General features: G+C 71.2%; 46 protein-coding genes (2 of these 46 cut by a window edge). 33 read left to right on the top strand and 13 right to left on the bottom strand.

Annotation, left to right across the window (positions count from 1 at the left end):
• Positions 1-515 carry the final stretch of a serine hydrolase gene (locus ACFWGP_RS00450; RefSeq protein ID WP_376929890.1) on the top strand. Its footprint begins 1,075 nt before the window's first position, so the window shows 515 of its 1,590 coding nt (coding positions 1,076-1,590); the start codon falls outside the window, past its left edge; its stop codon occupies positions 513-515.
• Between the two features lie 24 nt (positions 516-539).
• On the opposite strand, the gene ACFWGP_RS00445 is transcribed toward ACFWGP_RS00450, so the two are convergent.
• Positions 540-1,463: a 2-hydroxyacid dehydrogenase gene (locus ACFWGP_RS00445; RefSeq protein WP_231429007.1), complete on the bottom strand. Its 924-nt coding sequence runs from the start codon at positions 1,461-1,463 to the stop codon at positions 540-542.
• A gap of 49 nt (positions 1,464-1,512) precedes the next feature.
• On the opposite strand from ACFWGP_RS00445, the gene ACFWGP_RS00440 reads away from it, so the two are divergent.
• The 22 genes from ACFWGP_RS00440 (at position 1,513) to ACFWGP_RS00335 (ending at position 31,187) form a co-directional block, all read left to right on the top strand.
• The gene (locus ACFWGP_RS00440; protein ID WP_376929889.1) at positions 1,513-2,028 is read left to right on the top strand and encodes a hypothetical protein; all 516 of its coding nucleotides are present in this window, start codon (positions 1,513-1,515) and stop codon (positions 2,026-2,028) included.
• Between the two features lie 109 nt (positions 2,029-2,137).
• On the top strand, positions 2,138-3,499 hold the full coding sequence (gdhA, locus tag ACFWGP_RS00435; RefSeq protein ID WP_275506041.1) for an NADP-specific glutamate dehydrogenase: 1,362 nt from the start codon (positions 2,138-2,140) through the stop codon (positions 3,497-3,499).
• 88 nt (positions 3,500-3,587) lie between these two features.
• Positions 3,588-4,637: a LacI family DNA-binding transcriptional regulator gene (locus ACFWGP_RS00430; RefSeq protein WP_231429004.1), complete on the top strand. Its 1,050-nt coding sequence runs from the start codon at positions 3,588-3,590 to the stop codon at positions 4,635-4,637.
• A 177-nt stretch (positions 4,638-4,814) separates the two neighbouring features.
• A complete protein-coding gene (locus ACFWGP_RS00425; protein ID WP_231429003.1) occupies positions 4,815-6,146 on the top strand; it encodes an ABC transporter substrate-binding protein in 1,332 nt (443 codons plus the stop codon).
• 103 nt (positions 6,147-6,249) lie between these two features.
• Positions 6,250-7,197: a carbohydrate ABC transporter permease gene (locus tag ACFWGP_RS00420; protein ID WP_376929888.1), complete on the top strand. Its 948-nt coding sequence runs from the start codon at positions 6,250-6,252 to the stop codon at positions 7,195-7,197.
• Positions 7,197-8,141: a carbohydrate ABC transporter permease gene (locus tag ACFWGP_RS00415; RefSeq protein WP_275506043.1), complete on the top strand. Its 945-nt coding sequence runs from the start codon at positions 7,197-7,199 to the stop codon at positions 8,139-8,141. The genes ACFWGP_RS00420 and ACFWGP_RS00415 overlap by 1 nt, the downstream gene beginning before the upstream one ends.
• Before the next feature lie 68 nt (positions 8,142-8,209).
• The gene (locus ACFWGP_RS00410) at positions 8,210-9,721 is read left to right on the top strand and encodes an alpha-N-arabinofuranosidase (RefSeq protein WP_376929887.1); all 1,512 of its coding nucleotides are present in this window, start codon (positions 8,210-8,212) and stop codon (positions 9,719-9,721) included.
• Positions 9,722-9,764: 43 nt separating this feature from the next.
• Positions 9,765-11,060: a D-arabinono-1,4-lactone oxidase gene (locus ACFWGP_RS00405; protein ID WP_376929886.1), complete on the top strand. Its 1,296-nt coding sequence runs from the start codon at positions 9,765-9,767 to the stop codon at positions 11,058-11,060.
• 148 nt (positions 11,061-11,208) lie between these two features.
• Complete coding sequence (locus ACFWGP_RS00400) at positions 11,209-12,237, top strand: LacI family DNA-binding transcriptional regulator (protein WP_231428998.1); 1,029 nt, start codon at positions 11,209-11,211, stop codon at positions 12,235-12,237.
• Positions 12,234-13,796 carry a sugar ABC transporter ATP-binding protein gene (locus tag ACFWGP_RS00395; protein WP_376929885.1) on the top strand — a complete coding sequence of 521 codons (1,563 nt, stop codon included), beginning with the start codon at positions 12,234-12,236 and terminating at the stop codon, positions 13,794-13,796. Before ACFWGP_RS00400 ends, ACFWGP_RS00395 begins: the two co-directional genes overlap by 4 nt.
• Positions 13,797-13,992: 196 nt before the next feature.
• On the top strand, positions 13,993-14,985 hold the full coding sequence (locus tag ACFWGP_RS00390; protein WP_231428996.1) for an ABC transporter substrate-binding protein: 993 nt from the start codon (positions 13,993-13,995) through the stop codon (positions 14,983-14,985).
• A 124-nt stretch (positions 14,986-15,109) separates the two neighbouring features.
• Positions 15,110-16,738, top strand: a complete 1,629-nt coding sequence (locus tag ACFWGP_RS00385; protein ID WP_376929884.1) for a sugar ABC transporter ATP-binding protein — start codon at positions 15,110-15,112, stop codon at positions 16,736-16,738.
• Positions 16,735-17,820 (top strand): ABC transporter permease, encoded by a 1,086-nt coding sequence (locus ACFWGP_RS00380; protein ID WP_376929883.1) that lies wholly within the window; start codon positions 16,735-16,737, stop codon positions 17,818-17,820. The genes ACFWGP_RS00385 and ACFWGP_RS00380 overlap by 4 nt, the downstream gene beginning before the upstream one ends.
• Complete coding sequence (locus ACFWGP_RS00375) at positions 17,817-18,872, top strand: ABC transporter permease (protein ID WP_231428993.1); 1,056 nt, start codon at positions 17,817-17,819, stop codon at positions 18,870-18,872. The genes ACFWGP_RS00380 and ACFWGP_RS00375 overlap by 4 nt, the downstream gene beginning before the upstream one ends.
• 218 nt (positions 18,873-19,090) lie before the next feature.
• The gene (locus tag ACFWGP_RS00370) at positions 19,091-22,048 is read left to right on the top strand and encodes a carbohydrate binding domain-containing protein (protein ID WP_376929882.1); all 2,958 of its coding nucleotides are present in this window, start codon (positions 19,091-19,093) and stop codon (positions 22,046-22,048) included.
• Between the two features lie 168 nt (positions 22,049-22,216).
• On the top strand, positions 22,217-23,368 hold the full coding sequence (locus tag ACFWGP_RS00365) for an SLC13 family permease (protein ID WP_231432200.1): 1,152 nt from the start codon (positions 22,217-22,219) through the stop codon (positions 23,366-23,368).
• 129 nt (positions 23,369-23,497) lie between these two features.
• Positions 23,498-24,535: a LacI family DNA-binding transcriptional regulator gene (locus tag ACFWGP_RS00360; protein ID WP_376929881.1), complete on the top strand. Its 1,038-nt coding sequence runs from the start codon at positions 23,498-23,500 to the stop codon at positions 24,533-24,535.
• 173 nt (positions 24,536-24,708) lie between these two features.
• Positions 24,709-25,425 carry an L-ribulose-5-phosphate 4-epimerase gene (locus ACFWGP_RS00355; RefSeq protein WP_376929880.1) on the top strand — a complete coding sequence of 239 codons (717 nt, stop codon included), beginning with the start codon at positions 24,709-24,711 and terminating at the stop codon, positions 25,423-25,425.
• Positions 25,422-27,107 (top strand): xylulokinase, encoded by a 1,686-nt coding sequence (locus ACFWGP_RS00350; RefSeq protein ID WP_376929879.1) that lies wholly within the window; start codon positions 25,422-25,424, stop codon positions 27,105-27,107. The genes ACFWGP_RS00355 and ACFWGP_RS00350 overlap by 4 nt, the downstream gene beginning before the upstream one ends.
• Before the next feature lie 97 nt (positions 27,108-27,204).
• Positions 27,205-28,728, top strand: a complete 1,524-nt coding sequence (araA, locus tag ACFWGP_RS00345; protein WP_376929878.1) for an L-arabinose isomerase — start codon at positions 27,205-27,207, stop codon at positions 28,726-28,728.
• A gap of 1 nt (position 28,729) precedes the next feature.
• Positions 28,730-29,722 carry an aldose 1-epimerase family protein gene (locus ACFWGP_RS00340; protein WP_275506053.1) on the top strand — a complete coding sequence of 331 codons (993 nt, stop codon included), beginning with the start codon at positions 28,730-28,732 and terminating at the stop codon, positions 29,720-29,722.
• A 46-nt stretch (positions 29,723-29,768) separates the two neighbouring features.
• Positions 29,769-31,187: a GH1 family beta-glucosidase gene (locus tag ACFWGP_RS00335; protein ID WP_376929877.1), complete on the top strand. Its 1,419-nt coding sequence runs from the start codon at positions 29,769-29,771 to the stop codon at positions 31,185-31,187.
• Positions 31,188-31,203: 16 nt separating this feature from the next.
• Here ACFWGP_RS00335 and ACFWGP_RS00330 read toward each other — a convergent pair whose 3' ends face one another.
• Positions 31,204-32,520, bottom strand: a complete 1,317-nt coding sequence (locus tag ACFWGP_RS00330) for a xylulokinase (RefSeq protein ID WP_275506055.1) — start codon at positions 32,518-32,520, stop codon at positions 31,204-31,206.
• 20 nt (positions 32,521-32,540) lie between these two features.
• Positions 32,541-33,731: a xylose isomerase gene (gene xylA / locus ACFWGP_RS00325; protein ID WP_376929876.1), complete on the bottom strand. Its 1,191-nt coding sequence runs from the start codon at positions 33,729-33,731 to the stop codon at positions 32,541-32,543.
• A gap of 113 nt (positions 33,732-33,844) precedes the next feature.
• On the opposite strand from xylA, the gene ACFWGP_RS00320 reads away from it, so the two are divergent.
• Positions 33,845-34,876 (top strand): LacI family DNA-binding transcriptional regulator, encoded by a 1,032-nt coding sequence (locus tag ACFWGP_RS00320; RefSeq protein WP_231428983.1) that lies wholly within the window; start codon positions 33,845-33,847, stop codon positions 34,874-34,876.
• Between the two features lie 37 nt (positions 34,877-34,913).
• Here ACFWGP_RS00320 and ACFWGP_RS00315 read toward each other — a convergent pair whose 3' ends face one another.
• The 6 genes from ACFWGP_RS00315 to ACFWGP_RS00290 all read right to left on the bottom strand — a co-directional run bounded on the left by ACFWGP_RS00315 (position 34,914) and on the right by ACFWGP_RS00290 (position 42,961).
• Positions 34,914-35,615, bottom strand: a complete 702-nt coding sequence (locus ACFWGP_RS00315) for a polysaccharide deacetylase family protein (protein ID WP_376929875.1) — start codon at positions 35,613-35,615, stop codon at positions 34,914-34,916.
• Entirely contained in the window at positions 35,608-37,302 is a 1,695-nt protein-coding gene (locus tag ACFWGP_RS00310; RefSeq protein ID WP_376929874.1) for a family 43 glycosylhydrolase, read from the bottom strand. Before ACFWGP_RS00310 ends, ACFWGP_RS00315 begins: the two co-directional genes overlap by 8 nt.
• The gene (locus tag ACFWGP_RS00305; protein WP_376929873.1) at positions 37,299-39,656 is read right to left on the bottom strand and encodes a beta-glucosidase; all 2,358 of its coding nucleotides are present in this window, start codon (positions 39,654-39,656) and stop codon (positions 37,299-37,301) included. Before ACFWGP_RS00305 ends, ACFWGP_RS00310 begins: the two co-directional genes overlap by 4 nt.
• 92 nt (positions 39,657-39,748) lie before the next feature.
• Entirely contained in the window at positions 39,749-40,621 is an 873-nt protein-coding gene (locus ACFWGP_RS00300) for a carbohydrate ABC transporter permease (protein WP_231428979.1), read from the bottom strand.
• Entirely contained in the window at positions 40,618-41,655 is a 1,038-nt protein-coding gene (locus tag ACFWGP_RS00295) for a carbohydrate ABC transporter permease (RefSeq protein WP_231428978.1), read from the bottom strand. The genes ACFWGP_RS00300 and ACFWGP_RS00295 overlap by 4 nt, the downstream gene beginning before the upstream one ends.
• Before the next feature lie 13 nt (positions 41,656-41,668).
• Positions 41,669-42,961, bottom strand: coding sequence for an extracellular solute-binding protein (locus tag ACFWGP_RS00290; RefSeq protein WP_275506060.1), 1,293 nt, complete (start codon positions 42,959-42,961; stop codon positions 41,669-41,671).
• A gap of 147 nt (positions 42,962-43,108) precedes the next feature.
• Between ACFWGP_RS00290 and ACFWGP_RS00285 the strand changes: the two genes are divergently transcribed.
• The gene (locus tag ACFWGP_RS00285; RefSeq protein ID WP_376929872.1) at positions 43,109-44,284 is read left to right on the top strand and encodes an ROK family protein; all 1,176 of its coding nucleotides are present in this window, start codon (positions 43,109-43,111) and stop codon (positions 44,282-44,284) included.
• Positions 44,285-44,434: 150 nt separating this feature from the next.
• Here ACFWGP_RS00285 and ACFWGP_RS00280 read toward each other — a convergent pair whose 3' ends face one another.
• Together ACFWGP_RS00280 and ACFWGP_RS00275 are read right to left on the bottom strand one after the other, a co-directional pair.
• Complete coding sequence (locus ACFWGP_RS00280; protein ID WP_376929871.1) at positions 44,435-45,907, bottom strand: MFS transporter; 1,473 nt, start codon at positions 45,905-45,907, stop codon at positions 44,435-44,437.
• Positions 45,908-45,912: 5 nt separating this feature from the next.
• Positions 45,913-46,407, bottom strand: coding sequence for a MarR family winged helix-turn-helix transcriptional regulator (locus tag ACFWGP_RS00275; protein ID WP_231428974.1), 495 nt, complete (start codon positions 46,405-46,407; stop codon positions 45,913-45,915).
• Positions 46,408-46,569: 162 nt separating this feature from the next.
• Here ACFWGP_RS00275 and ACFWGP_RS00270 point away from each other — a divergent pair, with 162 nt between their 5' ends.
• The 6 genes from ACFWGP_RS00270 (at position 46,570) to ACFWGP_RS00245 (ending at position 54,288) form a co-directional block, all read left to right on the top strand.
• Complete coding sequence (locus ACFWGP_RS00270; protein ID WP_376929870.1) at positions 46,570-47,739, top strand: DUF4185 domain-containing protein; 1,170 nt, start codon at positions 46,570-46,572, stop codon at positions 47,737-47,739.
• Positions 47,740-47,954: 215 nt separating this feature from the next.
• Positions 47,955-49,274, top strand: a complete 1,320-nt coding sequence (locus ACFWGP_RS00265) for an ABC transporter substrate-binding protein (RefSeq protein WP_376929869.1) — start codon at positions 47,955-47,957, stop codon at positions 49,272-49,274.
• Positions 49,267-50,187, top strand: coding sequence for a carbohydrate ABC transporter permease (locus ACFWGP_RS00260; RefSeq protein WP_275506064.1), 921 nt, complete (start codon positions 49,267-49,269; stop codon positions 50,185-50,187). Before ACFWGP_RS00265 ends, ACFWGP_RS00260 begins: the two co-directional genes overlap by 8 nt.
• Positions 50,184-51,089, top strand: a complete 906-nt coding sequence (locus ACFWGP_RS00255) for a carbohydrate ABC transporter permease (RefSeq protein WP_275506065.1) — start codon at positions 50,184-50,186, stop codon at positions 51,087-51,089. The genes ACFWGP_RS00260 and ACFWGP_RS00255 overlap by 4 nt, the downstream gene beginning before the upstream one ends.
• Positions 51,086-51,805, top strand: a complete 720-nt coding sequence (locus tag ACFWGP_RS00250; RefSeq protein ID WP_231428969.1) for a hypothetical protein — start codon at positions 51,086-51,088, stop codon at positions 51,803-51,805. The genes ACFWGP_RS00255 and ACFWGP_RS00250 overlap by 4 nt, the downstream gene beginning before the upstream one ends.
• Positions 51,802-54,288 carry a GH116 family glycosyl-hydrolase gene (locus tag ACFWGP_RS00245; RefSeq protein WP_376929868.1) on the top strand — a complete coding sequence of 829 codons (2,487 nt, stop codon included), beginning with the start codon at positions 51,802-51,804 and terminating at the stop codon, positions 54,286-54,288. Before ACFWGP_RS00250 ends, ACFWGP_RS00245 begins: the two co-directional genes overlap by 4 nt.
• On the opposite strand, the gene ACFWGP_RS00240 is transcribed toward ACFWGP_RS00245, so the two are convergent.
• Entirely contained in the window at positions 54,285-55,196 is a 912-nt protein-coding gene (locus ACFWGP_RS00240) for a MarR family transcriptional regulator (RefSeq protein WP_231428967.1), read from the bottom strand. The genes ACFWGP_RS00245 and ACFWGP_RS00240 overlap by 4 nt on opposite strands.
• A gap of 154 nt (positions 55,197-55,350) precedes the next feature.
• Between ACFWGP_RS00240 and ACFWGP_RS00235 the strand changes: the two genes are divergently transcribed.
• The gene (locus ACFWGP_RS00235) at positions 55,351-55,608 is read left to right on the top strand and encodes a hypothetical protein (RefSeq protein WP_376929867.1); all 258 of its coding nucleotides are present in this window, start codon (positions 55,351-55,353) and stop codon (positions 55,606-55,608) included.
• Positions 55,609-55,621: 13 nt separating this feature from the next.
• On the top strand, positions 55,622-56,992 hold the full coding sequence (locus tag ACFWGP_RS00230; RefSeq protein ID WP_376929866.1) for a serine hydrolase domain-containing protein: 1,371 nt from the start codon (positions 55,622-55,624) through the stop codon (positions 56,990-56,992).
• On the opposite strand, the gene ACFWGP_RS00225 is transcribed toward ACFWGP_RS00230, so the two are convergent.
• Positions 56,989-57,671, bottom strand: partial view of a TetR/AcrR family transcriptional regulator gene (locus ACFWGP_RS00225; RefSeq protein WP_231428964.1) — the 3' portion only. The gene runs 40 nt beyond the window's last position; 683 of the gene's 723 nt are visible here — the last part of the coding sequence; the start codon falls outside the window, past its right edge — the gene reads right to left on this strand; the stop codon is at positions 56,989-56,991. The two genes, ACFWGP_RS00230 and ACFWGP_RS00225, sit on opposite strands and share 4 nt — an antisense overlap.

The raw sequence follows: 57,671 nt of genomic DNA, 5'->3' as shown, positions 1-57,671 counted from the left end.
CGGGCACGAACTTCCAACTGGTGCCGTCGCTCGGGCTCGGCGTCGTCGCCCTCACGAACGGGGCGCCGGTCGGTGCCGCCGAGGCGATCGTGAGCGAGTTCCTCGACCTCGTGCAGTACGGCGCGTCGACGCGCGACTGGGTCGGGGCGTACGGGGCGGCCCTCGCGCACTACCGCGAGCCGGCCGGGGACCTCGTCGACCAGTCGCCCCCGGCGTCGCCCGCCGCGCCGTCGGAACCGCTCGAGTCGTACGCGGGCACCTGGTCGAACGAGTACTTCGGCCCGGCCGAGGTCGTGGTCGAGGACGGGTCGCTCGTCGTGCACCTCGGGCCCGACGGCGGCTACGAGGTGCCGCTCGAGCCGTGGGACGGCGACGTCCTCGCCTTCACCCCTGACGGTGAGAACGCGCCCGAGGGCTCGCGCTCCTCGGCGACGTTCGTGCTCGGCGGCGCCGGGTCGTCGACGATGACGCTGCAGTTCTTCGACGGCAACCACCTCGGCACGTGGTCGCGCTGACCGATCGTGCCGCTCGATGCGACGTCAGCTGCGCAGCACCACGTTCTCGGGCGCCTCGCCCCGCAGCATCCGCTCGATCTGGCGGCGCAGGAGCCGCGCCATGCGCGGCATCATCGCGGTCGACGCACCGCCCACGTGCGGCGTGACGAGCACGTTCGGCAGGGCGAAGAGCGGGTGGCCGTGGGGGAGCGGCTCGGGGTCGGTGACGTCGAGCGCGAACCGCAGCCGGCCGGTGCGGGCCTCGGCGAGGATCGCCTCGGTGTCGGCCACGCGGCCGCGGGCGACGTTCACGACGAGCGCGCCGTCGGGCAGCGCGGCGAGGAAGCCGGCGTCGACGAGCCCGGTCGTCGCGTCGCTGAGCGGCACGCCCACGACGACGACCTCGGCCTCGGGCAGCAGCGCCGGCAGCTCGTCGACCCCGTGGATGCGGCCGCGCTCGTCGTCGCGCGCGTGCCCGGCCACCCGGGTGATCTCGACCTCGAAGGGCTCGAGGCGGGCCTCGATCGCGCGGCCGACGCCGCCGTAGCCGACGATGAGCACGCGCCGGTCGGCGAGGCTCTCGTGCCGGGCGGGCGCCCAACGGCCGTCGGCCGCGGCACGCACGAAATCGGGGATGCCGCGCTGGCACGCCAGCACCATGCCGACCGCGAGCTCGGCGGTCGAGGGCTCGTGCACGCTCGCCGCGTTCGCGAACACGTGCCCGGGCGGCAGGGCGTCGGCGATGTCGTCGTAGCCGATCGACTGCGACTGCACGAGGCGCGTCGTCACCCCGGCGAGGGCTCCGAGCCGGTCGGAGGTGCCCATGTACGGCGGCACCACGATGTCGAGGTGCGCCGCGGGCGGCGGCGATTCGAGGTCCCACACGACGACCTCGACGCCGTCGGGCGGGGCGCCGAGCGCGTCGCGCAGGGTGGTGCCGGGCACTGAGACGGTGAGCGTGGCAGCCATGCTCCGATCCTCGCAGACCGCGCCGGGGCCGGGTGCTACCGTTCTGCGCATGGAGCACGGTCACGGTGAGGACCGTCCAGAGGACGAGCGGGGCGAGGCGCTGAAGGAGCGCGTCTACGCGACGTTCACGGGGCTCGCGATCGTGCTCGTGCAGCTCGGCAACGTCGAGCACGTCGACGCGACGCGTGCGGTCGTGACCCTCTTCGTCGGCATCGTCGCGATCACCGCCGCGGGCTTCGTCGCCGGGGTGATCGCGCACCTCGCCGTGCACAGCGCGTTCCCCGACCGCGCCGAGGTCGGCGGCATGCTCCGCGTCGCCGGGTCGGCCATCGCGTCGGCGGGCGTGCCGCTGGTGCTGCTCGCCCTCGCGGCGCTCGGGCTGCTCGACCTCGAGTTCGCGCTGCGCGCCGCGTCGATCGTGTACGTCGCGACGCTCGGCCTGATCGGGTACATCGCGGTGCGCCGCACCCGCGTCGCGTGGTGGAAGCAGCTCGTCGCACTCGGTGCGCTCATCGCCCTCGGCCTCGCCGTGGTCGGCCTGCAGCAGCTCGCGCACGGCCACTGACCCGCGGCCGCGTCACACTCGGCCGGGGCATCCGCGCCCGTGGGTATGGTGGAGAGCGCCGCGCGCGAGAGCACCACGTGGCCATCCGTTCGAACCTGAAGGAGCGCGCGTGACCGAGCCTCGCACCGCCATCGACGACGTCTACAGCCAGATCCTCGCCCGCAACCCGGGCGAGTTCGAGTTCCACCAGGCCGTGCGCGAGGTGTTCGGCTCGCTCGACCGCGTGCTCGAGCGCAACCCGCACTACGTGCAGGCGTCGATCCTCGAGCGCATCTGCGAGCCGGAGCGGCAGATCATCTTCCGGGTGCCGTGGGTCGACGACGCCGGGCGCGTGCAGATCAACCGCGGCTTCCGCGTGCAGTTCAACTCGGCGCTCGGGCCGTACAAGGGCGGCCTGCGGTTCCACCCGACCGTCGGCCTGGGCACGGTGAAGTTCCTCGGCTTCGAGCAGATCTTCAAGAACTCGCTCACCGGCATGCCGATCGGCGGCGGCAAGGGCGGCAGCGACTTCGACCCCAAGGGTCGCAGCGACGCCGAGATCATGCGGTTCTGCCAGTCGTTCATGACCGAGCTCTCACGGCACGTCGGCGAGTACCGCGACGTGCCCGCCGGCGACATCGGCGTCGGCGGTCGCGAGATCGGCTACCTCTTCGGCCAGTACAAGCGCATGACGAACCAGTACGAGTCGGGCGTGCTGACCGGCAAGGGGCTCACCTGGGGCGGCTCGCTCGTGCGCACCGAGGCGACCGGCTACGGCGCCGTCTTCTTCACCCAGCACATGCTCGAGACCCGCGGCCGTTCGTTCGACGGCGCCCGCGTGCTGGTCTCGGGCTCGGGCAACGTGGCCGTCCACGCGATCGAGAAGGTGCACGAGCTCGGCGGGCTCGTCGTCGGCGCCTCCGACTCGTCGGGCGCCGTGCACGACCCCGACGGCATCGACGTCGCCGTCCTCCGCGAGGTGAAGGAGGTGCGCCGCGAGCGCATCGAACGGTACGTCGCCGAGCGCGGCGGGCGCGCCGAGTTCGTCGCGGGCGCCACCGTGTGGGACCTCGCCGATCGCGGCCCGGTCCACGTCGCGCTGCCGTGCGCGACGCAGAACGAACTCGGCGAGGCGCACGCACGGGCGCTCGTCGCCGCGGGCGTCGTCGCCGTCGCCGAGGGCGCGAACATGCCAACGACGCCCGAGGCGATCGCGGTGCTGCGCGAGGCGGGCGTGCTGTTCGGGCCGGGCAAGGCGGCGAACGCGGGCGGCGTCGCGACGAGCGCGCTCGAGATGCAGCAGAACGCGTCGCGCGACTCGTGGAGCTTCGAGCACACCGAGGAGCGCCTCGCCGCGATCATGGCCGCGATCCACGAGCGCTGCGCGACGACCGCCGACGAGTACGGCGCGCCCGGCGACTACGTCGTCGGCGCGAACATCGCCGGCTTCATCCGCGTCGCCGACGCGATGCTCGCGCTCGGCGTGATCTGACGGTCCGGGACGGGGCGCCTCGCGGCGCCGCCCCTCCGGATCACAACGTTGTACAGTGACTCCATCCGGTTCGGCGAGGGAGGGCGCAATGGCGGTCACGCTGCACGACGTGGCCCGGCTCGCCGGGGTGTCGATCAAGACGGTCTCGAACGTCATCAACGACTACCCGCACATCCGCCCGGCGACGCGCGAGAAGGTCGAGCAGGCGATCGCCGAGCTCGGCTACACCCCGAACCTGACGGCGCGCAGCCTGCGGTCGGGTCGCACGGGCGCGATCGCCCTCGCCGTGCCCGATCTCGCGCTCGCCTACTTCGCCGAGCTCGCCGCGTCGGTGATCGCGGCGGCCGAGGCATCCGGCCTCGTCGTGCTCGTGGAGCAGACCGGCGGCGACCGCGACCGCGAGCTCGAGCTGCTGCGGAGCCCCCGGTTCAAGATGACCGACGGGCTGCTCTTCAGCGCGCTCGGCCTCGGACAGGACGATGCGGAGGTGCTCGACGTGCCGTACCCGCTCGTGCTGCTCGGCGAGCGGATCTTCGACGGCCCGACCGACCACGTGACGATGCAGAACGTCGCGGCGGCGCGCGCGGCCACCGAGCACCTCATCGCCGCCGGTCGCCGGCGCATCGCGGTGGTCGGCGTGCACGAGGGCGAGGTGATCGGCTCGGCCGGGCTGCGCCTGCGGGGCTATCGCGAGGCGCTCGAGGCGCACGGCATCGCGTTCGACGAGGCGCTCGTGGGGCCGTCGATGGCCTGGCATCGGGAGAGCGGTGCGCGGGCGATGCGCGAGATCCTCGCGCGCGGGGTGCCGTTCGACGCGGTCTTCGCGATGAACGACACGCTCGCGCTCGGCGCGATGCGTGCGCTGCTCGAGGCCGGAAGGCGGGTGCCCGACGACGTGGCGGTGATCGGGTTCGACAACATCGACGAGGCCCAGTACACGGTGCCGTCGCTGTCGACGATCGACCCGGGGCGCGAGTGGATCGCCAACACCGCGGTGGGCACGCTGCTCGAACGCATCGAGCGCGGCGACGCGGCCGGCGGGCCGCGCACCCTGCTCGCCGACTTCGCCGTCGTCGCGCGCGAGTCGGCGCCCGCGGTCGACCCTGTGCCGGCGGCGATCGCCGCAGTCGTCGGCTGAACACCGCACGCCGTACGTCCGTGCGAGGTTGACACGTCGCGACGGGCGCGGCATCATGTCCGTTACAACGTTTACGTACAACGTTGTAAAACAAGCGGATCCCCCCGACCGCGCCGACGTGGGCGCGGCGGCACCCAGAGACACCGGTGTCCCCACCGCGAGAGGAAGCACAGCACAATGAAGTCGAAGTTCCTGGCAGCGGGCGGCGTCGTCGCCGTCGCCGCAGCCGCGCTCACCGGCTGCTCGGCCGGCGGCGCCGAAGAGGCCTCCTGCACCAACAAGATCGTCAACGCCGACGCCACGCAGGTCAGCGTCTGGGCCTGGTACCCCGCGTTCGAAGACGTCGTCGACCTCTTCAACGAGAGCCACGACGACGTCCAGATCTGCTGGACGAACGCCGGGCAGGGCAACGACGAGTACACGAAGTTCTCGACCGCCATCGAGGCCGGCTCGGGCGCCCCCGACGTCATCATGCTCGAGAGCGAGGTGCTCTCGAGCTTCTCGATCCGCGACGCGCTCGTCGACCTCACCGAGTACGGCGCAGGCGACGTGCAGGCGGACTACACCGACGGCGCCTGGAAGGACGTCTCGAGCGGCGACGCCGTGTACGCCATCCCCGTCGACGGCGGCCCCATGGGCATGCTCTACCGCAAGGACATCCTCGACCAGTACGGCATCGCCGCCCCCACCACGTGGGACGAGTTCAAGGCCGCCGCGCAGGCCCTGAAGGATGCGGGCGCCCCCGGCGTGCTCGCCGACTTCCCGACCAACGGCCGCGCCTACAACCAGGCGCTCTTCGCCCAGGCCGGCTCGGTGCCGTTCGCCTACGACAACGCGAACCCGACCGAGATCGGCATCGACGTGAACGACGACGGCTCGAAGCAGGTGCTCGCCTACTGGGACGGGCTCGTGAAGGACGGCCTCGTCGCCACCGACGACGCGTTCACCGCCGACTACAACACCAAGCTCGTCGACGGCTCGTACGCGATCTACGTCGCCGCCGCATGGGGCCCCGGCTACCTGCAGGGCCTGTCCGACGCCGACAGCGACGCCGAGTGGCGCGCCGCACCGGTTCCGCAGTGGGACCCGGCGAACCCCGTGCAGATCAACTGGGGCGGCTCGACCTTCGCCGTGACGAGCCAGGCGAAGGACAAGGAGGCCGCAGCGACGGTCGCCAAGGAGATCTTCGGCACCGAGGAGGCGTGGAAGATCGGCATCGAGCAGGCCGCCCTCTTCCCGCTGTGGAAGCCGATCCTCGAGTCCGACTACTTCCGCGACCTCGAGTACCCGTTCTTCGGTGGGCAGCAGATCAACAAGGACGTCTTCCTCGAGGCCGCCGCCGGCTACCAGGGCTTCACGTTCAGCCCCTTCCAGAACTACGCCTACGACCAGCTGACCGAGGAGCAGTTCGCGATGGTGCAGGGCGAGAAGACCTCCGACCAGGCGCTCGACGACCTGCAGGCCTCGCTCGAGCAGTACGCGACCGAGCAGGGCTTCACGCTCGAGTGATCGGCGGGCGGATGCCTCGCGCCCATGCCGAGGCATCCGCCCGTGCCCCGCGCAACCGACCACGGACCCCGGCTTCCGACCGTCTCGACGAGGAGAACGAGCCATGACCACCCAGACCAGCGTCGCCGCCCCCGCGGTGCCGCGACGCCGCGCCCCGCGCGCCGGCGGATCCACCCTCCTGCGCCGACGGCAGCGCTGGGGCTGGCTCTTCGTCTCGCCGTTCCTCGCCGTCTTCGCGCTGCTGCTCGTGTTCCCCCTCGCCTACGCGTTCGGCATGAGCCTGTTCACGTCGACGCTCGCGACCGGCACCGAGTTCACCGGGCTCGGCAACTACGCGAAGGCGTTCACCGACCCGCTCTTCCTCGAGGGCATGCTGCGGGTGCTCGCGTTCGCCGTCGTGATGATCCCCGCGCAGCTCATCGTCGCGATCGCCGCGGCGCTCGTGCTCGACACCCTCGCGACGAAGCTCTCGAAGCTCTCGCGGCTGCTGATCTTCGCGCCGTACGCCATCCCCGGCGTCATCGGCGCACTCATGTGGAGCTTCCTGTACAGCCCCCGGTTCGGCCCGGGCGGCACGCTCTTCAACCTCGTCGGCCTGCCGACCCCCGACTTCCTCGCCCCGGGCACGATCTTCGGCAGCCTCGTGAACATCGTCACGTGGCAGTGGGCGGGCTACTACATGGTCGTGATCTACGCGGCCCTGCGCGCGATCGACCCGTCGATCTACGAGGCGGCCCGCATCGACGGCGCGAACGGCTGGCAGACGGCGCTGCGCATCAAGGTGCCGATGATCGGTTCGTCGATGGTCATGATCGTCATGTTCGCCCTCATCGGCACGCTGCAGTTCTTCACCGAGCCGGTTGTGCTGCGCAACGTCGCCCAGGGCGCGATCGACGCGGCGTACACGCCCAACATGTACGCGTACTCGCTCGCCTTCTCGTACAGCCAGTTCAACTACGCGTCGGCGATCGCGTTCTCGCTCGGTGCCCTCGTCTTCGCCGGCTCGTTCGTCTTCCTGTTCCTCACCCGCAAGCAGAGCGGACTGAAGTGATGTCGATCTTCACCCAGCGCCCGACCGAGGCGGCCGAGCCGCTCACCACCGCGACCGGGGTGCCCTCGCACGTCGACCGAAGCGCCAAGGGCCGCCGCCGCGCCGGCGGGCGGCGCATCGGCTCGCACGTCTTCCTCGTGATCCTCGCGATCTACTTCGTCGTGCCGATCTGGTGGCTCGTCGTCGCCTCGACGAAGGACACGGCAGGGCTGTTCTCGAGCCCGGCGTTCTGGTTCTCCGGCGACTTCTCGCTGTTCTCGAACATCGCCGAGCTGTTCACCCACCAGGGCGGCATCTACTGGCGCTGGCTCGGCAACTCGTTCCTGTACGCCTTCGCGGGCGGCATCGGCGCGACGATCCTCGCGATCCTCGCGGGGTACGGCTTCGCGAAGTACGACTTCCGGGGTCGCGGGGCGGTGTTCACGGTCGTGCTCGGCTCGGTCATGGTGCCGCTCACGGCCCTCGTCATCCCGACGTTCATGCTGCTCAGCCAGTACGGCATCATCAACACCCCGTGGGCCGTCATCCTGCCGAGCCTGCTCAGCCCGTTCGGCGTCTACCTGATGCGGGTCTACACGCAGGACGCGGTGCCCGACGAGATGCTCGAGGCGGCCCGCATCGACGGCGCCGGCGAGCTGCGCACCTTCTTCCAGGTCGCGCTGCCGCTGCTGCGCCCCGCGATCGTGACCGTGCTGCTGCTCTCGATCGTCGGCACGTGGAACAACTTCTTCCTGCCGCTCGCCGTGCTCACCGACCCGCAGCTGCTGCCCGTCACGGTCGGCCTCAACCGGTGGACGGCGCTCTCGAACGCCGGCGCCGGCGGCGAGCAGGTGTGGAACCTCATCACCTCGGGCGCCTTCATCTCGGTGCTGCCGCTCATCCTCTCCTTCCTCTTCCTGCAGCGCTACTGGCAGGGCGGCCTCTCGGTCGGCTCGATCAAGTAGCACTCGACGAACGGGCGGTGCCGAGGCGACCGCCCCCTTGAACCGAACACGAAACAGAAAGCACCCGCATGCCCAGCGCACACCTCACCATCGACCCGCACTTCGAGGTCGGCCGCATCGACCGCCGCGTCTTCGGCGGCTTCGTGGAGCACCTCGGCCGCCACGTGTACGACGGCATCTACGAGCCCGGTCACCCCGCAGCCGACGCGGAGGGCTTCCGCACCGACGTCGTCGAACTCGTCAGGGAGCTCGGCGTCTCGACCATCCGGTACCCCGGCGGCAACTTCGTGTCGGGCTTCCGCTGGGAGGACTCGGTCGGACCGCGCGAGGAGCGTCCGCGCCGGCTCGACCTCGCGTGGCACTCGACCGAGACCAACGAGGTCGGGCTGCACGAGTTCTCGTCGTGGCTCGACAAGGTCGGCTCGGAGCTCATGCTCGCCGTCAACCTCGGCACCCGCGGCACCCTCGAGGCGCTCGACCTGCTCGAGTACGCGAACCTCGCGGGCGGCACCGCCCTGTCGCAGCGCCGCATCGACAACGGCCGTACCGACGCGTTCGGCGTGAGGATGTGGTGCCTCGGCAACGAGATGGACGGCCCGTGGCAGCTCGGCCACCGCAGCGCCGACGACTACGGCAAGATCGCGTCGCAGACCGCGAAGGCGATGCGCCAGCTCGACCCGTCGATCGAGCTCGTCGTCTGCGGGTCGTCGAGTGCGCACATGCCGACCTTCGGCGAGTGGGAGCGGGTCGTGCTGACGCACGCCTACGACGACGTCGACTACATCTCGTGCCACGCCTACTACGAGGAGAAGGACGGCGACCTCGGCTCCTTCCTCGCGTCGGCCGTCGACATGGACGGCTTCATCGAGACCGTCGTCGCGACCGCCGACCACGTGAAGGCCGTGCGCGGCAGCGACAAGACCGTGAACATCTCGTTCGACGAGTGGAACGTCTGGTACCTCTCGCGGTTCCAGAACGTCGACAAGATCGAGGGCCTCGACAACTGGCCGGTCGCGCCGCGCCTGCTCGAGGACGTGTACTCGGTCGCCGACGCGGTCGTGTTCGGAAACCTCATGATCTCGCTGCTGAAGCACGCCGACCGGGTCACCTCGGCGAGTCTCGCCCAGCTCGTCAACGTCATCGCGCCGATCATGACCGAGCCCGGCGGACCTGCCTGGCGCCAGACGACGTTCTTCCCCTTCTCGATCACCTCGCGCCTCGCGCAGGGCGCGGCGCTCGAGCTGAAGCTCGACGCGCCGACGTACGAGACGAAGGAGTACGGCGTCGTGCCGCTCGTCGACGCGGTCGCGACGCACGACGCGTCGACGGGGCGTTCGGCGGTCTTCCTCGTGAACCGCTCGACGACCGAGGCGCTCGACGTGACCGTCGACGTCGCCTCGCTCGGCGACGTCTCGGTCCTCGAGTCGCACACGCTCGCCGACGAGGACGCGTACGCGAAGAACACCCTCGCCGAGCCCGAGCGGGTCGCGCCGCACGAGAACGACTCGGTGCGCATCGAGGGCGGCGCCCTCACCGTGACGCTGCCGCCGGTGTCGTGGACGGCGCTGTCGCTCGGGTGAACCGTGCGCAGCGGCGGGCGCGCCGACCCGTACGGTGGTGACCATGCGCACCAGTGAGGGCCGGCGGAACTGGGCCGGCAACCTCGGATATCGAGCGAGCCGGGTCGTGCGACCGCGCTCGGTCGCCGAGCTCCAGAATCTCCTCGCCGACCCGGGCTGGGTGGGCGGCGACCGGTTCCGCGCGCTCGGCTCGCGGCACAGCTTCAACGACCTCGCCGACACGGCCGGCACCCACATCGAGACCGACGGGCTGCCGGTCGAGGTCGATGCCGGCAGCGCGCCCGGGGCGGTGCGCATCTCGGGCGGACTGCGCTACGGCGCACTCGCCGAGGCGCTGCACGCGCGCGGGCTCGCCCTCGCGAACCTCGCCTCGCTGCCGCACATCTCGGTCGCGGGTGCGATCGCGACCGGCACCCACGGCTCGGGCGACCGGCTCGGTTCCCTCGCGAGCGCCGTGCGCGCGATCGCGATCGTCGGCGGCGACGGCGAGGTCCGGAGCCTTCGGCGCGGCGACGCCGACTTCGAGGGCGTGGTCGTGAACCTCGGCGCCCTCGGCGTGGTCGTCGCCCTCGAACTCGACGTCGAGCCGGCGTACGCGGTCGCGCAGCACGTCTTCGACGGGCCGCGGTGGGACGCCGTGCTCGACGGGTTCGACCGGGTCACCTCGCTCGCGACGAGCGTCAGCGTCTTCACGACATGGCAGCGCACCGACCGGGCCGACCTGCTCTGGCTCAAGCAGCGAGCGGATGCCTCGGGGCCGGGTGCCGACGGCGAGGCATCCGCGTTCATCGCCGGCACGCTCGGGGCGACGGCCGCCGCAGCGCCACGCCATCCCGTGCCGGGCGGTGACGCGCGAGCGACGACCGAGCAGCTCGGGGCGCCCGGCCCGTGGCACGAGCGGCTGCCGCACTTCCGGCTCGCATTCACGCCCTCCGCGGGAGAGGAGCTGCAGTCGGAGTACCTCGTGCCGCGCCGTGACGCGGTCGCCGCGATCGAGGCCGTGCGCTCGCTCGCCGACCGCGTCGCGCCGCTCCTCCACGTGTGCGAGATCCGCACCGTCGCGGCCGACCGCCTGTGGCTGAGCTCGTCGTACGGGGTCGACGCCGTCGGCATCCACTTCACGTGGCGGCGCGAGCAGGCGGCCGTCGAGGCGCTGCTGCCGCGGATCGAGGCGGCCCTGCCGGCGACCGCGCGTCCCCACTGGGGCAAGCTCTTCGCGCTGCCCGGCGAGGAGGTGGCCAGCCGGTACCCGCGCTGGCGCGACTTCGCCGTACTGCGGGAGCGATTCGATCCCGAGCGCCGTTTCGTGAACTCCTACCTGGAGCGGCTCGGGCTCTGAACCGCCCTGCCGAGTCCTGCGACACCTCCGGCAACCGTCCATCCCGCACGGTGTGCGGGATGGACGGAGCGAATAGTCTGGTCCCGTCGGCTCGCGGATGCGCGGCCGAGGTCCGGCGCATCTGCGCTCCCGAGGCAGGAGATCGGTGGTGAGCGGCATCGAGGTAGGTGAGCGCCCCGAGAAGCTCGGCATCCGCGAGGTCGCCGCGCTCGCCGGGGTATCGCACATGACGGTCTCGCGTGTGCTCAACGGGCATCCCGGGATTCGGCCGTCGACCCGCCAGCGCGTGCTCGATGTCGTGCGCGAGCTCGATTTCAAGCCGAATAGCGCAGCCCGGGCCCTCGCGACCCAGCGCACCCAGCGCATCGGCGTCATCGTCGACAGCGCGGTCGAGTTCGGGCCGACGAGCACGTTGCGCGGACTCGAGCTCGCGGCCCGGTCGAGCGGCTACTCCGTGACCTCCGTCGCGATGCAGGACGACGCGAACCTCACCCCCGAGGCGGCCGTCGGCCACCTCATCGCGGAGGGCGTCGACGCGCTGTGCGTCGTGGCCCCGCGCTCCTCGTCGGTGACGGCGCTGCGCAGCATCTCGATCGACGTGCCGGTGCTCGTCGTCAAGGCCGCGAAGGATCCGACCTTCCTCACGGTCAGCGTCGACCAGCAGCTTGGAACGATGCTCGCCGTCGATCACCTCGTGTCGCTCGGCCACCGCGACATCCTGCATCTCGCCGGCCCGCTCGACTGGCTCGACGCCCGTGGCCGCGAGCGTGCGTTCCACACCCGCATCGAGGAATGGGGACTCAAGGCGCGCCCGATCGTCGTCGGCGACTGGACGGCCGACTTCGGCTACGAGTACGCGGCCGGGCTGAAGGGGGTGCCCGACTACACCGCGATGTTCGTTGCGAACGACGAGATGGCGCTCGGGGTCGTGCACGGCTTCCACGACCGCGGCATCCGCGTGCCCGACGACGTCAGCGTCGTCGGCTTCGACGACCTGCCGTTCTCCCGCCACTTCATCCCACCGCTGACGACCGTCAGGCAGGACTTCCACGCACTCGGCACCAAGGCGATGGAGGTGCTCCGGGCTGCGCTCGAGGGGCGAGAGATACCGCAGCGCTCGAAGATCGCGAGCGAACTGGTCGTTCGGTCGTCGACCGCGCCGCCGAGGTCGACATGACCGCGACGGATGCCTCGCCGTCGCGGGTCGCCGACGAGCGGCCCGTCGTCGAGATGATCGGCGTCACGGTAGAGATCGAGGGGAGGCCGGTGCTGCATGAGGTCGATCTGCGGCTCTACCCGGGCGAAGTGCATGCGCTCATGGGCGGCAACGGCGCCGGCAAGTCGTCGCTCGTCAAGGCGCTGACCGGCGCGTACCGCATCGGCGGCGGTGAAGTGAGGATCGCGGGGGAGAGCGTTTCGCTCGCCGGACCCGGTGCGGCGGAATCCGCCGGGATCGCCGCGGCGTTCCAGGACGTCGACCTCTGCGTCAACCTCTCCGTCGCCGAGAACGTCATGATCGGCCACGAGGAGCGCCGCTGGTACGGCATCGCCTGGGGCGCGACCCGGCGGCGTGCCGTGTCGGTGCTCGAAGAACTCGGCTTGGGGGGCCTCGACCCGCGCAGCGCCGTCGCGACGCTCGCGCCGGCGATGCAGCAGCTCGTCGCCATCGCGCGAGCGATGGTGACCCACCCCAAGGTGCTCGTGCTCGACGAACCCACGTCGAGCCTCGACGCCGACGAGGTCGCGACGCTCTTCCGCGCGCTGCGCAGGCTGCGCGACCAGGGCGTGGCCATCCTGTTCGTCTCGCACTTCCTCGAACAGGTCTATGCGATCAGCGATCGCATCACCGTGCTGCGCGACGGGCGCGGTCAGGGCGAGTACGCGACACGCGAGCTCGATCGCGCCGTGCTGATCTCGAAGATGATCGGCAAGGACCTCACGGAGTTGCGGCGCATCGGATCGGAGCGGCGCGCGCACCGCGCCGACCCGACCGGGGAGCCCCTCTACCAGGCAGCCGGCGTCGGGCGGCGCGGCGAGTTCGCGCCGACCGACCTCGAGCTGCACCGGGGTGAGATCGTCGGACTGGGCGGCCTGCGCGGCTCCGGTCGCAGCGAGCTCGGGCAGCTGCTCGCGGGGGTCGTCCGGCGGGACTCGGGCACGATCCGCGTGGACGGGCGGGAGGCCGCCCTGCCCAACCCGGCAGCGGCCCTTCGCCGCCGTGTCGCGTTCGCGAGCGAGGACCGCCGGGACGGCGGCATCATCGAAGAGCTCAGCGTGCGCGAGAACATCATCCTCGCGCTGCAGGGCATCCGCGGCTGGGCGAGGCCGATCTCGCGCGCGGAGCGGGATGCGCTCGTCGATCGGTTCATGGAGTCGCTCGCCATCGTCGCCCCGGGGCCGGATGCGCCCGCGCGGCAGCTCTCGGGCGGCAACCAGCAGAAGGTGCTGCTCGCGAGATGGCTCGCCACGCGGCCGCACGTGCTCGTGCTCGACGAACCGACCCGCGGTGTCGACATCGCGGCGAAGGTCGAGCTCCAGGCCGTCGTCGCCGAGCTGGCGCGCGAGGGGGTCGCCGTCGTCTTCATCTCGTCCGAGCTCGACGAGGTGGTGCGGTTGAGCGATCGCATCGTGATCCTCAAGGACCGCCGCAAGATCGGCGAGGTGAGCAACGGCCCGGGGCTCAGCGTCGACACGATCATCGAGATGATCGCGGCCGACACCGACGACGACGCGTAACCCCAGCCTGCCGCTCGATTTCCGACGTGTGTCCAGAACGTTATGTTCCCGGGAACATTTTGTATTGCGCGGACGTTTCTGTTCCCGGTAACATCGCCGCGTGGCCACGCATCGAGCGTCGCTGCAATCACTCGAAATCCCGCGCGAGCGGGGAGCTAGCCGGCGCATCGGTGCCGGGTCTCAAGGAGGAGATCTCATGTCAGTTCAGAGGCGATTCACGAAGTTCCTCGGCCTGGCGGCCGTCGGCGCGATCAGCATCGGCCTCGCGGCCTGCTCGAGCGGCGGCGGCAGCGCGGAGGCCGGCGACGACGACCTCACCACCGTCGGCTTCGTCGCCGTCGGCCCCGAAGGGGCGTGGCGCGAAGCCAACGAGAAGAACATCCAGGAGACGTTCACGAAGGACGCCGGCTTCGACCTGAAGTACGCTCCGGCCACCAACCTCGACCAGAAGTCGCAGATCGACGCGTTCACGTCGTTCGTCGACGAGGGCGTCGACGTCATCCTGCTCTCGGCCACCGAGGCGTCCGGCTGGGAGGACTCGCTCTCCCGCGCACAGGAAGCCGAGATCCCCGTGATCCTGCTCGACCGCGGCATCGAGCCCGACGACACGAGCCTGTACGTGACCCGCATCGCACCGGACAACGTCGAGGTCGCGAAGGAGGTCGGCGCCTGGGCGGTCGAGACGTTCCCGGACGGCGGCAACTACATCACGCTCGAGGGCCCGGCCGGCGTCGGCGTCGTGAACGAGCGCAACGAGGGCTGGGACGCCTCGGTCGACGGCTCGAAGCTCGTCGAGGTCGCCGCGCAGACCGCCAACTGGTCGGCCGAGGAGGGCAAGAGCGTCACCGAGACGCTGCTCAAGGCGAACGGCAACGACATCCAGCTGATCTTCGCGCAGAACGACGAGATGGGCCTCGGCGCTGCGCAGGCCGTCGAAGAGGCCGGCCTGAAGCCCGGCGTCGACGTCAAGATCGCCACGATCGACGGCACCGCCGCGGCCATGGAAGCGCTCGCGAACGGCCAGCTGAGCTACGTGCACGAGTACAACCCGCTGTTCGGCGAGACCGCGCTCGACGTCGTGGAGAAGACCCTCGCGGGCGACTCGGTCGAGTCGTACATCATCGTGCCGAGCGAGGCGTTCGACTCGCCCGAGGCGGCCCAGGCCGTCCTCGCCGACCGCAAGTACTGACCAGCCGACGGCGCCGTCTCCCTCGGCGCGCTGCACATGCGGTGCGGGGTCAGCCCGATGGCGGCCCCGCACCGCTGCCCACCGAGACGTCGGCCGCTGCGGCCGGGTACAGGATGCGAACGTAATGACTGAAGCACTGCCCATCGTCGAGATGCGCGACATCTCGATCGAGTTCCCGGGCGTCAAAGCGCTGGACGGGGTCGACTTCCGCCTCTTCCAGGGCGAAGTCCATGCGCTGATGGGCGAGAACGGCGCCGGCAAGTCGACGCTCATCAAGGCGCTCACGGGCGTCTACCGGATCGACGGCGGTTCGATCGTCGTCGCCGGCCAGGAACGCCAGTTCAACGGCACGGCGGATGCGCAGCATGCGGGCATCTCGACCGTGTACCAGGAGGTGAACCTGGTCACCAACCTCACGATCGGCGAGAACGTCATGCTCGGGCACGAGGTGCGCGGCACGTTCGGCGTCAACTGGAAGGCCACCCACACGGCCGCGACCGAGGCGCTCGCCCGGCTCGGACTCGGGCACCTCGACACCCACAAGCCCCTCTCCACGCTGTCCATCGCCATGCAGCAGCTCGTCGCGATCAGCCGCGCGATGGCGATCAAGGCGAAGGTCCTCATCCTCGACGAGCCGACCTCGAGCCTCGACGCGGCAGAGGTCGAGGGCCTGTTCCGCGTCATGCGGACCCTGCGCGACGAGGGCGTCGCCATCCTCTTCGTCTCGCACTTCCTCGATCAGGTCTACGCGATCAGCGATCGCATCACGATCCTGCGCAACGGCCGCTACGAGGGCGAGTACCTCGCGCGAGAGCTCGACCGGCACGCACTCATCTCGACGATGATCGGCAAGGACCTGAACGTGCTCTCCTCTCTCGGCGGCAACCGCCGCGTCGAGGAGCGCGACTACGCGGCGGAGGAGCCGCTGCTCGCAGCGAAGGGGATCGGCCGTCGCGGTTCGATCGAACCGACCGACCTCGACATCCACCCCGGCGAGGTCGTCGGGTTCGCAGGCCTCCTCGGGTCGGGCCGCACCGAGCTCGCCCGACTGCTCTACGGCGCGGACCGCCTCGACGAGGGCTCCATCACGCTGCGGGGCGAGCACGTCGACATCAAGAATCCCGCCGACGGCCTCGGCAGGCGCATCGCCTTCTCGACCGAGAACCGGCGCGATGAGGGCATCATCGGCGATCTCACGATCCGCGAGAACATGATCCTCGCGGTGCAGGCCGAGCGCGGCTGGGCGCGCCCGATGTCGCGCAAGGAGCAGGACGAGATCGTCGACCGGTACGTCAGCGCGCTCAACGTGCGGCCCGCCGACCCGAACCGCCTCATCAAGAACCTCTCGGGCGGCAACCAGCAGAAGGTGCTGCTCGGCCGGTGGCTCGCCACGAAGCCCGACCTGCTCATCCTCGACGAGCCCACGCGGGGCATCGACGTCGGCGCGAAGGCCGAGATCCAGGAGGCCGTCGCCCGGCTCGCCGAAGACGGCGTCTCGGTCGTGTTCATCTCCTCGGAGCTCGAAGAGGTCGTGCGACTCAGCGAACGCATCGTGGTCCTGAAGGATCACCAGAAGATCGGCGAGATCGTGAACGGCCCCGACGTGACGGCGCAACAGGTCGTCGACGTCATCGCCGCGCACGGGGTCGACGCCGCCGCTCGCAGTGGCATCATCGATGCCGAGGACGACGCGCACCCGACCGCCTCGACCGACGACGGGCAACTGCCCGAGCTGACGGAGGAACACTCATGAGCACCGCCGCTCGATCCACCTGGCTGCACGACCTCGTGCGCAAGCCGTTCTTCTGGGGCGTGGTGGCGATCATCGCCCTCCTGCTGCTCAACGTCATGAAGGACCCGACGTACCTGGCGATCTCGGTCAACCCCGACAACGGCAACCTGGTCGGCAACCTCGTCGACATCCTCCGCGCCTCGGCGCCGATCCTCATGATCGCGGTGGGCATGTCGCTCGTGATCGCCACCGGTGGCATCGACCTCTCGGTCGGATCGGTGATGGCGGTCTCCGGCGCGGTCGCGATGGTGTTCATGAAGGACGCCGGACAGTCGGGTTCCCTCGGCGTCGCCCTCGGCGCCATCGGGCTCGCGCTCGCCGTGAGCGCCGTGCTCGGCGTCGTGAACGGCGTGCTCGTCGCCTACATCGGCCTGCAGCCGTTCATCTCGACCCTCATCATGATGCTCGCAGGGCGGGGCATCGCGAAGGTGATCACGGAGGGGCAGAACACGTCGGCGACGAACGATCCGTTCCGCTGGCTCGCGAACGGCTTCATCGTCGGCCTCCCCGTGGTGTTCCTCCTCGCACTCGCGATCGTCGGGCTCGTCGGGCTCGTGGTCCGCCGCAGCGCCCTCGGCCTCATGATCGAGGCGATCGGCATCAACCCCAAGGCGAGCCGCATGGCCGGCATCCGACCGAGCGGACTGCTGCTGACCGTCTACGTGCTGAGCGCCGTGCTCGCCGGTATCGCCGGCATCATGTCGGTCGGCACCGTGATGACGGTGGACGTCTCGCGAACCGGCTACCAGATGGAGCTCGACGCGATCCTCGCGGTCGTCATCGGCGGCACGTCCCTGTCGGGCGGCAAGTTCTCGATCGGCGGCGCAGTGGTCGGCGCCCTGCTCATCGCGACGCTCGACAAGACCGTCGTCTTCCTCGGCGTCTCGTCGTCGGCGACGCCGGCGTTCAAGGCGATCGTCATCGTCGTGCTCTGCCTGCTGCAGTCCGACCGGGTGCGCGGCTGGTTCGTGCAGCGTCGGAAGCCTCCGAAGGAACGACCGGTTCCGAACGCCGTCACCGCGAGAGAAGAGGTGTCGGCATGACCGCACTGCAGTCCCCCCGCCTCGAGCCCCAGGTCGAGGCATCCCCGCACTCGCGACTGTGGGAACGCGTGAAGCGCGTCGTCGCGTCGAACCCGTCGGTGCTGCCGACGGCCGCGGCCATCGTGATCTTCATCGGCATGGTGATCTACGGCGAGGTGGCCTACGGGCGCATCGTGCAGTACAACACCCTGTCGAACCTGCTCATCAACAACGCGCACCTCATCATCCTCGCGGTGGCGATGACGTTCGTGATCCTCACCGGCGGCATCGACCTGTCGGTCGGCTCGGTGATCGCGCTGTCGAGCGTCGCAGGCGTCATGCTCTCGAACGCGGGATGGAACCCGTGGGTCGTGATCGTGCTGATGATCCTCATCGGCACCGCGTTCGGCCTCGCGAGCGGCATCCTCATCCAGTACTTCAACGTGCAGCCGTTCATCGCGACGCTCGCCATGATGTTCCTGGGGCGCGGCCTCGCATCGCTGCTCAGCACGAGGCCCGAGCGGCTCGCCGACGACTCGCCGATCCTCTGGCTCGGCGAGCAGCTCAAGGTCATCGACGGCGAGAAGGTGAACGACGTCGTCATCACGCCGGGCGTCATCATCGCCGTGCTGGTCGTCATCGTCGCGTTCTTCGTGCTCCACCGCACCCGCACGGGCCGCACCGTCTACGCGATCGGCGGCTCGGAGAGCTCGTCGTCGCTCATGGGCCTCGCGGTGCCGCGCACGAAGGTGCTCGTGTACGTCATCAGCGGGACGCTCGCGGGCGTCTCGGCGGTCGTGTACACCTCGCGCCTCGGCATCGCGCAGAACATCACCGGCATCGGGTGGGAGCTCGACGCGATCGCCGCGACCGTCATCGGCGGCACACTGCTCACGGGCGGCTACGGCTACGTGCTGGGCTCGGTCGTCGGAGCCCTCGTGCTCGGGCTGATGAACGTGCTCATCACCCGCGACGGCGGCATCCCGCCCGAGATGACGACGATCATCACCGGCGGCATCCTGCTCGTGTTCGTGCTCCTGCAGCGCCTCGTGCTCATGCGCCGGCGGACGTAGCCGACACGCTCGGTTCCCGGCGATCTCGTCGACGGCACCTCCCCGCACACCCACAAGCCCGATTGGGGCCGGCCGCAGTCGGTTCACGCGAACCGACTGCCGCCGGCAGCTCCATCGAGCTCTGCCATCGTGTCCAGACGTTGCGTCGCGCCGGTGTTCCGGCGTCCGCAGCGCGAGGCGGGCGGAGCTCATCGCGATCGAATCAAAGGAGACAAGACGTGAAACGACATGAACGACTCGCGGGCCGCGGACGCGGCCGCCCTGCCCGGGCGTTCGCCGCGACGCTCGGCATCGGCGCCCTGGTCGCCTCCGTGCTCAGCGTGGGAGGCGGCGCATACGGCGCAACGACGGACATCATCGAGAACGGTACGTTCGAGACCGGCATCGTCGGATGGTCGGCCCCGCTCGGCGGGACGCTCTCGGAGAGCGACGACGCCAAGTCGGGTGCGAAGGCGCTCGCCATCAGCGGACGGACGAGCTTCCAGTCCGGCCCTGCGGCGACGGTCACCGGCCTGCTCGAGACCGACAGGTCCTACGATCTGAGCCTCGCCGTCAAGTTCGACGCCGGGCGGGCATCCCAGAACTTCAACGTCGTGCTCTGCACGGCATCGCGGAGCCGCTGCGACGTCGTGGCCTCCGCGGCGGTGACGGCGGGCCAGTGGACCACCATCGAGAAGGCGTTCACGCCCCTCTCGGCCGACTACGACATCCTCTTCGTCGAAACCCCGTGGAACACCGACATCCAGACGTTCGTCATCGACGACGTGTCGCTCACGACCGAGGGCGGGTCAGGACCGGCGATCGAAGAGCCGCCCGCCGTCGCGGGCAATCTTCTTCCCGACGGTCGCTTCGTCGACGGCTTCACGGGGTGGAGCAGCGTGCGCGGCGGCACGCTCGCGCTCAGCACGGATGCCGCGAGCGGTGCCAACTCCCTGCAGGTCACCGGCCGCGCCAACACGCAGTCGGGTCCGTTCGCCGACGTCACGGGCAAGCTCGAGGTCGGGGCGACCTACCGCATGAGCGGCAAGCTGAAGTACGAGCAGGGCAACGACACCCAGCAGTTCAACTTCACCTTCTGCCCCTCGAACTTCAACGGCTGCGCCGACTACGGCCAGAGCTTCACCCGCGGCGAGTGGGGCACCTTCTCGCGCGAGTTCACGGCGGAGGCGAAGCATGCCGCGGCGAACTGGCTCTTCGTCGAGACGCCGTGGGGAGCGAACGCGCTGCAGGACTTCAAGGTCGACGACGTCTCGCTGATCAAGATCGCCGATGCCCCGCCGGCTCCGGAGTACACGAGCCTCGAGAAGGTGCAGACGAAGCCGGTCGGCGACCACAACCCGCTGGTCGGCCACAAGTTCGGCGCAGACCCGCACCACCTCGTGTACAACGGGCGGCTCTACATCTACTCGACCGACGACACCCAGCAGTACGAGCTCAACAGCAAGGACGCGAACGGCCTGCCGACGCAGTCGAACGGCTACGGCGGCATCACCCGGCTGAACGTCATGTCGACGAGCGACATGGTCAACTGGGTCGACCACGGCGCCGTCCCGGTCGCCCGTGAGGGCGGCGCCGCCCCGTGGGCCCGCAACTCCTGGGCTCCGGCGGCGATCGAGAAGGACGGCAAGGTCTACCTCTACTTCTGCGACAGCGGAACCGGCACCGCGGTGGTCGTCGGCGGCTCGCCGCTCGGGCCGTGGACCGACCCGCTCGGCAAGAAGATCATCCCCGACACCGTCTCGCAGGACTACATCGCGAGCGGCGGGTTCCCGGCCGGCATGTGGCTCTTCGACCCCGAGGTCTTCATCGACGACGACGGGCAGGGCTACCTGTACTTCGGCGGGAACTCGCAGATCGGCACCGCGCCGAACATCCAGGGGCCGCAGAACCCGAAGTCGACCCGCGTGGCGAAGCTGAAGGACGACATGGTCACCCTCGACGGCGACCCGGTCGAGATCGACGGACCCGGCATGTTCGAGGCCTCGAGCATGTTCAAGCACGGCGACAAGTACTACTACTCGTACTCGTCGAACTTCCAGGTGAACGAGGTGCCGGGGCAGTACCCCTCTCGGGGCGCCATCGCCTACATGATGACGGACGACCCGATGGACCTGCCCGCCGCGAAGTACGCCGGCGTCGCGTTCCAGAACCAGGGCACGTTCTTCGGGGCGGGCAACGGCGGCAACAACCACTCGGACATGTTCACCTACAAGGGCGAGACGTACTTCACCTACCACGCGCAGACGCGCGGGGCGGCGTGGGCCGCTGCGCTCGGCACCCCGGGTGCGACCCAGGGCTACCGCTCGGTGCACATCGACAAGCTCGAGTTCAACGCCGACGGCACGATCAAGCCGATCACGGGCACCCGCGCAGGGGTGGAGCAGGTCGAGGCCTTCGACCCGTACCGCACGTTCGAGGCCGAGACCCTCGCCTGGCAGCTCGGCATCGGCACGGCCAAGACCGACGTCCCCTCGGCCGAGTTCCCGGAGCACAACGGCAACGGCAACATGGTGCTGTCGCGGATCGACGACGGCGACTTCGCCGGCCTCTCGGGCGTCGACTTCGGCTCAGGAGCCACCTCGGTGTCGGCCGAGGTCAAGCCGCTGGTCGAGGGCGGGAGCATCCAGGTGCGCCTCGACGACGCCGACGGCCAGGTCGTCGCCGAGATCCCCGTCGAGGGCGAGGTCGGCGAGTGGACCACGGTGACGGCCGACGTCGACGGCGCGAGCGGCACCCACGACGTGTTCTTCGTGTTCGCCGCTCCCGACGGCCTCGACGCCGACACCGACCTCGTCGAGGTCGACAACTGGGCGTTCGCGGCCCTGCAGCCGACGGCGCCCACCGCGCCGCAGGCTGTCGCCGTCGTCTCCGGCGATGCCAGTGCGAAGGTGACCTGGCAGGCGCCCGCGAGCGACGGCCACTCGGAGATCACCTCGTACCGCGTGACGGCGACACCCGTGGTCACCGGTGGCAAGTCGAAGCAGGCGGTGCCCGTCGTCGTCGAGACCACGGAGCCGGCCGCGACCCTCAGCGGCCTGCGCAACGGCGTCGACTACACCGTCGTGGTGACGGCGACCAATGAGCACGGCACCTCCGAGGCATCCGAGCCGGTCGTGGCGAGCCCGCGCGTCGCGCGGGCGACTCCGGCCACGCCGCCCTCGAAACCTCGCGGCTGATCGCACGCGAACGGGCCGGGCCCCGGCGGTCCGGCCCGTTCGCGCGTGCCCGTCGCCGACGCGACCGTCGACGACGCGACCGTCGCCGACGCGACCGTCGACGAGGCGGACCTTCGGCCGCCCAAGGCGGTGGCGGGCGCCGCTCCGGGAGTCGGCTACCCTCTCCTCGTGCGGATTGCAGTCGTGGGGGTCGTTCTCGTCGTCCTCGGAATCGCGGCGATGGTCGGCGGTGTCCTCCCACTCGACGCAGTCGGCGCACTCGCCGTTCGATCGGCGCCCATCCTGGGTTTCGTCGTCGCGATGACGATCGTCGCGGAACTCGCGGCCGAGGCCGGGGTCTTCCGTGCGATGGCGCAGCGGCTCGCCCGATTCGCCCGCGGCCGGGCGATCGTGCTGTGGCTGCTCGTGGTCGCGGCCGCCACCGCGTCGACGATCTTCCTCTCGCTCGACACGACGGCCGTCCTGCTGACGCCCGTCGTCGTCGCGGTCGCGGCGCACGCCCGCATCTCGCCCATCCCGTTCGCGCTGACGACCGTCTGGCTCGCGAACACGACCTCGCTCCTGCTCCCGGTGTCGAACCTCACCAACCTGCTCGCCGCCCAGCGCCTCGAACTGCACCCGATCGGATTCGCGGCGCTCATGTGGGCCCCGACCCTCGTCGGGATCCTCGTGCCCGCCGGGTTCCTCCTCGCCACGCGTCGGAGGCAGCTCAACACTCGGTTCGTGCCCGACGAGCCCGCACCGCCCCGAGACCGCGTGCTCCTGACGATCGCGTCGATCGTGCTCGTCCTGCTCGTCCCCTTGCTCGTGTCGGGCGTCGAGGTGTGGATTCCGGCGACCGCCGCCGCAGCGGTCCTGGTGGTCGTCTTCCTCGTGCGCCGACCGGCCGTGGTCCGCCCCGCGCTGGTGCCCTGGCGGCTCGTGGTGTTCGTCGCCGGGCTCTTCCTCGCCATGGAGGCCGCCCATGAGCTCCGTCTCACCGAGGTCCTCGCCTCGCTCGCCGGCGGCGGGGAAGGCCCGATCGAGCTCCTGCGCCTCGCCGGGGTCGCAGGATTGAGCGCGAATGCGTTCGACAACCTTCCGGCCTACCTCGCGCTCGAGCCGTTCGCCGACAGCCCGTTGCGCACCGCGGCCCTCCTCATCGGAGTGAACGCCGGCGCACTGATCACGCCATGGGCATCGCTGGCGACGCTCCTGTGGCACCACCGGCTGGTCGCGATGGGCGTCCAGATCTCGTGGCTGAGATTCGCTGCGCTCGGACTCGTCGTGGCGCCCCTCACCGTCACCGGCGCCGTCCTCGCCCTCGCCGCATTCGCGTGAGCGGCCGGTCGCCCGTGTGCGCGGCTGCCTCCGCGGCGGCACGCGCGGTCTCGCCGCCGCGCACTCGGGTCTGCCCGCCGCATGCCCGGCCCCGCCCGCCGTACACTCGGGCGGTGGAGGTGTGATGCGGTGAGCGAGGCGAGCCCCGAGGTATCCGGCGCCGACCGCGCGCGTGCCCGCCCGGTCGGCGTGCGCGAGGTGGCCTCCCGCGCCGGTGTGTCGCGGCAGACCGTGTCGCGTGTGCTGAACGACCATCCCGATGTCGCCGACGAGACGAAGCAGCGGGTGCTCGACGCCATGCGCGAGCTCGGGTACCGCATGAACAACGCCGCCCGCGCGCTCGGCACGAACCGGTCGCGTACCATCGGCGTACTCGCCTCGGACGCACTGCAGTACGGCCCATCGCGCAGCATCGCGGCGGTCGAGCAGGCGGCTCGGGCCGCGGGCTACTGGGTCAGCGCCGTCTTCGCCGAATCGGACGACCCCGGCCAGGTCGCCGCCGCGGTGCAGCACCTGCAGGCGCAGTCGGTCGAAGGGCTCGTCGTGGTCGCGCCGACGAGGGGCGCGCTCGAGATGATCGAATCGCTCGACGCGGGCATCCCGATCGTCACCCTGCACTCGGCCGGGCACGAGCCGAACAGCTTCTCGGTCGACCAGGTGGCCGGTGCTCGACTCGCGGTCGCATGCCTCGCCGATGCCGGGCACCGCCGCATCGCGCACCTCGCGGGCCCATCGAACTGGCTCGAGGCCGAGTCCCGTGCCGCGGGCTTCGTGGCGGAGCTCGCCGCACGCGGGCTCGAGACCGGACCCCGGTTCGCCGGAGACTGGACCGCGCGCTCGGGGGCGGATGCCGCTGGCGCGGTGCTCGCCTCCGGAGTCACCGCGGTCTTCGTCGCGAACGACCAGATGGCGCTCGGGCTCCTCAGCGGGCTGCGTGAGGCCGGCATCGACGTGCCGGCCGCGATAAGCGTGGTCGGCTTCGACGACGTGCCCGACGCCGCGTACTACTCGCCTCCCCTCACGACCGTGCGGCAGGACTTCGAGGAGCTCGCCCGCCGGGCCGTGCACGCCCTCATCGGTGCGGCCGAGGGGGCGGATGAGGTGCCCCGCGAGCCGCTCGTTCCCGAGCTCATGGTTCGCCGCTCGGTCGCAGCACCGCCCCGCTGAGCGACGAACCGGAGCGGGTTGACGCGCTCACCGGTTCATGGTTCACTGTTCCGTGACCGGTCACAGTGACCGGTCACGGCCGCTGGCTCGGTGCGGTGGTCTCGAAACATGGCCGCTCGTTGAGACCGGCCGGGACCCCCGGTGGTCCGGCCAGAACAGAGGAGTCGACCCGCATGAGTGCATCGAGGCACTACGAACCAGAGGTCGAGACCGCGATCAGTCGTGTCCGCGACGAGGTCGCGCGCCTGCACGGCGAACTCGTGCGCTACGGCCTCGTCGTCTGGACGGGCGGCAACGTGTCCGGCCGGGTGCCGGGAGCCGACCTCTTCGTCATCAAGCCCTCGGGGGTCGCGTACGACGAGCTCTCGCCCGAGAACATGATCCTGTGCAACCTCGACGGCGAGATCGTGCCCGGCACGCCGGGCAGCGACCGCAGCCCCTCGAGCGACACGGCCGCGCACGCCTACGTCTACCGCAACATGCCCGACGTCGGGGGAGTGGTGCACACCCACTCGACCTTCGCCGTCGCCTGGGCGGCACGCGGCGAGGAGATCCCGTGCGTGATCACCGCGATGGCCGACGAGTTCGGCGGCCCGGTGCCGGTCGGTCCGTTCGCGATCATCGGCGACGACTCGATCGGCCGCGGCATCGTCGAGACCCTCACCGGCCACCGCTCGCGTGCGGTGCTCATGCAGAACCACGGGCCGTTCACGATCGGCTCCGACGCGAAGGACGCGGTCAAGGCCGCCGTCATGCTCGAGGACGTCGCGCGCACGGTGCACCACGCCCGGGAGGCGGGGCCGCTCGTCCCGCTCCCGCAGGAGTCGATCGACCGCCTCTTCGCGCGCTACCAGCACGTCTACGGTCAGCCCGGCGAGGTGCGCCGATGAGCACGGATGCCTCGCCGTCGACCATCCTCGAGGCGCGCACCGCGCTCGGCATCGAACTCGGCTCGACCCGCATCAAGGCCTGCCTCGTCGACGCCGACGACCCCACCACGGTGCTCGCGACGGGCTCGCACGAGTGGGAGAACGAGTTCACCGAGGATCGTCGCTGGAGCTACTCGCTCGAGTCGGTCTGGTCGGGTCTCGCCGCCGCCTACGCGGAACTCGTCGCCGACGCCGAGCGACGTCACGGCGTGCGGCCGACGACCTTCGGCGCGATCGGCGTCTCGGCGATGATGCACGGCTACCTCGCGTTCGACGAGCAGGGCGGGCTGCTCGTGCCGTTCCGTACCTGGCGCAACACCTCGACCGGGCCGGCCGCCGCCGAGCTGAGCACGGCGTTCGGCCTCAACATCCCGCTGCGCTGGTCGATCGCGCACCTGCACCAGGCGGTCATCGACGCCGAGCCGCACGTCGAGCGGCTCGACTTCCTGACCACCCTCGCCGGTTACGTGCACTGGCGGCTCACCGGCCGGAAGGTGCTGGGAATCGGCGACGCCTCGGGGATGTTCCCGATCGATTCCGCCACAGGCGGTTACGACCCCGACCTCCTCGTGCGCTACGACGCACTCGCCGAGGGCCGTCGGCCGGGTACGCGGGTCGCCGAGCTGCTGCCCGAGGTGCTCGGCGCGGGCGAGCACGCCGGCGAGCTCACCGCCGAGGGGGCGATGCTGCTCGACCCGACGGGCGAGCTGCGACCGGGCGCGCCGCTCTGCCCGCCCGAGGGCGACGCGGGCACGGGCATGGTCGCGACGAACTCGGTCGCACCGCGCACGGGCAACGTGAGCGCCGGCACGAGCATCTTCGCGATGGTCGTGCTCGAGCGGCCGCTCGCGAGCGCGCACCACGAGATCGACCTGGTGACGACCCCCGCGGGCGATCCCGTCGCGATGGTGCACTGCAACAACGGCGCCTCCGAGCTGGCGGCGTGGGCGGGCGTCTTCGAGCGCTTCGCCGAAGCGGCCGGCGCGACCCGCGACGGCGCGCCGCTCGCGCGCGACGCGGTCTTCGAGGTGCTCTTCGGCGAGGCGCTCGCGGGCGAGCCCGACGCCGGCGGACTGCTCGCCTACAACACGCTCGCGGGCGAGCCGATCGCGGGGCTCGACGAGGGCCGGCCGATGGTCGTGCGCACGCCCGACAGCCGGCTCACGCTCGCGAACCTCATGCGCGCGCAGCTCTACGGCGTGTACGGCACGCTCGCGCTCGGCATGCGCGTGCTCTCCGCCGAGGGCGTCGAGCTCGACCGCATGTTCGGCCACGGCGGCATCTTCCGCACGGCCGGGGTGGCGCAGCGCTTGCTCGCCGGGGCGCTCGATGCCCCGGTCGCGGTCGGCGAGACGGCCGCCGAGGGCGGTGCGTGGGGCATCGCGGTGCTCGCCGCGTACCTGCGCGAGCGCGGCCACGGCACTGACGACGAGCGGGATGCCTCGCTCGGCGCGTACCTCGACCACCGGGTGTTCGCGGGGTCGGCCGTCGAGGTCGTCGAGCCGGAGGCATCCGACGTCGCGGGCTTCGCCGCCTACCTCGAGCGGTACCGTGCGGGCCTCGTCGCGGAAGCCGCGGCCGTCGCGGCGCTCGCCCCCACGACCACCCCGACCCCCGAAGACGAGTCGACGAAACAGAAGTAGTCGGCTTGGTGGCCGCGGCGCGCCACCTCTTCCGCGGCGGGGCCGTCACGGCCCCGCCGCGGACCAGACCCCGGCCGACCAGGCCAGAAGGAACGACATGACCCGCACCAAGCTCTCCACCTCGCTCGACGGCTACGAGGTGTGGTTCCTCACCGGCAGCCAGCACCTCTACGGGCCCGAGACGCTCGCGCAGGTCGCCGAGCAGTCCCGCGCGATCGCCGCGCAGCTCGACGAGGCGTCCGACGTGCCGGTGCGAGTCGTCTGGAAGCCCGTGCTCACCGACTCGGCCGCGATCAAGCGCACCGCGCTCGAGGCGAACGCCGACGACCGCGTGATCGGGCTCGTGGCCTGGATGCACACGTTCAGCCCCGCCAAGATGTGGATCGCCGGTCTCGACGCCCTGCGCAAGCCGCTCGCCCACCTGCACACGCAGGCGAACGTCGAACTGCCGTGGGCCGACATCGACTTCGACTTCATGAACCTCAACCAGGCGGCGCACGGCGACCGCGAGTTCGGGTACATCCAGACGAGGCTCGGCGTGCCGCGCAAGACGATCGTCGGGCACGCCTCCGACCCGGCCGTGCAGCGCGAGCTCGGCACGTGGCAGCGCGCCGCCGCCGGCCTCGCCGCGAGCCGCGACCTGAAGCTCGCCCGGTTCGGCGACAACATGCGCTACGTCGCCGTCACCGAGGGCGACAAGACCGAGGCCGAGCTGCGGCTCGGCGTGCAGGTCAACACGTGGGGCGTCAACGAGCTCGCCGCGGCGGTCGCCGCGGCGACCGAGGCCGACGTCGACGCGCTCGTCGCCGAGTACGAGGAGCTCTACGACGTCGCGCCCGAACTGCGCCGCGGCGGTGACCGCCACGCGTCGCTGCGCGACGGAGCGGCCATCGAGCTGGGCCTGCGCTCGTTCCTCGAGGAGGGCGGCTTCGGCGCCTTCACGACGAGCTTCGAGGACCTCGGCGAGCTGAAGCAGCTTCCCGGCCTCGCGGTGCAGCGCCTCATGGCCGAGGGCTACGGCTTCGGTGCCGAGGGCGACTGGAAGACCGCAGTGCTCGTGCGCATCGCGAACGTCATGGGCGCAGGTCTCCCGGGCGGTGCGAGCCTCATGGAGGACTACACCTACGACCTCACGCCGGGCGACGAGCTCATCCTCGGCGCGCACATGCTCGAGGTCTCGCCGTCGCTCACGACCGCGAAGCCCTCGCTCGAGGTGCACCCGCTCGGCATCGGCGGCAAGGACGACCCGGTGCGTCTCGTCTTCACCGCCGACCCCGGCCCCGCCGTCGTCGTCGCGATGAGCGACCTGCGCGACCGCTTCCGCCTGACGGCCAACGTCGTCGAGAACGTCGCGCCGCGCGAGGCACTGCCGAAGCTGCCGGTCGGCCGTGCCGTCTGGAAGCCCGCACCCGACTTCGCGACGAGCGCCGCCGCGTGGCTCACGGCGGGCGCCGCGCACCACACCGTCATGTCGAACGCGGTCGGCATCGAGGTCTTCCGCGACTTCGCCGAGATGGCCGAGCTCGAGCTGCTCGTGATCGACGAGCAGACCACGCGGGAGGGGTTCGCCCACCAGGTGCGCTGGAACCAGGCGTACTACCGCCTGGCGCAGGGGCTCTGAGATGACGGATGCCTCGCGGCCGGCGCTCGCGGCCACGACGGTGCCCCGATCGGGGCGGCAGTTCGGGATCGCCGCGCACGGGTACGCCGCAGAGATCGCGAGCGTCGGCGCGAGCCTGCGCACGCTGCGCTTCGACGGCCGCGACCTCGTCGTGCCGTTCGACGCCGACGAGGTGCGGCCCGGCTACCGGGGAGCGACGCTCGCACCCTGGCCGAACCGCATCGTCGACGGGCGGTACGCGTTCGCCGGCGACGAGCTCCAGCTGCCGCTGACCGAGCCCGCCCGCGGGCAGGCCCTGCACGGACTCGCCGCCTGGCTCGACTTCGCGCCGCGCGTCGTCGAGCACGATCGGGTCGTGCTCGCCGCGGTCATCGAGCCGCAGGCGGGATACCCGTTCCGCGTCGAGGTGGAGGTCGAGTACCGGGTCGATGCGGCGGGCCTCGGCCAGACCGTCACCGGCCGCAACCTCGGGCCCGACGCGGCGCCGTGGGGCACCGGCCCGCACCCGTACCTCATCGCGGGACCGGGACGGGTCGACGACTGGACGCTCGAGCTGCCCGCCGCCGAGGTGCTGACGGTGACGCCCGACCGCCTCAGCCCGCTCGCGGTCGAGCCCGCCGAGGTGCAGGGCTTCGACTTCCGTGCTCCGCGGGCCATCGGGCCGACGTTCATCGACCACGCGTTCACGGGGCTCGCGGCATCGCCGGGTGGCGCGATCGACGCGGCGATCGGCGCCGGCGCCGAGGCATCCCCTTACCGGGTCGTGCTCATGGCACCGGGCGGCACCGGCGTCGAGATGGCGTGGGGCGCCGACTGCCCGTGGGTGCAGGTGCACACCGCCGACACGCCCGGTGCCGACGCGACGCACCGCATCGGCCTCGCGGTCGAGCCGATGACCTGCCCGCCCGACGCCTTCAACTCGGGCGTCGACCTCGTCGTGCTCGAGCCCGGCGCCGCCCACGTCGCCGGGTGGCGCATCGCCGCGCTCGGCTGACGGAACGTGACGGCCGGCATCGTCGCCGGCTCCGAGAGGTGCGAGGATGAGCGCCGTGACCAGTGCAGCGCCCCGTGACCACGGACGTCTCGAGTTCCCGCGCGGGTTCGTGATCGGTTCTGCGACCGCGTCGTACCAGATCGAGGGCGCCGCCGACGAGGACGGCCGCACGCCGTCGATCTGGGACACGTTCAGCCGCACCCCCGGCCGCACCTGGAACGGCGACACCGGCGACGTCGCATGCGACCACTACCACCGGCTCGACGCCGACCTCGACCTCATGGCATCGCTCGGGCTCGAGGCGTACCGGTTCTCGATCTCGTGGTCGCGCCTGCTGCCCGGCGCCGGCGACCGGCCGAACCCGGCCGGCGTCGACTTCTACTCGCGCCTCGTCGACGGGCTGCTCGCCCGGGGCATCCGACCCATCGCGACGCTCTACCACTGGGACCTGCCGCAGGAGCTCGAAGACGCCGGAGGCTGGGTGAACCGCGACACCGCGCTGCGCTTCGCCGACTACGCGGGGCACGCCGTCGAGGCGCTCGGCGACCGGGTGCACACGTGGACCACGCTCAACGAGCCATGGTGCTCGGCCTACCTCGGCTACGGGTCGGGCGCCCACGCGCCGGGTCGCACCGACGGGGCCGCCGCGCTCGCCGCGGTACACCACCTGAACCTCGCGCACGGGCTCGCCGTGCCCGAGATCCGGCGTCGCGCCTCGAACGACCCCGACGTGTCGGTGACCCTGAACTTCCACGTGATCCGGGGCGGCGACGCCGAGGCGACCCGTCGCATCGACGCCCTCGCCAACCGCGCCTTCACGAGCCCGATGCTGCTCGGCCGGTACGACGACGACCTCGTCGCCGACACCGCCGGGGTCACCGACTGGTCGTTCGTGCGCGACGGCGACCTCGCGCTCGTGCACCAGCCGCTCGACGTGCTCGGCGTCAACTACTACTCGACCGTCACCGTCGCGATGTGGGACGGCGAGGGTGAGCGCAGCCGCAACGACGGGCACAAGGACGTCGGCGGCACGCCGTGGCCCGGCAGCGAGCACGTCGCGTTCCTGCCCCAGGCCGGCCCGTACACCGACATGGGGTGGAACATCGCGCCCGACGGTCTCGAAGACCTGCTGGTGTCGCTCGGCGAGCGGTTCCCGGGGCTGCCGCTCATGATCACCGAGAACGGGGCGGCGTTCGCCGACGTCGTGTCCGACGGGCCAGACGGGCCGCGCGTGCACGACGCCGAGCGCGTCGACTACCTGCAACGGCACTTCGCGGCGGCACGGCGCGCCATGGATCGCGGGGTCGACCTGCGCGGGTACCTCGTCTGGTCGCTGCTCGACAACTTCGAATGGGGCTACGGATACTCGAAGCGGTTCGGCATCGTGCGCGTCGACTACGACACGCAGCAGCGCATCGTGAAGGACAGCGGTCGCTGGCTGGCGGGGCTGCTCGCGTCGCGCTGACGTCGGGGGAGTGCCACTACGCGACGGCCGCAGCCTCGAGCGCGAGCACGGCTTGGCGCGCGGCACCGAGGGCGACGTACTCGCCGGGAGCGGGCACCTCGACCGGAAGGCCGAGGACGGCCGGAGCGATCCGCCGCACGGCCTCCGACTGCGCGCCGCCGCCGATGAGCAGGGCCCGTTCGAGCGGGATGCCGAGGGCGCGCAGGGCATCGAGGCCGGCGCCGAGCCCGCCCAGCATGCCCTCGACGGCGGCCCTCGCGAGGTTCGGACGAGTCGTCGAGGCGAGGGTCATGCCGGTGAGCGACGCGGTCGCGTCGGGCAGGTTCGGAGTGCGCTCGCCCTCGAAGTACGGCAGCATGGTGAGACCGCCCGAGCCGGGCGTCGCTTCGAGGGCGAGCACCCCGAACTCCTCGTGCGAGACGCCGAGCAGCGACGCGGTCACGTCGAGCACGCGCGCCGCATTCAGGGTCGCGACGAGGGGCAGGAAGTTGCCGGTCGCGTCGGCGAAGCCCGCCACCGTGCCCGAGGCATCGAAGATCGGCTCGCGGCTGATCGCGGACACCGTGCCCGACGTGCCGATGGAGACGATCGCATCACCGGGCTCTGCGCCGAGGCCGAGGGCTGCGCCGGCGTTGTCACCGGCACCGGCACCGACCCGGCGGCCCGACGCATCGGTCGTCGACCCGAACGGCCCGAGCACCCGTGGGAGCACCACGTCGTGGCCGAGCGCCGCGATGAGCAGCTCGCGGTCGTACGCGCCGGTCGCGGGGTTCCAGTAGCCGGTGCCCGAGGCATCCGAACGGTCGGTGACGAGCTCGTCGAGCACCGGGCCGCGGGGCGAGGTCCGAGCCGGACCGAAGCCGCGCAGCCGCCACGTCAGCCAGTCGTGCGGCAGCGCGACCGCGGCGACCCGAGACGCGTTCGCCGGCTCGTGATCGCGCAGCCAGCGCAGCTTCGTGATCGTGAACGAGGCGACCGGCACGAGGCCGGACCGCGTCGCGAGGCGGGCGGCGCCGAACTCGGCGATCAGGTCCTCGGCGGCCCCGGCCGAGCGCACGTCGTTCCAGAGCAGGGCGTCGCGCACGACCTCGCCGGACGCATCGAGGGCGACGAGGCCGTGCTGCTGCCCGCCGATCGACCAGGCCGCGACATCGTCGAGGCCGCCGGCCTCGACGATCGCGGCCTGCATCGCGAGCCACCAGGCCTCGGGGTCGACGGAGGTGCCGTCGGGGTGGGCGGCACGACCCGAGCGCACGACGCTGCCCGTGTCGGCGTCGACGACGACGACCTTGCACGACTGGGTCGACGAGTCGACCCCGAGGACGAGTGGCATGACCGTTCGCCTCGCGAGCTCTAGCGCGCGCCGAGCAGGTGCTCGGTGGCGAGTTGCTGCAGACGCACGAAACCGCCGCCCTTGCCGCCCAGGTAGGCGTTCGCGTCGAAGTCCTCGTACGCCGACCGGTCGGCGAGGAAGTCGGCGTAGCTCTCGCCCGGGTTCAGGGTCGGCACCGACAGCTCGTCGACCCGCGCGGCCGCGAGCGCCTCCTGCACCTCGGGGTCGGCGCGGAATGCCGCGGCGCGCTCCTTCAGCAGGAGATACGTGCGCATGTTCGCCGCGGCCGACTCCCACACGCCCTTCTCGTCTTCGGTGCGGCTCGGCTTGTAGTCGAAGTGGCGCGGACCCTCGTAGGCGGGGACGCCGCCGGAGCCGCCGTTCTCGAGCAGGTCGACGAGCGCGAACGCGTTGTGCAGGTCGCCGTGGCCGAACACGAGGTCCTGGTCGTACTTGATGCCGCGCTGGCCGTTGAGGTCGATGTGGAAGAGCTTGCCGTGGTACAGGGCCTGGGCGATGCCGGCGGCGAAGTTGAGGCCGGCCATCTGCTCGTGGCCCACCTCGGGGTTGAGGCCCACGAGCTCGGGACGCGCGAGTGAATCGATGAAGGCGATCGCGTGGCCGAGTGTCGGCAGCAGGATGTCGCCGCGGGGTTCGTTCGGCTTGGGTTCGATCGCGAAGCGGATGTCGTAGCCCTGGTCGACGACGTAGTCGCCGAGCAGGTCGACGGCCTCGCGGTAGCGCTCGAGCGCCTGGCGGATGTCCTTCGCCGAATCGTACTCGGCGCCCTCGCGGCCGCCCCACATGACGAACGTCCTGGCGCCGAGCTCGGCGCCGAGGTCGAGCTGGCGGAACACCTTGCGGAGCGCGTAGCGACGCACGTCGCGGTCGTTGGCGGTGAAGCCGCCGTCCTTGAAGACGGGGGCCGAGAAGAGGTTGGTCGTCACCATCGGAACGATGAGACCGGTGTCGGCGAGTGCGCCCTTGAGCCGGTCGATCTGCGTCTGGCGCTCGGCGTCGCTCGACCCGAACGCGAAGAGGTCGTCGTCATGGAACGTGAGTCCGTAGGCGCCCAGCTCGGCGAGCTTCTCGACGGCGTGCACGACATCGAGGGGCTCGCGGGTGGGGCCCCCGAACGGGTCGGTGCCGTTGTACCCGACCGTCCAGAGACCGAATGAGAACTTGTCGTCGCGGGTGGGCGCGCTGGCCATGGAGGGTCCGCCTTTCAGCGTCATCGATGATTTGTTGGCAGATACAACATAAACCGCAGGAACAGCGCGCGCAAGACTTTCGCGCCGCAACTTTCGTGATTAGGCTTCGAAAGATGAAGACGGATGCCGCAAGCGAGCGCGTCACCCTCGCCGAGATCGCCGACGAGACCGGCACGAGCCTCTCGACGATCTCGAAGGTGCTGAACGGTCGCACCGATGTCTCGGACGCGACGCGAGAACGCGTCGAGCAGGTGCTGCGCGAACGCGGGTACGTGCGCCGCGGCCCAGCACGCTCCGAATCCCGCCCCGAACTGCTCGAGCTCGTCTTCCACGGCCTCGACCCGATCTGGTCGATGGAACTCATCGGCGGCGTGGAGGCTGTCGCGAAGGAGCACGGCCTGAGTGTCGTGCTGACCGTGAGCGGTGATCGCCATGCACCGGCTCCCGACTGGATCGAGGGCGTCATCCGGCGACGCCCGGTCGGCGTCGTGCTCGTCTTCTCCGAGCTCTCGCCCGAATACCGCGAACGGCTGCGGGCACGGGCCATCTCCTACGTCATCGTCGACCCCGCCGGCGATCCGTCGCCCGACGTGCCGAGCGTCGGCTCGGCGAACTGGTCGGGCGGCCTCGCCGCGACGCGTCACCTGATCGAGCTCGGGCACCGGCGCATCGCCGCCGTCACCGGGCCGGAGGACATGATGTGCTCGCTCGCCAGGCTCGACGGCTACCGCAGCGCGATGAACTCCGCCGGCCTCGCGATCGACCCCGCCTGGGTCGGCTACGGCAACTTCGAGGTGGGCGGGGGCCGAGATCGTGCGCGGGAGTTGCTCGCCCTGCCCGCCGACCGCCGGCCGACCGCGATCTTCGCCGGCAGCGACCTGCAGGCCCTCGGCGCCATCGATGCTGCCCGCGACGCCGGCTTGTCGGTGCCCCGCGACCTCTCGATCGTCGGCTACGACGACATCACCCTCGCGCCGTGGGTGAGCCCACCGCTCACGACCGTGCACCAGCCGCTCCGACGCATGGGCGAGGAGGCCGCGCGGCTCGCGATCCGCCTGAGCGGCGATCAGCCCACGACGACCCCTCGCATGGACCTCGCGACGAACCTCGTCGTGCGCGAGAGCACGGCGCCGCCGGCGGGCTGACGTCGGCCGCCTGTTGCGCGGCGGCACCGGGGCGGGCTCAGCCGCCGTCGCCGGATGCGAAGGGCGCGCCGACGGCCGGCGTGCCCTTCGGGAGGACGAAGGTCCAGCCGGCGGCGAGGCGTTCGGCCACGACGGTCTTCACGGCTGCGAGGGTGCCTGCCCGGTCGCCACGGTCGCCGGTGCCGCCGTCGTGCGCGAGCACGATCTCCCCGGGCTTCATCGCCGCACGCAGGTTCGACGTGAGCGTCGCGACATCCTGCGTCTCCCAGTCGCCGATCGTGTTGACGACGGCGAGCGGCTGCATGCCGAGCTCGACGGCGACCTGTCGAGTGATGCCCCAGCTGCCGTTCGGTGCCCGCCAGTACGGCACCGGCGCGATCGGGTCGCGGAGTGCGTCGCGGATGATCGCGAGGTTCTCCACCAGGTCGGCCCGCACCCGGCCCGCCGGCCACGAACCCATGTCGGCGTAGCTCGTGGCGTGGTTGCAGAGCACGTGCCCCTCCGCGACGATCCGTCGCAGGATCGCCGCGCCCCCCGGGGCGGTGATCATCTCGCCGATGACGCAGAACACGGCCTGCAGGTCGTGCTCGGCGAGGAAGTCCAGCAGGGCAGGGGTGGTCCGGGGGTCCGGGCCGTCGTCGAACGTGAGTGCGGCGACGTCGCCCGTGCCGTCCGCGAGGTGCACGGGTGCGACGACCGGGTCGATCGCGCCCCCGGGAACGGCATCCGCTTCAGACATCGGCTCGTTCCCCCCGCTCCGCCGCATGCTCCAGCCGGAGCCGGCCGAAGTCGGCCCAGGGTGAGGACCCGGGGATCGGGCCGTCGGCCGAGCCGGAGCCGGCGGGCCCCGCCGGGACGGGCTCGCGGACGACGAAGACGCCGCCGACGACCCCGACGAAGCCGCCGCCCTCGCTCGGGCTCAGCGGCGAGAGGTCGACGACGCCGACCGGGGCGGAGGCCGCGTCGTCGTCGGCGCGGTCGCCGCACTCGAGGCGGGCGACCGCCCCGAACCCGTCGAGGTCGAGCACGAGCCCGAGCCGTCCGGGCGGCGCCTCGACGCTCGCGAGCGGCCGGTCGTCGCCGTCGAGGTGGAGCACGAGCTCGAGCACCCGGGCCGATCCCGAGCCGGGCACCTCGGCACGCGGACCCGGGTTCATGACACGGACCGCGAAGCGCACGTGACGGCGGTCGCTGAGCCGGAGCGCGAGCCCGGCGACCAGGCCGGCCGACGCGGCATCCGGGATCTCGAGCTCGGTCGAGAGGCGCGCGACCGGCTGCTCGAGCCTGAAGCCGACGAAGGCGTGGGGGACCGGTTCGGCGAGACCGCCGGAGACGGCCTCGAGCCGCAGGTGGCCCGGGCGCTCGCCGAGCCGTGCCCGGCGCATGCCGGGTGCCGTGCGGATCGTGAGCAGCTCGCGATGCAGCGCGGGCCCGTCGAACTCGTCGACGAGCTTCGACGGGCCGGGAGCGGTCGCGTCGGCCCAGGGCACCTCCACCTCGTGGCGGAGGCGGCCCTCGCCCGGTGCGAACACGGGCCAGCCGTCCTCGAAGACGACCGGCACGAGCCACGTCTCACGACCCTGCAGGGCGTCGGCGCGCGTCATCCCGGTCCCGGCGAGCCGCCGGGTCGCGAGCACCGTGGCCCACCATCCGCCGCGGCCGTCGTCGACGAGGTCGGCGTGCCCGACGTTCGCCACGTCGACGTCACCGCCGAGGTGGCGGTGGGTGAGCAGCGGGTTCGCCTTCGACCCCGTGAACGGGCCGGTCGGTGCGGTGCCGCGGGCCGCGCTGACGGCGTGGTGGCGTTCGGTGCCGCCCTCGCTCGCGAGGAGCAGCACCCCGTCGTCGAGCCGGTGCAGATGCGGGCCCTCCGCCCAGACGGCGCCCTCGACGGCGCCGTGCCAGACGACGTGCTCCTCGCCCACGAGCCTCATCGCGGCGACATCCAGCTCGCGCACCCAGACCTCGGTCTGCTCGGGCCAGTCGCCGGGATCGGCGAGCCGGGTGCCGCACCACCACGCTCGGCCGTCGTCGTCGAAGAGGAGCGACGGGTCGATGCCGTGGGCATCCTCGATCCATGCCGGGTCCGACCACGGGCCCGCCGGGTCCGTCGCGGTCACCACGAAGCTGTCCTGTGCTCCCTCGTCGCCGATGAGCGTGCAGGCCACGAAGAAGCGGCCGTCGTGGTGGCGGATCGTCGGGGCGAACAGGCCGCCCGACGCCGCCACCCTCGACAGGTCGAGCTGCTCCTCGCGGTGCACCGCGTGACCCACGAGCTCCCATTCCACGAGGTCGCGAGAGCGGTGCACCGGCAGCCCGGGGAAGTACTCGAACGTCGAGGTCACCACGTAGAACTCGTCGCCCACGCGGCAGATGCTCGGATCGGGATGGAACCCCGGCAGCACGGGGTTGCGTGCTGCGGTCACGGTGCCTCGGTGCCGATCCACTCGGCGTTCCAGACGGGGTGCAGCTCGCGGGTGTGGTCGACCACGCGCACCGGGCCGGTGAGCTCGACGGCCGCCGTGAGCGACAGGTCGGCGCTCGAACGGCCGAACCCGAGCACGAGCGCTCCGGGCTCGACGATGCGGAGACCGTCGCGTCCGGTGAACGACGCGAGATCGGCCGGCACCTCGACCCCCAACCGCACGGATGCCCCGGGCTCGAGCTCGATCCGCTCGAAACCGATGAGCCGTTGCAGCGGTCGCACGACGGAGGCCACCGGGTCGTGCAGGTACAGCTGCACGATCTCGGCACCCGCCCGGTGCCCCGTGTTCTCGACCGTGAGCGACAACCGGAATCTGCCGTCGGTCGTCGCCTCGGCCGCCTCGACCACGAGGTCGCTCCAGGCGAACGAGGTGTAGCCGAGACCGTGGCCGAAGGGGTATCTGGCTGTCGGGTCGATGTTCGAGACCTCGCTGCGCCGCGCGAGCGTCGAAGCCAGGTACGTCGACGGCTGGGCGCCGGGGCTGGCCGGCACGCTGACCGGGAGTCGCCCGCTCGGGTTCACCCGCCCCGAGAGGATCGCGGCGAGGGCGCGCGTGCCCTCCTCTCCCGGGAAGAACGCCTGCAGGATCCCCCCTGCGCGCTCGGGGGCGGAACCGAGCACGTAGGGACGGCCGGCGAGGAGCGTGAGCACGGTCGGCGTTCCGGTGTCGAGCACCGCCTCGAGCAGGGCGCCCTGCGCGCCCGGCAGGTCGAGGGTCTCCGCATCGCAGCCCTCGCCGCTGGTGCCCCGGCCGAAGAGACCCGCTCGGTCGCCCAGCGCGAGCACGACGACGTCGGCGGATGCCGCGAGGTCGACGGCCGCCGCGATGCCGTCGGTCTCGCCGCCGTCGATCGAGGTTCCCGACGCCAGGGCGATCTCGGCCCCGGGGAACTCCTCGCGCAGCGCCTCGACGAGGGTCGGAAGCTCGATGCCCATCCCGCTCTCGGGGTGGTGCACGCCGACATGGGTCGGGAATCCGTAGCACCCCAGCACCGCGAGCGGGTCGTCGGCGGTCGGCCCGATGACGGCGATCCTGGCCGGGGCGGCGAGCGGCAGCGTGCCGTCGTTGCGGAGCAGCACGATCGCCTGCTCCGCGATGCGGCGCGCGAGTTCGCGGTTCTCGGGGGAATCGAGGTCGACGGAGCCCTTCGCCGCAGCGGCGGCCGGGGGCGCGGCCGGGTCGTCGAGCAGCCCGAGCCCGACCTTCTGCTCGAGCACGCGGAGGAGGGCCCGGTCGATGACCGCCTCGTCGATGCGGCCGTCGGCGACGGCGGCCCTGAGGGGATCGCCGAAGGCTTGGACCGTCGGCAGCTCGACGTCGATGCCCGCCTCGAGCGCGGCCACGGCCGCATCGCCCAGGTCGCCGGATGTGCCGTGCAGTGTCTGGAGGAAGGCCACCGAGAAGTAGTCGGCGACGACGGTCCCCTCGAAGCCCCAGGTGTCGCGCAGCAACCCCGTGAGCAGCTCGTGGTCGGCGGCGGTGGGCACGCCGTCGAGATCGGTGTACGCGTTCATCACCGAGCGCGGCCGGGCCTCGCGCACGACCATCTCGAAGGGCGGCAGCAGGACGTCGGCGAGTTCTCGGCGACCGACCGAGACGGGCGCGAGGTTGCGGCCGGCGCGCGACGCCGAGTACCCGACGAAGTGCTTGAGCGTCGCGACGATCCCGGAGGCTTCGAGCCCGACCACGTACGCGGTGGCGACCCGGCCCACCAGGTACGGATCCTCGCCGATGGTCTCCTCGACCCGGCCCCAGCGGGCGTCGCGGACGACGTCGAGCACGGGCGCCAGTCCCTGATGCACGCCCACCGATCGCATGTCCTCGCCGATTCGACGCGACATCCGCTCGATGAGGCCGGGGTCGAACGTCGCGCCCCACGAGAGGGGCACCGGATACGCGGTCGCGCCGTAGGCGGCGAAGCCGGCCAGGCATTCCTCGTGCACGAGGGCCGGGATGCCGAACCGGCTCGAGTCGACGATTCGCTCCTGCAGTCGTGCGAGCGACTGCGCGCCGACGGCCGCGTCGATCGGCGCGGTGCCGAAGGCGCGGGTGATCTGGCCGAGCCCCTTGGGCAGCAGGACGTCGAGGTCGACGACGCCGCTCATCTCGTGCTGGTGCGGGGCGACGTCGGCGCCGTCTTCGGCCGCGCCGATCCAGATGCCGTAGAGCTGGGCGATCTTCTCCTCGAGGGTGAGTTCGGCGATGAGGGCACCGGCTCGCGCGGCGGCCGGAAGCGACCGATCGCGCCACGGCGGGTCGGTCGTCGCGGCGGGGTGGGTCGTGGCTTCCGTCATCGTGGCTTCCGTCATCGTGGGGTCCGTGGTGGTCATGGCGGTCGTGCTGCGAGTGGTTCCGTCGGTCGCGGTATCCGTGATCGTCGGCTCGGTCATCCCTTCACCGCTCCCGTGAGGCCGCCGACGATGCGGCGCTCGAACACGCTGAAGAAGACGAGGGCGGGGATCATCGACAGCGAGGTGAAGGCGAGCACCTTCGCCGTGTCGACCGAGTACTGCGACGCGAAGGCCTGCACCCCGAGCGGGAGGGTGAACGCGGCCTCGTTGTTCAGGATGAAGAGCGGGAGGATGTAGCCGTTCCAGCTCGCGATGAATGCGAGGATACCCACCGTGATGACGCCGGGCAGCGCGAGCGGCACGACCATCCGCCAGAAGAAGCCGAGCCGCGAACAGCCGTCGATCGCGGCGGCCTCCTCGATCTCGTCCGGGATGGCCCTGAGGAACGGCACGAGGATGATGATCGTCGTCGGCAGGGCGAAGGCGATCTGCGGCAGGATGATGCCGCCGAGCGAGTTCATGAGGCCGAGGTTGCGCACCATGATGTAGAGCGGCGTGATGGCGACCGTCATCGGGAACATGAGTCCCGCCGCGAACAGCGCGTAGAGCACGCCGCGCGCCCTGAACCGGTAGCGGGCGAGCACGTAGCTCGCCATGAGCCCGAGCGCGACGACGCCGACCGTGGTCACCACGGCCGCGACGGTCGAATTGAGCACCTGGCCCCAGAAGGTGGTGCTGGCCAGCACGTCGGCGTAGTTCGTGAACACCCAGGGCGCAGGCAGCGCCGACGGATCGGCCGTGATCTGCGAGTTCGTGCGGAAGCCGCCGATGATGATGTACGCGAGCGGCGCGAGCATGAGGGCGATCACGACGACGGCGACGACGTAGATGGTGGGGCTCCCCCACGGAAGCCTGCTGGTCTGCCGCGCCTTCGGCGGTCGGGGCAGGGCGATTGACGACGCGGTCATCGTTCCGTCCGTTCGGTGAGGGCTCCGGCCGTGTCGCGGCGGAGCACGAATCGCTGGTAGACGAGGGCGACGACGAGCGAGATGAGGAAGAGCACGACTGCGACGGCGTTGCCGTAGCCGTAGTTGCCGGCGTTGCGGCCGTTCGCGACCATGTAGGTCGCCATCGTCGAGGTGCCCGCGGTCGACGCGACGTACTGGCCCCAGATGATGTACACGAGGTCGAAGAGCTGCAGGGCGCCGATGATCGAGAGGAACGCCCAGATGCGCAGGGTCGGGCCGAGCAGCGGCAGCGTGATTCGGCGCTGGATCTGCCAGTAGGAGGCGCCGTCGATCTGCGCGGCCTCCGTGAGCTCCTGCGGGATGCCCTGCAGGCCGGCGAGGAAGAGGATGACGGCGAAGCCGATGTACTTCCAGGTGAGGATGACGAGCAGGGTCCCCATGGCGATCGCGGGGTCGGCGAGCCAGTCCTGGGTGAACGCCCCCAGCCCGACCTTCTCGAGGAGCCCGTTCAGCGCGCCCTGGCTCTGGAGCATGAGGCTCCATCCGGTGCCGACGACCACTTCGGCGATGACGTACGGCGCGAAGATCAGCACGCGGATCGCGGACTGGCCGCGCATCGGGCGGTTCAGGAGCAGCGCGAGAAGGAGGGCGGCGGGGCCCTGGAGCACGAGCGACATCACGACGATGATCGCGTTGTGCGACAGAGCCTCGTGGAACGTGGGGTCCTGGAAGATCGTGACGTAGTTCTGGAGGCCGACGAAGTCGGTGGGCGGGCCGAAGCCCTTCCAGCGGAAGAAGCCGTAGTAGCCGGCCATGACCACGGGGAAGATGACGAACGCGAGGAAGACGAGCAGTGCTGGGCCGACGAGGACGGCGATCTCGATGGCCTTGCGCGGGTCGCGGCGGGGACGACGCCGGTCGCGGGGCGACGTTGCAGCGACCCGGCCGGCGGCCGGAGACGGCGAACCGCCTCCGGCCGTGACGTCGTCCGCCTCGACTCGTCCCGCGACGGGGGAGTTGGTGCGAACGTTCATGATGCGTTCGGCCTCAGCCCTTCTTGATGGCGTCGTCGACCGCATCGACGATGCCCTGGGGCGAGCCCTTGCCGGCGAGCAGGTCGACCACGCCGACGTTCAGCGCGTTGCCGACGTTCTGGCCGAGGAGCGTGTCGAGCCAGACCGAGACGTACGGGGCCTCGTTGACGGCGGCGAGCACCTCCTGCAGGGCGGGGTCGGTCACGACCCCTTGGGCGTCCTTGTTGGCCGGCAGCGTGACGAACGCGTTCGCATAGCCCTCCTGGTACTCCTTCTGCGAAGCGAACTCGAGGAATTCGCCGCATTCCTTCGGTGCGTCGACGTAGCACGAGAAGCCGTCGACGCCGCCCATGAGCGCGCCGGCCTCGCCGTCGCCGCCCTCGACCTCGGGGAACGGGAACCAGCCGAGGTCGGCCAGGGGCTTCTCGTCGGGCGTGAGCGAGGCGATCACGCCAGGATCCCAGGCGCCCATGAGCTCCATCGCGGCCTTGTGGTTGGCGACGAGCCCTGCGGAGGAGCCGGCGCCCTGCTGGGCGGTCGTCGTCAGGAAGCCCGGGTTGAACGGCTCGATGCCGGCGAACTCCTCGAGGTCCTCACCGGCGCGCAGCCAGCACTCGTCGGAGAAGCTGGGGTCGTCGGTGAGGCCGGTGATGACGTCCTGGCCGCACTCGCGGAGTGCGAAGAAGTAGTACCAGTGGGCGGCGGGCCAGGCGTCCTTCGCGCCGAGCGCGATCGGGTCGATGCCGGCGGCCTTCAGCTTGTCGACGGCTTCGCCGAGCTCGTCGAACGTGGTCGGCGTCTCGGTGATGCCGGCCTGGGCGAAGAGGTCCTTGCTGTAGTAGATGCCGCCCGGCAGCACCGACGACGGCACCCCGTAGAGCTTGTCGTCGACCGAGAACGCCGAGAGGGCGCCTTCGCCGAGGGCGGCCTTCGTCTCGTCGGAGAGCGCGGAGCTGAGGTCCTGCGCCTGGCCGGCCTCGACCACGGCTGCGAGCTTGCCGCCGCCGCGCGCCATGAAGATGTCGGGCGCGTCGCCGGAGTTGAGGGCGGTCTGGAGCTTGCCGTCCATGTCCTCGTTCTGGATCGCCTGGATCTCGATCGTCACGCCCGGGTGCTCCTCCTCGAAGGCGGCTGCGGTCGCCTCCCAGTACGCCTTGCCGTCACCGGTGGTGGAGTTGTGCCAGAAGGTCATCGCGGTCTCGCCGCTCTCCTCCCCGCCGCCCGCCGAACAGCCGCTGAGTGCGGCCATCGCGATGCCGCTCGCCGCCGCCAGGGCGATGAGACGAGCCGTGCTGCGTCTGTTCATCCTTGAACAACCTCTCGAAAGTTTCGACACCAATGTCGAAAGTGATCTGGACGCCTTGAATATACGGCTCGGGCAATTTCGAGTCAAGGGCAACATATTCGGTGCGTCGCGAGCGGGCGTGTCGACGGCCCCGCCTAGAGTTGTCGCGTGGCAGAGCGCATCGGCACCTTCGACGGCGTGCATCGTCGAAACCTCGCGAAAGTCCTCGGGCTCGTGCACCTCGAGGGACCTCGATCGCGCGCCGCGCTGACCGCCGCGACCGGCCTCAACCGCTCGACGATCGCGGCCCTCGCCGCCGAACTCGCCGAGGCCGGGCTCGTCGAGGAGCGGGCGCCCGACCCGACGAATCGCGTCGGCCGCCCCTCGCCCGTCGTCGCCGCCCACCCCGGCGTCACCGCGATCGCGGTGAACCCCGAGGTCGATGCCGTCACGATCTCGGCCGTCGGACTCGACGGGCGGATCCCCGTACGAGAGCGCAACGAGGTCGATCACCTCGTCTCGCCCGAGGAGGTCGCAGCGATCGTCGCATCGACCGTCGCGCGCTGGCGCGCCGGGCCGCTGCGCTCGGCACGCATCGTGGGCGTCGGCCTCGCGGTGCCGGGCCTGGTGCGCGCCGCCGACGGGCTCGTCCGCATGGCACCGCACCTCGAGTGGAACGACGCTCCGCTGCGCGAACTCGTCGAGGCCGCGACCGGGCTGCCCACGGCCGTCGGCAACGACGCGAGCCTCGGCGCCCGCGCCGAGCACCTGTTCGGCGCGGGCCGGGGCATCGATGACCTCGTCTACCTCAACGGCGGCGCGAGCGGCATCGGCGGCGGGCTCGTCGTCGGCGGTGTCGCCGTCGTCGGCGCCGGCGGATACGCGGGCGAGTTCGGGCAGAATCGCCCGGGCATCGCCGCGGACGAGGATCGCCGGGCCGAGGGCGGCGTGCTCGAAGACGAGGTCGCGCGATCGCGACTGCTCGCGGTCGTCGGGCTCGCCGCTGCCGACGAGCCGACGTTGCGGGCCGCGCTCGAGGCAAGCGACTCGCCAGAGGTCGCGGCCGAGCTCGCGAGGCAGCGGCGTATCCTCGCGACGGCCCTGGCGAACGCGGTGAACGTGCTGAACCCCTCACGGGTGATCCTCGGTGGGTTCCTCGCGACCATCGCCGAGAGCGACGCCGATGCGCTCACTGCCGCGGTGCTGGCCCAGGCGATGCCCGCCGCTGCCGAGGGTGTCGAGCTGCGGGTCGCCGCGCTCGGCGAGGATCGGCTCGCGATCGGGGCGGCCGAGCTGGCGTTCGGGCCGCTGCTCGCGGACCCCGAGTCGGCGCTCGACGCCTGAGCCGCGCGGCGCCGGCGCCGTTCGCGTTCGCGCAATTCGTGCGACTCCGCATCGCGAAGTCGCGCGAACGGTTGCTGAACGGCGACGGCCCGGACTCTTCGCGCGACCTCGTCGCGGACGCGCGGCGTGGGTGCGAGGCGTGCGCGCGCGTCAGCCGCGGGTGACGGGGCGGCCCTGGAGCGAGGCCCGCAGCGAGGCGTCCCGGACACTCGTCGCCGCGGTCGGTGCCTGCAGCGCCTCGGTCGGCACGGCGATGGCCGCCGTCGGCACTTGCAGCGCCTCGGTCGGCACTTGCAGGGCCGCGGTCGGCACCTGCAGCGCCTCGGTCGGCACGGCGATGGCCGCCGTCGGCACGACCGCGATCGCGGCGGTGGGCGGAGCGTCGAAGCGCACGGCCGGGGCCCAGCGGCGTTCGGGATGCCTCGTGAGCCGCATGCCGCGCGAGACGACGAGCCAGATCGCGCCGATGAGGGCGGCGACGCCCGCGGCGATCGCGGCGACGCCGAGGCCCCAGCGCGGGCCCCAGCTGTTCGCGACCGCGCCGACGATCGGGGCCCCGATCGGCGTGCCGCCCGAGAGGATCGCGAAGTACAGTGCGAGCACGCGCCCGCGCAGCGCGGGGTCGGTCGTCGTCTGCACGTAGCCGTTGGCGGTCGTCAGCATCGTGACCGCGGCGAAACCGATGAGCACCGTCGAGGCGGCGAACAGGGCGAAGGTCGGCATCACCGCCGAGATCGCCGCCGCCACGCCGAAGCCGGCGGCCGCGAGGATCACGACGCGCATGCGCGCTCGTTCGCGCCGGGCGGCCAGCAGCGCCCCGGCGAGCGAGCCGATCGCGAGGATCGAGTTGAGCAGGCCGTACTCGCCGGCGCCGCGCCCGAACTCGACGGCCATCGTCGAGGAGAAGATCGGGAAGTTCATGCCGAACGCGCCCACGAGGAACACGATCACGAAGACGACGACGAGGTCGGGTCGGCTCCACACGTAGCGGAAGCCCGCGACGAAGGCGCCGCGCTCGCGGCTGGCCCGCGGCATCCGCTTCAGCTTCTTGCCCTTGAGCATGGCGAGGGCCGCGAGCACCGCGACGAACGTGAGCGCGTTGATGATGAAGACCCAGCCCGAGCCGACGAGCACGATGAGCACGCCCGCGACGGCCGGGCCGATCAGGCGGGCCGTGTTGAACGAGGCCGAGTTGAGGGCCACCGCGTTCGACATGTCGGTGCTCGACACGAGGTCGGTCACGAAGGTCTGGCGGGCGGGGTTGTCGATCGCGTTCACGATGCCGAGCAGGCCCGCGAAGACGTAGAGCTGCCACAGCTGGGCGTGGCCGAAGATGAGCAGGGCGCCGAGTCCGAGGGCGAGCAGCATGAGCGCCGTCTGCGTGCACATGAGGATCTTGCGCCGGTCGAAGCGGTCGGCGATGAGGCCCGTGACCGGCACGAGCAGCAGTTGCGGGGCGAACTGCAGGGCCATGGTGATGCCCACCGCGAACGCGTCGTTGTCGCTGAGTTCGGTGAGCACGACCCAGTTCTGGGCGGTGGCCTGCATCCAGGCGCCGACGTTCGAGACGAGGGCGCCGATGAACCAGATGCGGTAGTTGACGTGGCTGAGGGAGCGGAACATGGCACTCACTGGTCGAGGAGCCTCCCGAGGATCGTGGTGGCGCGGGCGAGGACCTCGCGGTCGTCGGGGCTGAGGGCGGCGTACCGCTTCGCGAGCCACGCATCGCGCCGCTTGCGGGTCTCGCGGACGACCGTGTCGCCGGCGTCGGTCACCTCGACGAGCACCTTGCGGCGGTCGTCGTCGTCGGTGCGGCGGGTGACGTAGCCCGCGTCGACGAGGCAGTTGACGGTGCGGTTCATGCTCGGTGCGGTCACCCGCTCGAGCTCGGCGAGACGGCCGATCGTGAGCGGCCCCTCGCTGTGGATCCACCCGAGCGTCGAGAACTGCGATGCGCTGATCTCGGTGTCGCTGCGCTGCTGTCGCAGGCGCCGCGAGAGGCGCATCACGGCGATGCGGAGTTCGGTCGACTGCTCGGCGAGCGTACGGCGGTCCCGGGTCAGCCGAGAGGATGCCGCGGGGGCGGGCCGCTCGGGCGCGGTCGTCTGCAGGGCATCGGTCATGATGCTTAGTCTAACAAATTAGTGTGGCTAAGCATTTCGCCGCCCGCTGCGAACGCGGGTGCCCGCGGATCACGGGAGCGGCCGGATCGGTGCGAAAAGTACTGAAATCGATTTCGAAAATCGTGCGTCGCGCGTAGGGTGTCGGGGAGATCGAGGAGGATCATGCGCCGTGCCCGAACCCGTCGTCCCGTCCGCGTCGCCGCCGTCGCGGCATCCATCGCCGTCGCGCTCTGCGCGTGCAGCGCGACGGGTGGCGGAGGCGACCCCATGAGCCCCGTCGCGGTCGATCCCGACCCCGACAAGCCCGCCGTGCTGACCGGTGTCACCGGGCTCACCGAGATCGCGAAGCTCACCGGCCCCGATGCGATGAACGACACCGAGTCGGTCGGGGTCGCCGGCACCGACCTCGGCTCGATGGTCAACCTCGGCGACACGACGTACTTCCTCTTCGGCGACACGTTCGGCGAGCGCGATCCGGACGCCTACGGCGGGCAGGGCGGCCTGTGGCGCTCGAACGTGTCGGCGTGGACGACCGACGACGACCCGTCCGACGGCATCGAGTTCGACGCGTGGGCGCCGGTCGACGGGCTCGGCCTCGCGACGGCGATGGTCGAGGGCGAGCACGACGCGAACGACGGCACCGGAGAGGTGACGAAGATCCCGACGTACGGCTTCGCGATCGGCGAAACGCTCTACCTCTCGTACATGTCGGTGAAGTTCTGGGGCGCACCGGGCGCGTGGGACGCGAACTTCGCGGGGCTCGCCACGTCGACCGACGGCGGCGAGACCTGGACCGCGCTCGAGTCGCCGACCTGGCCCGGCGACTCGAACTTCGTGCAGGTGGCCGCGGCGCACGTCGTCGACGACGGCGCCGAGTACGTCTACCTCTGGGGCATCCCCGCCGGACGTTTCGGCGACGTGCAACTGATGCGGGTGCCCGCCACGGTCGAGGCCGTCGAGGATGCCTCGGCGTACGAGTACTTCGCCGGCACCGGCGACGCTCCGGCCTGGAGCGCGGATCCGGCCGAGGCATCCACGGTCGTCGAGGGCACGATCGGCGAGCTCTCGGTGATGTGGTCGGACTACCTCGACCGCTGGCTCATGGGCTACTCGGATGCGGGCAACGCGTACCTGCGCGAGGGCGCGACGCCGTGGGGGCCGTGGGGAGACCCGGTCGAGCTCGTGCCGGGCGACGAGTATCCGGGGCTGTATGCGCCCTACCTGAACCCGCGCTACGTCGGCGACGGCGGGCGCACGGTCTACTTCGCGCTCTCGCTCTGGGGGCCGTACAACGTGTACTGGTTCTCGGCCGAGCTCGAGAAGGCGGAGTGATCGAGACCCGGACGGGCGTCGTCATCGCCCACCGCATCGGCTCGAAACATCCGATCGTTGCGCTTGAAATCGATTTCGCATACTCTGGCCGCAGGTGAGGTCAACGGCGAACCGAGAACCTGCCGGCGCCCACGGCCGAAGCCCGACCGAACCGGGGTTCCTGACCCGGCCACAGCATCGACTCATCGACGAGTCGAGTTCCTGAGGAGGGACGAATGCACAAGAGAATGAAGGGTCTCGCCAAGGCCGCCGCGGTCATCGCGGCCGCGGCACTGCTCATGACGGGCTGCACCGCCGGAGGCGGCGGAGGCGGCGGCGGCGCGGAGGGCAGCCCCGACAGCGGCGACCTGAGCTTCGTCTACATGGGCGACGCCGACCAGCAGAAGGCCTTCAACGCCCTGTTCGCCGAGTTCAACAAGGAGTACCCCGACATCAAGCTCAAGGCCGTCGGCATTCCGAGCGGCAACTGGGCGACGTTCTCCACGACGGTCGCGACGCGGCTCGCCGGCGGGCAGAAGATCGACATCATCCAGGTGGCGACCGAGGGGCAGCGGCTGTTCGCCTCGAAGGGCATCCTCACCGACCTCGCGCCGTACATCGAGCAGGACCAGGAGGTCGTCGACGACTACTGGGCCGACCTCAGCCCGAACCTCGTCAAGTTCAACGAGGAGTACGCCTCCGGACCCGACGGCGAGACCGTCTTCATCCCCGGCGGCTTCAACACCATGGCGATGTACCTCAACAAGTCGGTGTTCGAGAAGGCCGGGGTGCCGATCCCCGAAGACGGCAACTGGACCTGGGACGAGTTCGTCGCGGCCGGCAAGCAGATCAAGGAGAAGACGGGCGCGTACCTCACCGGTGCCGGCTCGGGCTACTTCGTCGACGTCATGCCGTGGCTCACGACCAACAGCGCGAGCACCTTCAACCAGGACTGGAGCGAGCCGACCTACAACACCCCTGAGGCCGTCGAATCGGCCGAGTTCGCCCGCAGCCTCGTCGAGATGGGCCTCGCGCCCAAGCCCGGCGGGCAGTTCGACGGCAACACGGCGTTCAAGCAGGGCAAGCTCGCCACCCTCAACGGCGGGCGGTGGCCGGTGCTCGGCGTCCGCGACATGGACATGGTCGACCAGACGGTCGTCGTGAACTGGCCCACCAACACCCAGAACGGCTCGCCGGTCGGCTGGGATGCCTGGAACATCACGAAGAACAGCGAGAACAAGCAGGCCGCCTGGACCTTCATCAAGTTCCTCATGTCGAAGGAGGCCGGCGAGTACTTCGCGTCGATCGGCGGCACGATCGTGCCGGCGCGCGAGTCGGTCGCGAACTCCGAGGCGTTCACCGGCAACGCCCCCGAGGGCACCGTGCGGCTGAGCGAGGCGATGGGCTGGGCGACGCCCATCCCGTCGATCGACCAGGGCGCCGAGGCGCAGAAGGTCATCGAGGAGGCCTGGGGCACGATCGTCGCGGGCCAGGGCGAGGCGCAGCCGACGCTCGACGCCGCGCAGGACAAGCTGGAGTCGCTGGTCAGTGAGTAGCGACACGATCACGGCGCGGCGCCCCGGAGCACTGCTCCAGCGGCGCCGCGCCGAGGCGGCGGGCTGGCTGTTCGTCAGCCCCGCCGTCCTCCTCTTCCTCGTCTTCGTCGCGGGGCCGTTCGTCTTCGCGATCGCGCTCGCGTTCCTCAAGTGGGACCTGCTGACGCCGCCCGAGTTCGTGGGCCTCGCGAACTTCGAGCAGCTGTTCACTGACCCCGAGCTTCCGCAGGTGCTGTGGAACACCTTCGTCTTCGCGTTCGCGTCGATCGTGACGCACCTCGTGCTGGGCCTGCTGCTGGCGCTCGCCGTGAACAACCTCATCAGCAGGTCCATCGGCTACTTCGCCCGCGTCGCGATCTTCTTCCCGTTCCTGATCTCGTGGGCGGCGGTCTCGCTGCTGTGGAAGTACGTGCTCGACCCGACGTTCGGATACGTCGGACAGTACGCCGCGATGCTCGGCATCGAGCTGCCGAACTTCCTCGCCGACCCCGCGTGGGCCCTGCCGTCGATCATCGTCATCGACCTCTGGCACACGGTCGGGTTCACCTTCATCATCATGCTGGCCGGCCTGCAGACGGTGCCGTCCGAACTCGTCGAGGCGGCGCGCACCGACGGTGCGACGGGCCGGCAGATCTTCTGGAACGTCACGCTGCCGCTCATGTCGCCGACCCTGTTCTTCGCGACGATCATCACGTTCATCGGGGCGTTCCAGATCTTCGACCCGATCCAGATCATCACCAAGGGCGGGCCGCAGGGGTCGACCACGACGATCATCATGTACCTGTACGAGAAGGGCTTCCAGGCGTTCGACATGGGCTACGCGGCCGCCGTCGCGCTCCTCGTCTTCGTGATCATCATGGGTGTGACGCTCCTGCAGTTCATCGGCCGGAGAAGGTGGGTGCACGAATCATGACGACCATTCCGCAGGCCCGGCCGATGCCGAGCGACGACCTGCTCGCCACCCTCGAGAAGGCCGGCCGCCGCAAGTCGCGGCGACGCACCCCGGGCGGCGTCGCCGTCGACATCGTGCTCGTCGTGTTCGGCATCGTCATGATCGCCCCGCTCGTGTGGCTGATCGTGCAGAGCCTCACGGTGCCCGAGTTCGCCTTCGCGAGCCCGCCGAGCTGGCTGCCGATCCCGTTCACGTTCGAGAACTTCGCCGACGTGCTCGACTACATGCCGTTCTTCCAGCAGTTCGGCAACTCGCTGCTGCTCGCGGCCGTCTCGACGGCGGGAGCGCTGATCTTCTCGATCCTCGCCGCCTACGCGTTCGCCCGCATCGACTTCCGGGGCAGCCGCCTGCTGCTCGTCGTCATGCTGTCGGCGCTCATGGTGCCGGCGCAGCTCGTGATCATCCCGATCTTCATCATGATGCGGCAGGTCGGGCTGGTCGACACGCTGGCCTCGCTGTGGCTGCCCGCCCTCATCAACGTGTTCCAGATCTTCTTCCTCTCGCAGTACTTCAAGACGATCCCGCGCGAGCTCGACGAGGCCGCCCGCATCGACGGGGCCGGGCACCTGTGGATCCTCTTCCGCATGCTCGTGCCGCTGTCGGCGCCGGCGATCGCCGCGCTCGCCATCCTCGGGTTCGAGGCGTCGTGGAACGGGTACTTCGGACCGCTCATCTTCCTCTCGAGCCCCGAGAACATGACCCTGCCGCTCGGGCTCGTCACGCTGCAGAACGGCTTCGGGGCGGCACCGGCCGTCGTCGTCTTCGCGGCGATCACGATGGTCGTGCTGCCGCTGCTCATCGTGTTCCTCGCGTTCCAGCGGCAGATCGTCGAGTCCGTCGCGTCGACCGGGTTGAAGGGATGACCGCCGTGGAGCCGGGCGCGGCCGTCGACCCGGTGCTGCGCCGGCTGCCGGCGGCGGCGTGGCGATCGCTGCCCGCGCTCGCCGTGCTCGGCGTCGCCGTCGTCGCCGTCTACGCCGCAGCGGGTCGGGTGCTCGGCCCCGCGTCGCCGATCACCTGGATCGTCGTCGCCGCACTCGCGGCGCCCGGGCTGCTCTGGGCGGTCGACCGGCTCGGCGCCGAGCTCTTCGAACTCGGCGGCGAGCGGCCCGGCTTCGGGCGGCGCCTGCTCGTGGTCGCGGTCTTCGCGGTCGCCCCCTGCATGCTGGCGGCGTGGAGCGCGCTCGTCGCCGTCGTCGCCGAGGCCTCCGGATCCGTGGCCTTCCAGGTGCTCGCCGTCGCCGGCACCGCGCTGGCCGTCGTCGCCGCGCTCGTCGCGGCGGTCGCGATCCCGGTCGGCGTCGTGCGGGCCGACGTCCGCCTGCGCAGCATCGTCGCGATGGCGTTCATCGCCGTCGTGCGCCGGCCGCTCGGCCCCGTGTCCGCGGTCGCCGCCGCCGCCGCCGTCGTCTGGCTCGGACTCACCTGGCTGACCGTCCTGCTCGCGATCGCCGCGCCGGTGTTCGTCGTGCTCGCCGTCGGTTGCGCCTGGCCGACCGCGGCCGCGGTCGGTGTCGCGCTGCCGCCGCTCGTCCCGCTGCGCCGCAGCCCCATCACCGTCACGCAAGGAGAGGCATGACCGACATCCTCCGGCAGGAGCTCCCGCACACCGCAGTCCCCGCCCTCGCGATGCCGATCGGCGGCATCGGCACGGGCGGATTCGCCGTGGGCGCCGACGGCTCGCTCCGCCAATGGCAGCTGCACGGCATGCCGAACCACGTGGGCGCCCTGCCCGGCACCGGGTTCTGGCTGCGCGTCACGCAGATCGAGCCGCCGCTCGACGTCGTCTCGATGGTGCAGGGGCACCCCGTCGACGACCCGGGGGCGTCGCTGACGACGGACGCGGTCGTGCCCGAGTGGATGTCGGCGGCGGCCGACCGGTTCGGCACCTTCGCGTCGGCCCGGTTCAGCGGCACCTATCCGATCGCCGAGGTCGGGCTCTCCGATCCGAGGCATCCCGTCGCCGTCACCATGCGGGCGCTGAACCCCATGGTGCCGGGCGACGTCGAGACGAGCGGCATGCCGAGCGGGCTGTTCTCGTTCACCCTCACGAACACGGGCGAGTTCCCGGTGCACGGCACGCTCGCGGGCTCGCTGCTGAACGCCGCCGGGTGGGACGGCATCACCCCGATCGGCGAGCACACCCCGGGGCTCGGCGGCAACGTCAACCGACTGCTCCGCGGGCGGGGCTGGTCGCGGGTGGTGATGGACAACCCGTCGATCGACGAGTCCGACCAGCTCGCCGGGCAGCTGGTGCTCGCCGCCGACGACCCGTCCGCGGCCGTGCTCGCGCGGTGCACCGGCGTCGAGCATCTGCGCGCCTTCCTCGACTCGCGCGCGCTCAACGACGGGCGCTCGCGTCTCGAGGTCGCGCCGACCGTCGGCGACCCGCAGTTGAACGCGCCGCGCGGCGGCTCGGGTGCGAGTGCGCCGGGGCGCTCGTGGCTCGGCGTCGTCGGGGTGCCGTACTGGCTAGAGCCCGGGCAGTCGCGCACGATCCGGTTCTCGATGTCCTGGCATTTCCCGAACCGCTTCGTCGACATCGAGCAGTTCGGCCGGCCGCACCCCGAGGCGGGCGCGTCGCGGTTCTACCTCGGCAACGGCTACGGGCAGCGATACCGCGATGCGCTCGACGTGCAGGCCGAGGTCGAGGAGCGGTGGGACGACCTCGTCGCCCGCACCTCGCGCTGGACCGAGACCCTCACGACCTCGAGCCTCGCGCCGCGCGAGGCCGACTACCTCGCCGCCCAGGCCGCCTACGTGCGGAGCCCGACCTGCTTCATCGGCGCCGACGGCCGCTTCTACGGATACGAGGGTTCGCTCGGCGCCTCGACCTGGATGTGGTCGGGGGTGTTCGGCGGGTCGTGCCCGCTCAACTGCACGCACGTCTGGCAGTACGAGGCGGCGCTCGCCGGGCTCTGGCCCGAGCTCGAGCGCGACATGCGCGACACCGAGTTCGACGTCATGCAGGCGCCGAACGGCGCGATCCCGCACCGCCTTCGGGTACCGACGTACCTGCCGCAGATGACCCACGAGATGATCGGCGGGCCCGAGGAGCCGGCGCTCGACGGCATGCTCGCGACGATCCTCAAGTCGCTCCGCGACGTGCAGCGGGGCGCGGGAGCCGAGTGGCTCGAGCGGCGCTGGCCGTCGCTCCAGCGGCTCTATCGCCACATCGCCGAGAAGTGGGACGCCGACGGCGACGGCGTGCTGCACGGCATCCAGCCGTCGACGCACGACATCGACCTGGCTGGGGTCAATCCCTTCATGGGCACGCTGTGGCTCGCGGCGCTGCGCGCGTACGAGGAGCTCGCGCTGCTCGCCGGCGACGACGAGGCGGCGGCCGAGGCGCGAGCGCGCTTCGAGTCGGGCTCGCGCGGCTACGACGAGGCGATCTTCGACGGCACGCACTACATCCAGCGCCTCGACGAGGGCGACCCGACCGACTTCCAATGGCTGACCGGCATCCTGAGCGACCAGGTCATCGGGCAGTGGTGGGCGCACCAGCTCGGCCTCGGGCACATCCTGCCCGCCGAGCACGTGCGCAGCGCGCTGCGCCACGTCGTCGGCTCGAACCTGCGGCACGGCTTCGCCGACTTCACCCACCCCTACCGGGTCTACGCCGACACGGCCGACGATGTCGGGCTGCTCATGTGCTCGTGGCCCGACGGCGGCCGACCCGAGGTCCCGACGCGGTACGCCGACGAGGTCTGGACGGGCATCGAGGCGCAGGTCGCCGCGCACTGCCTCTTCGAGGGCCTGGACGACGCGGGCCAGGCCGTGCTCGACGGACTGTGGAACCGGCACGACGGCTCGCGACGCAACCCGTACAACGAGATCGAGTGCGGCGACCACTACGCGAGGGCGATGGCCGGCTGGACGCTGCTTCAGGCCCGATCGGGCGTGCGCGTCGACGAGGCGACGGGATCGCTGCACGTCGGGGCGAACGGTCGTTGGCCGTGGGTCGCCTCGACGGGGTACGGCACGGTCGTCGTGACCGATGACGACGTGGCCGTCGAGATCGCCGAGGGCGCGTTCGGTCTCGAGGTGGTGCGGGCCTAGCCTGCGGCACCGCTCGCCGGCCGCAGTGCGGCGCGCTGGGCCTGCGAGAGCCGATCCGGCCGCGCGGTGACGGCGTACCGCTCGCCCTGGACGCCGACGAGGAGCGGATCGGCGAGGTTGGGACGTCGCTCGAGCTCCGTCAGCGCCGAGGCCGCACGTGTCGGCGTCCAGCCGAGCGCGCCCGAGAGCTCGTCGACCGTGAGCGCCCGATCGGCGTGGACCAGCGCCGCGAGCACGGTCATCGCGTCGCCCGCCTTCGGATCGTCCAGGTCGATTCCGTCGATCTGCTCGGTGAGCTCGCCGAAGAACCGCCCCATGAGGCCGAGTCGCACGCCGGCGGGGCTCTCCGCCCCGAAGATGGCGGCGCCGCGCGCCGCACCGGTCGCCACGTCGGCGTGCGCCGACGAGTCGGTGCGCAGCGCCCGCAACCACACGTCGTCGTCGATGACGTACCGCTCCCGACGGCTGCGGCGATCGGCCTCGCGCCGGAGCAGGCCGAGTCCCTCGAGGTAGCCGACGGCCTTCGACACCGCCGCGGGGCTGACCTGCAGTCCATGCACGAGCTCGGCGGCGGTGAGGCTTCCGGCCTCGGAGAGCAGGAGGGCGGTGAACACGCGCGAGGCCATCCGCGGCATCCCGGTGGCCGACAGCAGGCCCGCGAACTCCTCGACGAACGCGCGAGTCTCGGTCGGCGGCTCCGGTGCAGCGGCAGGGCGGCGCACACGATGCCCTGCCGCCTCGTGCGCCGCGCCGGCCGAGTACCGGCCGTTGCCGTTGCGAGCCACCTCGCGGCTGATCGTCGACGTCGGGCGGCCGAGGCGCCGGCCGATCTCGGCGTAGCCGAGACCGTCGGCCATTCCTTCGGCGATCGATCGTCGCTCGTGCAGGGTGAGCCTGCCACCGGTCATGCCGCGTCCCCATCGTCGTTCACAGAGTGCAACGCAACGCACGTTGCGTTCGACGACAGTACCACGCAACGATTGGCGTATTTTCGGGGATCTGGCGTTGACGCAGATGGAAAAGCTACGTAGCGTTCTGGCATTCGGAAACGAAAGGCGCGACATGCACATCATGGCCATCTCGACCGTCGACGACGGCGACCTGTTCTGGGGCGCACTGAAGAAGGCCCACGGGCGGCTGCCCAAGGGGGCGAAGTGGGTGCTCGCGATCGCGAGCACCGACGGAACCAGGGCGGTGAACGTCATCGCGCACGACTCGGCCGACGCGGTGCGCGAGTTCTTCGAGGCGTATGCGGGACGGGCCGCGACGACGGAGTACTTCGACGCCGACGCCGCGAATGCCGTCGGCCTCGCCCGGTGAGCACGGGCCTGTGATGGAGTTCGGACGTGCGGCGGAGCGGATCGCGGAGGTCCTCACCGAGCACCGGGTTCCCGGCGCCGCCGTCGGCCTGCTCCACGGTGGCGTGGTCACCGGACTCGTGCACGGGGTCCAGGACATCGACTCCGGCGTCGCGGTGACGGCGGACACCGCCTTCCAGTGCGGCTCGCTGACCAAGACGTGGACCGCCCTGGCATTCATGCAACTCGTCGACGAGGGCGCGGTGCACCTCGACGAACCCGTGCGCAGTCTCCTCCCCGGGTTCAGGGTCGCCGACCCTGAGGCGACGGAACGAGTCACTCCGCGCCAGCTGCTCGATCACACGAACGGCATCGAAGAGGCCTTCGGCGACCCCGGCGAGGAGGAGGACGTTTACGAGCGGATGGTCGAGCAGGTCGCCGACGCCCCGCAGGTCAGTCCGGTGGGAACCGTCCACGGGTACAGCGCGGCGCTCGGCTACGCGATCCTCGCCCGGATCATGGAGGTCGCCGACGGCAAGCGCTGGGACGCGATCATGCGCGACCGCCTCTTCGACCCGATGGGACTGGCCGCCACCACGAGTCGGCCGGCCGAGGTCGATCCGGCGCACGCGGCAGCCGGTCACCTGATCCGGTCGATGGAGGAGGGGCCGATCCCGACGCCGATCGATCGGCTGCCGCGCGCGTACGGCCCCGGCGGCAACGTGAGCTCGACGGCCGGCGAGGTGCTCGCGCTCGCCCACGTGATCCTGCACGGCGGCATCGCTCCGAACGGCGCTCGCGTCGTCTCGGAGGCGGCGATCCGCGAGATGACGACCTCGCGCGTTCCGGTCCCCGACCCGTACATGTTCGGCCCGGAGTGGGGGCTCGGCCTCGTGGTGTGCGACTGGGGCGGCCGCACCGTGTACGCGCACGACGGCAGCACGATCGGGCAGAACGCCCGCTTGCGCATGCTGCCCGCCGAGGACCTCGCACTCGTCCTGCTGACGAACGGCGGCCAGCGCGACTCGCTCTACCGGGACGTGTTCGACGCGATCCTCGACGAACTCGGACTCGGTCGGATCCCGCCGCTGCCCGCGCCGGCCCCCGGGCTCGTCCTCGACACGTCGAGGTACGTCGGCGTCTACGAGCGCCCGGGCACGGCGTTCGAAGTGACCGCCGAGGCCGGCAGGCTGTTCGCCACCGTCGACCTGAACCCGATGCAGGCGGCGTTCACGGGCCTGCCCGATCGCATCACCTACGAGCTCCTGCCGATCAGCGAGACGCACTTCGTGATGCCGCCGGTCGGCCCGCTGGAGGACTCGCAGACCGTGGCGATCTTCGACGTCGAGCGCGGCGCGGCGCGCTACCTGCACACGAACTGCCGGCTCCACCCGCGGACCGGCTAGCGCGAGTCGAGGTCGCCCAGGCCGGCGATCACGCGCGTCAGCCCGAACTGCCACGCGCGCTCGGCGTCGTGCGGGCCGCCCATCGCCTCACCGGCCGCGCGACCGACCCGCTGCGCGAGTGCGAAGTCGTCGCCCAGGTAGCCGGCCAGGCGATCGACCGACTGCTCCCAGAGCTCGCCGAAGTCTCCGGTCGCAGGTGTCATCACCGTCCTGGCGGCCGTGGACCGCACGAAGTCGAGCACGAACGTCAGCGCCGCATCACGTCGGATGTCGCTGATCGACGTGCCGTCGAAGGCGTGCAGCTCGTGGTCGTACTTCGCGATGGTGCCGGGGCCGAGGGCGGTCCGCGGATCGTCGATGCCGAGCAGCCAGGGGTGGTCGCGCAGCAGCGCGAGGTTGTCCTCGGCGAGGCGGCGCACCCGGGTGCGCCACGTCGATCGACCGAACGGTGTCGTCGTCATCTGCCCGTGCGCGTGGTCGGCCATCAGCACGAGCAGGTCGTCGCGGCTGTTGACGTGGGTGTACACCGACATCGCCGTCAGCTCGAGCGACTGGGCGAGCGCCCGTACGGTGACCGCGGCGAGGCCGCCTTCGTCGGCGAGGGCGATCGCGCGGGACACGACGTCGCCCGTGGAGTAGCGGGCCCTGGGGCCGCGGCTGCCGCCGGCGGTCGCGCCGG

The sequence above is a fragment of the Agromyces sp. NPDC127015 genome, from assembly GCF_042725165.1.
GTDB classification, from domain to species: Bacteria; Actinomycetota; Actinomycetes; order Actinomycetales; family Microbacteriaceae; genus Agromyces; species Agromyces chromiiresistens.
Note: the sequence above shows the minus strand (reverse complement) of the source record. Positions and strands in the feature narration are given on the sequence as shown.

Excerpts from the sequence above, each read along its gene's own strand:
- ACFWGP_RS00445 (WP_231429007.1), bottom strand. The coding sequence starts at position 1,463 with ATGGCTGCCACGCTCACCGTCTCAGTGCCCGGCACCACCCTGCGCGAC.
- ACFWGP_RS00440 (WP_376929889.1), top strand. The coding sequence starts at position 1,513 with ATGGAGCACGGTCACGGTGAGGACCGTCCAGAGGACGAGCGGGGCGAG.
- ACFWGP_RS00430 (WP_231429004.1), top strand. The coding sequence starts at position 3,588 with ATGGCGGTCACGCTGCACGACGTGGCCCGGCTCGCCGGGGTGTCGATC.
- ACFWGP_RS00425 (WP_231429003.1), top strand. The coding sequence starts at position 4,815 with ATGAAGTCGAAGTTCCTGGCAGCGGGCGGCGTCGTCGCCGTCGCCGCA.
- ACFWGP_RS00420 (WP_376929888.1), top strand. The coding sequence starts at position 6,250 with ATGACCACCCAGACCAGCGTCGCCGCCCCCGCGGTGCCGCGACGCCGC.
- ACFWGP_RS00415 (WP_275506043.1), top strand. The coding sequence starts at position 7,197 with ATGTCGATCTTCACCCAGCGCCCGACCGAGGCGGCCGAGCCGCTCACC.
- ACFWGP_RS00410 (WP_376929887.1), top strand. The coding sequence starts at position 8,210 with ATGCCCAGCGCACACCTCACCATCGACCCGCACTTCGAGGTCGGCCGC.
- ACFWGP_RS00405 (WP_376929886.1), top strand. The coding sequence starts at position 9,765 with ATGCGCACCAGTGAGGGCCGGCGGAACTGGGCCGGCAACCTCGGATAT.
- ACFWGP_RS00395 (WP_376929885.1), top strand. The coding sequence starts at position 12,234 with ATGACCGCGACGGATGCCTCGCCGTCGCGGGTCGCCGACGAGCGGCCC.
- ACFWGP_RS00390 (WP_231428996.1), top strand. The coding sequence starts at position 13,993 with ATGTCAGTTCAGAGGCGATTCACGAAGTTCCTCGGCCTGGCGGCCGTC.
- ACFWGP_RS00385 (WP_376929884.1), top strand. The coding sequence starts at position 15,110 with ATGACTGAAGCACTGCCCATCGTCGAGATGCGCGACATCTCGATCGAG.
- ACFWGP_RS00380 (WP_376929883.1), top strand. The coding sequence starts at position 16,735 with ATGAGCACCGCCGCTCGATCCACCTGGCTGCACGACCTCGTGCGCAAG.
- ACFWGP_RS00375 (WP_231428993.1), top strand. The coding sequence starts at position 17,817 with ATGACCGCACTGCAGTCCCCCCGCCTCGAGCCCCAGGTCGAGGCATCC.
- ACFWGP_RS00355 (WP_376929880.1), top strand. The coding sequence starts at position 24,709 with ATGAGTGCATCGAGGCACTACGAACCAGAGGTCGAGACCGCGATCAGT.
- ACFWGP_RS00350 (WP_376929879.1), top strand. The coding sequence starts at position 25,422 with ATGAGCACGGATGCCTCGCCGTCGACCATCCTCGAGGCGCGCACCGCG.
- araA (WP_376929878.1), top strand. The coding sequence starts at position 27,205 with ATGACCCGCACCAAGCTCTCCACCTCGCTCGACGGCTACGAGGTGTGG.
- ACFWGP_RS00340 (WP_275506053.1), top strand. The coding sequence starts at position 28,730 with ATGACGGATGCCTCGCGGCCGGCGCTCGCGGCCACGACGGTGCCCCGA.
- ACFWGP_RS00335 (WP_376929877.1), top strand. The coding sequence starts at position 29,769 with ATGAGCGCCGTGACCAGTGCAGCGCCCCGTGACCACGGACGTCTCGAG.
- ACFWGP_RS00330 (WP_275506055.1), bottom strand. The coding sequence starts at position 32,520 with ATGCCACTCGTCCTCGGGGTCGACTCGTCGACCCAGTCGTGCAAGGTC.
- xylA (WP_376929876.1), bottom strand. The coding sequence starts at position 33,731 with ATGGCCAGCGCGCCCACCCGCGACGACAAGTTCTCATTCGGTCTCTGG.
- ACFWGP_RS00320 (WP_231428983.1), top strand. The coding sequence starts at position 33,845 with ATGAAGACGGATGCCGCAAGCGAGCGCGTCACCCTCGCCGAGATCGCC.
- ACFWGP_RS00315 (WP_376929875.1), bottom strand. The coding sequence starts at position 35,615 with ATGTCTGAAGCGGATGCCGTTCCCGGGGGCGCGATCGACCCGGTCGTC.
- ACFWGP_RS00305 (WP_376929873.1), bottom strand. The coding sequence starts at position 39,656 with ATGACGGAAGCCACGACCCACCCCGCCGCGACGACCGACCCGCCGTGG.
- ACFWGP_RS00300 (WP_231428979.1), bottom strand. The coding sequence starts at position 40,621 with ATGACCGCGTCGTCAATCGCCCTGCCCCGACCGCCGAAGGCGCGGCAG.
- ACFWGP_RS00295 (WP_231428978.1), bottom strand. The coding sequence starts at position 41,655 with ATGAACGTTCGCACCAACTCCCCCGTCGCGGGACGAGTCGAGGCGGAC.
- ACFWGP_RS00290 (WP_275506060.1), bottom strand. The coding sequence starts at position 42,961 with ATGAACAGACGCAGCACGGCTCGTCTCATCGCCCTGGCGGCGGCGAGC.
- ACFWGP_RS00280 (WP_376929871.1), bottom strand. The coding sequence starts at position 45,907 with ATGTTCCGCTCCCTCAGCCACGTCAACTACCGCATCTGGTTCATCGGC.
- ACFWGP_RS00275 (WP_231428974.1), bottom strand. The coding sequence starts at position 46,407 with ATGACCGATGCCCTGCAGACGACCGCGCCCGAGCGGCCCGCCCCCGCG.
- ACFWGP_RS00270 (WP_376929870.1), top strand. The coding sequence starts at position 46,570 with ATGCGCCGTGCCCGAACCCGTCGTCCCGTCCGCGTCGCCGCCGTCGCG.
- ACFWGP_RS00265 (WP_376929869.1), top strand. The coding sequence starts at position 47,955 with ATGCACAAGAGAATGAAGGGTCTCGCCAAGGCCGCCGCGGTCATCGCG.
- ACFWGP_RS00255 (WP_275506065.1), top strand. The coding sequence starts at position 50,184 with ATGACGACCATTCCGCAGGCCCGGCCGATGCCGAGCGACGACCTGCTC.
- ACFWGP_RS00250 (WP_231428969.1), top strand. The coding sequence starts at position 51,086 with ATGACCGCCGTGGAGCCGGGCGCGGCCGTCGACCCGGTGCTGCGCCGG.
- ACFWGP_RS00245 (WP_376929868.1), top strand. The coding sequence starts at position 51,802 with ATGACCGACATCCTCCGGCAGGAGCTCCCGCACACCGCAGTCCCCGCC.
- ACFWGP_RS00240 (WP_231428967.1), bottom strand. The coding sequence starts at position 55,196 with ATGACCGGTGGCAGGCTCACCCTGCACGAGCGACGATCGATCGCCGAA.
- ACFWGP_RS00235 (WP_376929867.1), top strand. The coding sequence starts at position 55,351 with ATGCACATCATGGCCATCTCGACCGTCGACGACGGCGACCTGTTCTGG.
- ACFWGP_RS00230 (WP_376929866.1), top strand. The coding sequence starts at position 55,622 with ATGGAGTTCGGACGTGCGGCGGAGCGGATCGCGGAGGTCCTCACCGAG.